The 57,671-nt window shown below is 67.7% G+C and carries 48 protein-coding genes, 1 tRNA gene and 1 pseudogene (1 of these 50 running past the window's edge); 19 read left to right on the top strand and 31 right to left on the bottom strand.

Translation table 11 applies throughout. The features are described from left to right. Positions 1-55 precede the first annotated feature (55 nt). On the top strand, positions 56-1,723 hold the full coding sequence (locus AC3WRN_RS05320; protein WP_492622189.1) for an amidohydrolase: 1,668 nt from the start codon (positions 56-58) through the stop codon (positions 1,721-1,723). A gap of 58 nt (positions 1,724-1,781) precedes the next feature. On the opposite strand, the gene AC3WRN_RS05315 is transcribed toward AC3WRN_RS05320, so the two are convergent. Beyond that, entirely contained in the window at positions 1,782-2,063 is a 282-nt protein-coding gene (locus tag AC3WRN_RS05315; RefSeq protein WP_492622188.1) for an SDR family oxidoreductase, read from the bottom strand. Positions 2,064-2,252: 189 nt separating this feature from the next. On the opposite strand from AC3WRN_RS05315, the gene AC3WRN_RS05310 reads away from it, so the two are divergent. Genes AC3WRN_RS05310 through AC3WRN_RS05290 form a run of 5 tightly spaced genes read left to right on the top strand, consistent with a single transcriptional unit; the run spans position 2,253 to position 5,541 of the window. After that, entirely contained in the window at positions 2,253-2,594 is a 342-nt protein-coding gene (locus AC3WRN_RS05310; RefSeq protein WP_492622187.1) for a hypothetical protein, read from the top strand. A gap of 3 nt (positions 2,595-2,597) precedes the next feature. Then, positions 2,598-2,987, top strand: coding sequence for a GntR family transcriptional regulator (locus AC3WRN_RS05305; protein ID WP_068091675.1), 390 nt, complete (start codon positions 2,598-2,600; stop codon positions 2,985-2,987). Continuing rightward, entirely contained in the window at positions 2,984-3,841 is an 858-nt protein-coding gene (locus AC3WRN_RS05300) for an ABC transporter ATP-binding protein (protein WP_492622186.1), read from the top strand. The genes AC3WRN_RS05305 and AC3WRN_RS05300 overlap by 4 nt, the downstream gene beginning before the upstream one ends. Continuing rightward, entirely contained in the window at positions 3,838-4,803 is a 966-nt protein-coding gene (locus AC3WRN_RS05295) for a hypothetical protein (protein ID WP_492622185.1), read from the top strand. The genes AC3WRN_RS05300 and AC3WRN_RS05295 overlap by 4 nt, the downstream gene beginning before the upstream one ends. 33 nt (positions 4,804-4,836) lie before the next feature. Further along, positions 4,837-5,541, top strand: a complete 705-nt coding sequence (locus AC3WRN_RS05290) for a YggN family protein (protein WP_068091684.1) — start codon at positions 4,837-4,839, stop codon at positions 5,539-5,541. A gap of 119 nt (positions 5,542-5,660) precedes the next feature. Here AC3WRN_RS05290 and AC3WRN_RS05285 read toward each other — a convergent pair whose 3' ends face one another. After that, positions 5,661-7,040, bottom strand: coding sequence for a class II fumarate hydratase (locus tag AC3WRN_RS05285; RefSeq protein ID WP_492622184.1), 1,380 nt, complete (start codon positions 7,038-7,040; stop codon positions 5,661-5,663). Between the two features lie 236 nt (positions 7,041-7,276). Between AC3WRN_RS05285 and purB the strand changes: the two genes are divergently transcribed. Beyond that, the gene (purB, locus tag AC3WRN_RS05280; protein ID WP_492622183.1) at positions 7,277-8,644 is read left to right on the top strand and encodes an adenylosuccinate lyase; all 1,368 of its coding nucleotides are present in this window, start codon (positions 7,277-7,279) and stop codon (positions 8,642-8,644) included. Positions 8,645-8,864: 220 nt separating this feature from the next. Here the strand turns inward: purB and gstA are convergent, their stop codons facing one another. Further along, positions 8,865-9,485, bottom strand: a complete 621-nt coding sequence (gstA, locus tag AC3WRN_RS05275) for a glutathione transferase GstA (RefSeq protein ID WP_492622182.1) — start codon at positions 9,483-9,485, stop codon at positions 8,865-8,867. Positions 9,486-9,670: 185 nt separating this feature from the next. Here gstA and AC3WRN_RS05270 point away from each other — a divergent pair, with 185 nt between their 5' ends. Continuing rightward, positions 9,671-10,096: a winged helix-turn-helix transcriptional regulator gene (locus tag AC3WRN_RS05270; protein WP_492622181.1), complete on the top strand. Its 426-nt coding sequence runs from the start codon at positions 9,671-9,673 to the stop codon at positions 10,094-10,096. A 6-nt stretch (positions 10,097-10,102) separates the two neighbouring features. Here the strand turns inward: AC3WRN_RS05270 and cysK are convergent, their stop codons facing one another. Together cysK and cysG are read right to left on the bottom strand one after the other, a co-directional pair. Continuing rightward, entirely contained in the window at positions 10,103-11,041 is a 939-nt protein-coding gene (gene cysK / locus AC3WRN_RS05265) for a cysteine synthase A (RefSeq protein ID WP_492622180.1), read from the bottom strand. Positions 11,042-11,110: 69 nt separating this feature from the next. Continuing rightward, positions 11,111-12,580: a siroheme synthase CysG gene (gene cysG / locus AC3WRN_RS05260; RefSeq protein ID WP_492622179.1), complete on the bottom strand. Its 1,470-nt coding sequence runs from the start codon at positions 12,578-12,580 to the stop codon at positions 11,111-11,113. A 321-nt stretch (positions 12,581-12,901) separates the two neighbouring features. Here cysG and AC3WRN_RS05255 point away from each other — a divergent pair, with 321 nt between their 5' ends. Beyond that, positions 12,902-13,897, top strand: coding sequence for a LysR substrate-binding domain-containing protein (locus AC3WRN_RS05255; protein WP_492622267.1), 996 nt, complete (start codon positions 12,902-12,904; stop codon positions 13,895-13,897). Positions 13,898-13,956: 59 nt separating this feature from the next. Here AC3WRN_RS05255 and AC3WRN_RS05250 read toward each other — a convergent pair whose 3' ends face one another. The 3 genes and pseudogenes from AC3WRN_RS05250 to AC3WRN_RS05240 all read right to left on the bottom strand — a co-directional run bounded on the left by AC3WRN_RS05250 (position 13,957) and on the right by AC3WRN_RS05240 (position 18,252). Next, positions 13,957-14,679 (bottom strand): phosphoadenylyl-sulfate reductase, encoded by a 723-nt coding sequence (locus tag AC3WRN_RS05250; protein WP_492622178.1) that lies wholly within the window; start codon positions 14,677-14,679, stop codon positions 13,957-13,959. Further along, positions 14,676-16,376, bottom strand: a pseudogene (gene cysI / locus AC3WRN_RS05245) (assimilatory sulfite reductase (NADPH) hemoprotein subunit); the annotation flags it as partial. The gene AC3WRN_RS05250 and the pseudogene cysI, both read right to left, overlap by 4 nt. Before the next feature lie 76 nt (positions 16,377-16,452). Further along, positions 16,453-18,252, bottom strand: a complete 1,800-nt coding sequence (locus AC3WRN_RS05240; protein WP_492622177.1) for an assimilatory sulfite reductase (NADPH) flavoprotein subunit — start codon at positions 18,250-18,252, stop codon at positions 16,453-16,455. Positions 18,253-18,419: 167 nt separating this feature from the next. On the opposite strand from AC3WRN_RS05240, the gene AC3WRN_RS05235 reads away from it, so the two are divergent. From AC3WRN_RS05235 to pilH, 9 genes are all read left to right on the top strand, one after another. Then, positions 18,420-19,172, top strand: a complete 753-nt coding sequence (locus AC3WRN_RS05235) for a sulfite exporter TauE/SafE family protein (RefSeq protein ID WP_068090998.1) — start codon at positions 18,420-18,422, stop codon at positions 19,170-19,172. A 34-nt stretch (positions 19,173-19,206) separates the two neighbouring features. Continuing rightward, the gene (locus AC3WRN_RS05230; protein ID WP_068091000.1) at positions 19,207-20,400 is read left to right on the top strand and encodes a cupin domain-containing protein; all 1,194 of its coding nucleotides are present in this window, start codon (positions 19,207-19,209) and stop codon (positions 20,398-20,400) included. Continuing rightward, positions 20,397-21,347: a GNAT family N-acetyltransferase gene (locus AC3WRN_RS05225; RefSeq protein ID WP_492622176.1), complete on the top strand. Its 951-nt coding sequence runs from the start codon at positions 20,397-20,399 to the stop codon at positions 21,345-21,347. The genes AC3WRN_RS05230 and AC3WRN_RS05225 overlap by 4 nt, the downstream gene beginning before the upstream one ends. Positions 21,348-21,638: 291 nt before the next feature. Continuing rightward, positions 21,639-24,479, top strand: coding sequence for a 2-oxoglutarate dehydrogenase E1 component (locus AC3WRN_RS05220; RefSeq protein ID WP_492622175.1), 2,841 nt, complete (start codon positions 21,639-21,641; stop codon positions 24,477-24,479). An 80-nt stretch (positions 24,480-24,559) separates the two neighbouring features. After that, positions 24,560-25,771 (top strand): 2-oxoglutarate dehydrogenase complex dihydrolipoyllysine-residue succinyltransferase, encoded by a 1,212-nt coding sequence (gene odhB, locus AC3WRN_RS05215; protein ID WP_492622174.1) that lies wholly within the window; start codon positions 24,560-24,562, stop codon positions 25,769-25,771. Between the two features lie 163 nt (positions 25,772-25,934). Further along, positions 25,935-27,359, top strand: coding sequence for a dihydrolipoyl dehydrogenase (gene lpdA, locus AC3WRN_RS05210; RefSeq protein WP_492622173.1), 1,425 nt, complete (start codon positions 25,935-25,937; stop codon positions 27,357-27,359). 162 nt (positions 27,360-27,521) lie between these two features. Continuing rightward, the gene (locus AC3WRN_RS05205) at positions 27,522-28,118 is read left to right on the top strand and encodes an LOG family protein (protein WP_492622172.1); all 597 of its coding nucleotides are present in this window, start codon (positions 27,522-27,524) and stop codon (positions 28,116-28,118) included. A gap of 22 nt (positions 28,119-28,140) precedes the next feature. Next, positions 28,141-29,139, top strand: a complete 999-nt coding sequence (locus AC3WRN_RS05200; protein ID WP_068091011.1) for a YhdH/YhfP family quinone oxidoreductase — start codon at positions 28,141-28,143, stop codon at positions 29,137-29,139. Positions 29,140-29,208: 69 nt separating this feature from the next. Next, positions 29,209-29,574, top strand: coding sequence for a twitching motility response regulator PilH (pilH, locus tag AC3WRN_RS05195; RefSeq protein WP_008435575.1), 366 nt, complete (start codon positions 29,209-29,211; stop codon positions 29,572-29,574). A gap of 69 nt (positions 29,575-29,643) precedes the next feature. On the opposite strand, the gene AC3WRN_RS05190 is transcribed toward pilH, so the two are convergent. Then, complete coding sequence (locus AC3WRN_RS05190) at positions 29,644-30,537, bottom strand: DnaJ C-terminal domain-containing protein (protein WP_492622171.1); 894 nt, start codon at positions 30,535-30,537, stop codon at positions 29,644-29,646. A 95-nt stretch (positions 30,538-30,632) separates the two neighbouring features. Further along, a complete protein-coding gene (locus tag AC3WRN_RS05185) occupies positions 30,633-31,091 on the bottom strand; it encodes an Hsp20/alpha crystallin family protein (protein WP_492622170.1) in 459 nt (152 codons plus the stop codon). A 143-nt stretch (positions 31,092-31,234) separates the two neighbouring features. On the opposite strand from AC3WRN_RS05185, the gene AC3WRN_RS05180 reads away from it, so the two are divergent. Further along, positions 31,235-31,717: a peroxiredoxin gene (locus AC3WRN_RS05180; RefSeq protein WP_492622169.1), complete on the top strand. Its 483-nt coding sequence runs from the start codon at positions 31,235-31,237 to the stop codon at positions 31,715-31,717. 47 nt (positions 31,718-31,764) lie between these two features. Here AC3WRN_RS05180 and gyrA read toward each other — a convergent pair whose 3' ends face one another. The 21 genes from gyrA to nuoG all read right to left on the bottom strand — a co-directional run. Continuing rightward, complete coding sequence (gene gyrA / locus AC3WRN_RS05175; protein ID WP_492622168.1) at positions 31,765-34,368, bottom strand: DNA gyrase subunit A; 2,604 nt, start codon at positions 34,366-34,368, stop codon at positions 31,765-31,767. Between the two features lie 138 nt (positions 34,369-34,506). Beyond that, positions 34,507-34,920 (bottom strand): GtrA family protein, encoded by a 414-nt coding sequence (locus AC3WRN_RS05170; protein ID WP_492622167.1) that lies wholly within the window; start codon positions 34,918-34,920, stop codon positions 34,507-34,509. Next, complete coding sequence (gene mtnA, locus AC3WRN_RS05165) at positions 34,917-35,933, bottom strand: S-methyl-5-thioribose-1-phosphate isomerase (protein WP_492622166.1); 1,017 nt, start codon at positions 35,931-35,933, stop codon at positions 34,917-34,919. The genes AC3WRN_RS05170 and mtnA overlap by 4 nt, the downstream gene beginning before the upstream one ends. A gap of 52 nt (positions 35,934-35,985) precedes the next feature. Then, the gene (locus tag AC3WRN_RS05160) at positions 35,986-37,053 is read right to left on the bottom strand and encodes a class III poly(R)-hydroxyalkanoic acid synthase subunit PhaC (protein ID WP_068091024.1); all 1,068 of its coding nucleotides are present in this window, start codon (positions 37,051-37,053) and stop codon (positions 35,986-35,988) included. Between the two features lie 11 nt (positions 37,054-37,064). Then, positions 37,065-38,057, bottom strand: coding sequence for a poly(R)-hydroxyalkanoic acid synthase subunit PhaE (locus tag AC3WRN_RS05155; RefSeq protein WP_492622165.1), 993 nt, complete (start codon positions 38,055-38,057; stop codon positions 37,065-37,067). A gap of 123 nt (positions 38,058-38,180) precedes the next feature. After that, positions 38,181-40,286, bottom strand: a complete 2,106-nt coding sequence (gene pnp / locus AC3WRN_RS05150; RefSeq protein WP_068091028.1) for a polyribonucleotide nucleotidyltransferase — start codon at positions 40,284-40,286, stop codon at positions 38,181-38,183. Positions 40,287-40,428: 142 nt separating this feature from the next. Continuing rightward, on the bottom strand, positions 40,429-40,698 hold the full coding sequence (gene rpsO / locus AC3WRN_RS05145) for a 30S ribosomal protein S15 (protein ID WP_007513234.1): 270 nt from the start codon (positions 40,696-40,698) through the stop codon (positions 40,429-40,431). Positions 40,699-40,864: 166 nt separating this feature from the next. Beyond that, positions 40,865-41,791, bottom strand: a complete 927-nt coding sequence (truB, locus tag AC3WRN_RS05140) for a tRNA pseudouridine(55) synthase TruB (RefSeq protein ID WP_492622164.1) — start codon at positions 41,789-41,791, stop codon at positions 40,865-40,867. 28 nt (positions 41,792-41,819) lie between these two features. Beyond that, the gene (gene rbfA, locus AC3WRN_RS05135; protein WP_492622163.1) at positions 41,820-42,203 is read right to left on the bottom strand and encodes a 30S ribosome-binding factor RbfA; all 384 of its coding nucleotides are present in this window, start codon (positions 42,201-42,203) and stop codon (positions 41,820-41,822) included. A gap of 94 nt (positions 42,204-42,297) precedes the next feature. Next, positions 42,298-45,114, bottom strand: a complete 2,817-nt coding sequence (gene infB / locus AC3WRN_RS05130; RefSeq protein ID WP_492622162.1) for a translation initiation factor IF-2 — start codon at positions 45,112-45,114, stop codon at positions 42,298-42,300. A gap of 130 nt (positions 45,115-45,244) precedes the next feature. Then, on the bottom strand, positions 45,245-46,750 hold the full coding sequence (gene nusA, locus AC3WRN_RS05125; RefSeq protein ID WP_492622161.1) for a transcription termination factor NusA: 1,506 nt from the start codon (positions 46,748-46,750) through the stop codon (positions 45,245-45,247). Positions 46,751-46,923: 173 nt separating this feature from the next. Continuing rightward, the gene (gene rimP, locus AC3WRN_RS05120; protein ID WP_492622160.1) at positions 46,924-47,466 is read right to left on the bottom strand and encodes a ribosome maturation factor RimP; all 543 of its coding nucleotides are present in this window, start codon (positions 47,464-47,466) and stop codon (positions 46,924-46,926) included. Positions 47,467-47,663: 197 nt separating this feature from the next. After that, positions 47,664-47,740 (bottom strand) — tRNA-Met (locus AC3WRN_RS05115). Between the two features lie 84 nt (positions 47,741-47,824). Beyond that, the gene (gene nuoN / locus AC3WRN_RS05110) at positions 47,825-49,279 is read right to left on the bottom strand and encodes an NADH-quinone oxidoreductase subunit NuoN (RefSeq protein ID WP_492622159.1); all 1,455 of its coding nucleotides are present in this window, start codon (positions 49,277-49,279) and stop codon (positions 47,825-47,827) included. A 12-nt stretch (positions 49,280-49,291) separates the two neighbouring features. Then, a complete protein-coding gene (locus AC3WRN_RS05105; RefSeq protein ID WP_492622158.1) occupies positions 49,292-50,800 on the bottom strand; it encodes an NADH-quinone oxidoreductase subunit M in 1,509 nt (502 codons plus the stop codon). 14 nt (positions 50,801-50,814) lie between these two features. Continuing rightward, positions 50,815-52,860, bottom strand: a complete 2,046-nt coding sequence (gene nuoL, locus AC3WRN_RS05100) for an NADH-quinone oxidoreductase subunit L (RefSeq protein WP_492622157.1) — start codon at positions 52,858-52,860, stop codon at positions 50,815-50,817. Positions 52,861-52,864: 4 nt separating this feature from the next. Further along, positions 52,865-53,170, bottom strand: coding sequence for an NADH-quinone oxidoreductase subunit NuoK (gene nuoK / locus AC3WRN_RS05095; protein ID WP_068091045.1), 306 nt, complete (start codon positions 53,168-53,170; stop codon positions 52,865-52,867). Next, positions 53,167-53,814 carry an NADH-quinone oxidoreductase subunit J gene (locus AC3WRN_RS05090; RefSeq protein ID WP_492622156.1) on the bottom strand — a complete coding sequence of 216 codons (648 nt, stop codon included), beginning with the start codon at positions 53,812-53,814 and terminating at the stop codon, positions 53,167-53,169. Before AC3WRN_RS05090 ends, nuoK begins: the two co-directional genes overlap by 4 nt. 8 nt (positions 53,815-53,822) lie before the next feature. After that, complete coding sequence (nuoI, locus tag AC3WRN_RS05085; protein WP_068091050.1) at positions 53,823-54,314, bottom strand: NADH-quinone oxidoreductase subunit NuoI; 492 nt, start codon at positions 54,312-54,314, stop codon at positions 53,823-53,825. Positions 54,315-54,317: 3 nt separating this feature from the next. Then, a complete protein-coding gene (gene nuoH / locus AC3WRN_RS05080; RefSeq protein ID WP_492622155.1) occupies positions 54,318-55,346 on the bottom strand; it encodes an NADH-quinone oxidoreductase subunit NuoH in 1,029 nt (342 codons plus the stop codon). Positions 55,347-55,351: 5 nt separating this feature from the next. Next, positions 55,352-57,671 carry the 3' portion of an NADH-quinone oxidoreductase subunit NuoG gene (gene nuoG, locus AC3WRN_RS05075; protein WP_492622154.1) on the bottom strand. 23 nt of this gene lie beyond the right edge of the window, so only the last 2,320 of its 2,343 coding nucleotides appear in the window; the start codon falls outside the window, past its right edge; it ends in the stop codon at positions 55,352-55,354.

The raw sequence follows: 57,671 nt of genomic DNA, 5'->3' as shown, positions 1-57,671 counted from the left end.
AAAAACCGCGCGCCTGCCGACACACTGCGGGTTCACCCGCTACCGGAACCCGCGCATGAAACGCTCGCTACGCCTGTCCATGCTCGTCCTGCTGGCCCTGGCGCCCACCGTGCAGGCCGCCGACCTGCTGGTCGACAACGTCAACGGCTACACGCTGGACAGCCACGGCGAGCTGCAGCACTTCCAGGCGCTGCTGGTCGACCAGGGCAAGGTCGTCGCCACCGGCGGCAGCGCCGAACTGGCGGCACGCGCGGGCGACGCCAGGGTAGTCGACGGTCATGGCCACACCCTGCTGCCCGGCCTGATCGACGCCCACGGCCACGTGCTGGAACTGGGCTACGCGCGCAACAGCGTCGACCTCACCGGCACGAAATCGCTGGCCGAGGCGCTGGCCAAGGTGAAGGCATATGCCGCGGCGCACCCCGACGCAAAGTGGATCCTCGGCGGCGGCTGGAACCAGGAAATCTGGAAGCTCGGCCGCTTTCCCACCGCGAAGGAACTGGACAGCGTGGTGCCCGACCGACCGGTCTGGCTGAGCCGCGTCGACGGCCACGCCGCCTGGGCGAACACCGCGGCGATCCGGCTGGCCGGCGTGAGCAAGGCCAGCAAGGATCCCGGCGGCGGCCGCATCGAGCGCGACGCCGACGGCCATCCGGCCGGCGTCTTCGTCGACGGCGCCACCGAGCTGGTCGGCCGCAAGGTGCCCGCGCCGACCATGCCGGAAAAGGCCGCCGCGCTGGACACCGCGCTGGCCGAGATGGCCAGTGTCGGCCTCACCGGCGTCGGCGACGCGGGCATCGATGCGGACAACTACAGGCTCTATCGGCAGTACGCCGACGCGCGCAAGCTCACCGCGCGCATCTACGCGATGATCCATGACACCGGCGAAGCGTTCGACACGATCAGCAAGGAGGGCCCGCTGATCGGCTACGGCAACGGCTTCCTCACCGTGCGCGCGGTGAAGCTGTTCGCCGACGGCGCGCTGGGCAGCCGCGGCGCGGCGATGCTGCAGCCCTACGCCGACGACCCGCACAACCGCGGCCTGCTGTTCATGCCGCCCGCGACGATGACCGCGAAGATCGACAAGGCGTTCGGCAAGGGCTACCAGGTAGCCATCCACGCCATCGGCGACCGCGCCAACCGCGAAGTGCTGGACAGCTTCGCCGCCGCGTACAAGTCGCATCCCGACGCCATGGCGCTGCGCAACCGGGTCGAGCATGCACAGATCGTGTCGCTGCAGGACATCCCCCGCTTCGTGCCGCTCAAACTGATCGCCTCGATGCAGCCGACCCACGCCACCTCCGACATGAACATGGCGGAGGACCGCATCGGCCACGAGCGGATCAAGGGCGCCTACGCCTGGCAGCGCTTCCTCAAGCAGGGCACGGTCGTCGCCGGCGGCTCGGATTTCCCGGTGGAATCGCCAAACCCGTTCTACGGCCTGTACTCGGCGGTCACCCGCGAGGATCACGCTGGCCAGCCGCCCGGCGGCTGGTATCCCGACCAGGACATGACGCTGACCCAGGCGCTGCGCGCCTTCACCCTCGACGCGGCGTACGCCGAGCATGCGGAAAAGACCCTGGGCACGCTGGAGCCGGGCAAGTGGGCCGACTTCATCCTGGTCGACCACGACATCTTCAAGGATCCGGCGAGCAAGATCTGGAACACGAAGGTGCTGCAGACCTGGGTCGGCGGCAAGCAGGTCTACGCCGCACACGACTGACCGGGCGCCCCGCTTGCGCAAAGGCCGGCCGCATGGCCGGCCCTTGCCGTCTTGATGGTCAGATCGTGGACGTCCTGCCGCCATCCGTCGGGATGATCGCGCCCGTGACGTAGCTGGCCCGCGCCGAAGCCAGGAACACCGCGACATCGGCGATCTGCTCGGGCTCGGCCATGCGCCCCAGCGGAATGCCGGCGAGTTGTCGGGCCAGCACTTCCTCGCGCGGCTGGCCGCTGGCGCGCACGGCGGCATCCAGGCCCTCGTCGACCCGGCCGGTGCGGGTGATGCCGGCGCATTGGACCAGGTTGGCGGAAAGCCGCTGGGTGACGGCTGTCAGCGGCAATGGCTGAGGAATGCTCCTGTGCGGCCGCCGCCGCAAGCCGCAGCATGCCATCAGCGCCGCCGGGGCTCCCGCCCGGCCCTATAGGCCATCAGTCATGTTGCGTAATCGCATCGCGCCTATTGACAGCTCAAAATCTAGTGTTATAGTTCACTACAACACCACTCAACGAGGTCACTAAGGAGGCCCGTCATGAAAGCGCAGAACCTGATCGCCAGCGTCGCCGCCGTCCTGTTCACCTTCGCCAGCCTGAGCGCCGTCAACTACAACGTCGAGCGCCAGCCCGCCCCGGCCGCCAAGGCCAGTGCCATCCCCGTCATCAACCTGGCGCCGGTCCAGGTCCGCCCCAGTGCCGCCGAGATGCGCTCGGCCGCCCTGCTGAGCGAGATCGGGGTAGCCGGAATCGCCGCCACCCCGGCCATGCGCCGCCTGGAAGATCCCGGCAATACCGAGCAGTTCAGCCTGCTCGGGTCGCAGCTGGTCATGCCCTACTATGCGTTTGGCAACAAGTTCGGCCGCATCGCCAAGGAATAAAACATGAGCATGACCTGGAACGACAGCGTCCCGATCTACCGCCAGCTGCAGCAACGCGTGGTGGCGATGATCCTGGACGGCGCCTTGAACGAGGGCGACCCGCTGCCGTCGGTACGCCAGGTGGCCGCGGACTTTCAGATCAACCCGCTGACCGTGTCGAAGGCGTACCAGGAACTGGTCGACGAACAACTGGTTGAAAAAAGGAGGGGTCTGGGCATGTTCGTCATCGAAGGCGCACGCGAGGCGCTGCTGAAATCGGAACGCGAGCGGTTCCTGCGCGAGGAGTGGCCCGCGCTGTACGCCCGGCTGCAGAGGCTGGGGCTGGATCTGAATACGCTGCTGCGCGAAGCCCACGCCGGCAAGGATCAGGCCGACAAGGAGGAGAAATCATGAGCGCGGTGATCACGGCCAGCGGCCTGAGCAAGCGGTACAAGTCGGCGCTGGCGCTGGACAACGTCAGCTTCCAGGTCGAGCCCGGCCGCATCGTCGGCCTGATCGGCCCCAACGGTGCCGGCAAGACCACCGCGCTGAAGGCGATCCTGGGCCTCACCGACTTCAGCGGCGAGCTGAACGTGCTGGGCTTCGACCCGCGCAAGCAGCGCGACAAGCTGATGGGCGAGGTCTGCTTCATCGCCGACGTGGCCGTGCTGCCGCGCTGGATCAAGGTGCGCCAGGCGGTGGACTTCGTCGCCAACGTGCACCCGCGCTTCGACCGCGCCAAGTGCGAGGCCTTCCTGGCGCGCACCAAGCTGCAGCCCGACCAGCGCGTGCGGCAGATGTCCAAGGGCATGATCGTGCAGCTGCACCTGGCACTGGTGATGGCCATCGACGCCAGGCTGCTGATCCTGGACGAGCCCACCCTGGGCCTGGACATCCTCTACCGCAAGCAGTTCTACCAGAACCTGCTGGAAGACTACTTCGACGAGAACAAGACGATCATCGTCACCACGCACCAGGTGGAGGAAGTCGAGCACATCCTCACCGACCTGATGTTCATCCGCGACGGCAGGATCGTGCTGGATGCCGACATGGACGCGGTCGGCGACCGCTTCATCGAGGTGATGGTGGGCGCCGACAGGGCCGAGGCGGCCCGTGCGCTGAAGCCGCTGGACGAGCGGCAGGTGTTCGGCAAGAGCATTTTTCTGTTTGACGGCGCGAACCGCGCGACGCTGGAGCAGCTGGGCGAAACCCGCCGGCCCTCCGTCAGCGACCTGTTTGTCGCCACCATGAAGGGAACCTACGCATGAAAACCTTCTATTGGCTCCTGAAACGCGAGTTGTGGGAACACCGGGGCGGCTTCTTCTGGGCGCCGGTCATCACCGGCGGCGTGTTCCTGCTGCTGAACCTGATGGGCATCATCACCGGCGAGGTGATGGGCAGGAGGCGCGGCTTCAACTTCGCCTTCGGCGGCGCCGACAACAACATGCGCCTGCTCAACAGGGCGCTCGACAAGAATTCCATGGACAACGTGGGCGCAGGCCTGGACATGGCGATGTATTCGCCGACGCTGATCATCGGCGTGGTGCTGGGCTTCGTGGTGTTCTTCTACTGCCTCGGCGCGCTTTACGACGATCGCCGCGACCGCAGCCTGCTGTTCTGGAAATCGCTGCCGATCACCGATACCGCCACCGTGCTGTCCAAGGTGGTCACCGCCACGGTGGTCGCGCCGCTGATCGCCGTGGCCGTAGGCATGCTGACCGGCATCGTGATGCTGCTGATGTTCGCGATCACGCTGTCCTTCCATGGCGTCGGCGTATGGCACTTGCTGCTGCTGTCGCATCCGCTGCAGGTCATAGCCAACCTGGTCGGCTCGATCCCGCTGTACCTGTTGTGGACATTGCCGACCGTGGGCTGGCTGATGCTGTGCTCGGCCTGGGCCCGCAGCAAGCCGTTCCTGTGGGCGGTGGTGTTGCCGGTGGCGCTGGGCATCGTGATCGGCTGGTTCAACCTGCTGGGCACGATCGACCTGCAGAACAGCTGGTACTGGCGCAACGTGGTGGTCCGCGCCCTGTTCAGCGTGTTCCCCGGCGGCTGGCTCAGCGAGGTTCCGCGTGTCGGCGGCAACAACCCAGCCGAAGTGCTGTCCACGCTGAGCGTCACCCACACCTACGTCGCCCTGGCGTCGCCGAACGTCTGGATCGGTGTCGCCGCCGCTGCCGCCATGCTCGCCGGCGCCATCTGGTTCCGCCGCTGGCGCGACGACAGCTGACTTCCGCTCGAATTCGGGGAAAGGAGAACACCTATGAAGTCCATCACGTTCAGCGCGCTCGCCTTGGTCCTGCTGCTGCCGCTGGCCGCCTGCAGCCAATCCGGGCCGGACACCACCCAGTCGGGCGCCGCCGGCGACATGGCGCAAGCCGCGAAGGAAGTCCGCGAACAGACCTCCTCCTCGGCGATCGCCGCGGAGGTCCGCAAGAGCATCGAGCAGTCCAAGAAGGAACTGGTCACCCAGGACATCGGCCTGGGCAATATCCACGTCGGCAACGGACCACACCCGCATGACGGCTCCCTCCCCAAGGCAGTGATCACCCCGCAAGGCACGCTGGTGATCGCCGGCAAGCCGGTCGAGGCCACGCCGGAGCAGCACGCCATGCTGGTGGATTACCGCCAGCAGATCATCGGCATCGCCGAGGCCGGCATGGACATCGGCGCCAGCGGCGCGGACCTCGGCGTCACCGCGGCGAAGCAGGCGATCTGGGGCGCGTTCACCGGCAAGAGCGACAAGGAGATCGAGGCCAGCATCAAGCCGCAGACCGACCAGATCCAGGCCGCCGCCATGCAACTGTGCAAGCGGCTGCCCGACATACTGGCCTCGCAGCAAAAGCTCGCCGACGCCATGCCCGCGTTCAAACCCTATGCCACGATGCAGCAGAAGGACGTCGACGATTGCGGCAAGGACATGAAGGACAAGGACGGCAAGAAAGGCTTCGCCGTGTTCTCCGATTGATCCCATGCAGGAGCCCGCTCGCGGGCGGTGCATTTGCTCTGATGGTTGGCTGGGTAGGGAGATTCAGAACACGAGCATCGCCCGCGAGCTGGCTCCTACAACAACAAGAAGTTGCAGGGTCAGCCGTGGATACCGCCCTTGGTCAGCGCCATCGGGTCGAGCAGCTTCTTCAGCTCGTCCCTCGACAGCCCGGTGGTTTCCAGCGCCACGTCCATGATCGGCCGGTGCTGCTTGTACGCCAGCTTGGCGGTGGCCGCGCCCTTCTCGTAGCCGATCACCGGGTTCAGCGCGGTAACCAGGATCGGGTTCATCGCCAGCGCCTGGTTCACCCGCGCCTTGTTGACCTTGAAGCCGGCGATGGACTTGTCGGCCAGCAGCACGCTGACGTTGGCCAGGATGCCGATCGACTGCAGCAGGTTGTGCGCGATCAGCGGCAGCATCACGTTGAGCTGGAAGTTGCCGGACTGGCCGGCGATGGTGATCGAGGCGTCGTTGCCGATCACCTGTGCGGCGACCATCGCGGTGGCCTCGGGAATCACCGGGTTGACCTTGCCCGGCATGATCGACGAGCCCGGCTGCAGCGCCGGCAGCTCGATCTCGCCCAGGCCGGCCAAGGGGCCCGAGTTCATCCAGCGCAGGTCGTTGGCGATCTTCATCAGCGCCACCGCCAGCGTCTTCAGCGCGCCGGACAGCTCCACCGCGGCGTCCTGCGCGGCCATGCCCTCGAAATAGTTCTGCGCCGATTCGAACCTCACCCCGGTCAGCTTCTTCAACTGCGTCGCCATCGCCGGGCCGAATTTCGGATCGGCGTTGATCCCGGTGCCCACCGCAGTGCCGCCCTGCGGCAACCGGCGCATCCGCTTCAGCGCATCCTCAATCCGCTCGATGGCAGAGGCCACTTGCGCCGACCAGCCGGACAACTCCTGCCCGAAGGTGATCGGCATCGCGTCCATCAGGTGGGTGCGCCCGGTCTTCGGCGTGCTGCGCAGTTCGCGCGCGCGCTTGTCGATGGTTTTCTTCAGGTGCTTCAGCGCCGGCAGCAGTTGTTCGCTGGCGGTGAGCGTGGCGCTGACGTGGATCGCGGTGGGGATCACGTCGTTCGAGCTTTGCCCGTAGTTGACGTGGTCATTCGGGTGCACCTTGGCGCCGCCCTGCACCGCCAGGTGCGCGATCACCTCGTTCGCATTCATATTGGTGCTGGTGCCCGAGCCGGTCTGGAAGATGTCGATCGGGAACTGCGCGTCGTACTGGCCGCCCGCCACCGCCAGCGCCGCCTTGCGGATCGCCGCGGCCTGGTTCTTCTTCAGGTGGCCCATCGCCAGGTTGACCTCGGCCGCGGCCGCCTTGATCAACCCCAGCGCGCGGATGAACGGGCGCGGCAGGTGCAGGCCGGAGATCGGGAAGTTGTCGATCGCGCGCTGGGTCTGCGCGCCGTACAGCGCGTCGGCGGGGACTTTCAACTCGCCCATGCTGTCGTGTTCGATGCGGAAGCTGCTCATGGGGAAAATCCTTCGGGGGGAAAGAGCGTTGGATGATTAAAGCAGCGCCACGCTATTTTGAGCCGTTCGGGCTGAGCGTAGCGCCAAAGGCGCGAAGTCGAAGCCTCTCCCGATACCCCTTCGACTTCGCCGCTGCGCGGCTACGCTCAGGGTGAACGGGGAAAAACACTATAAGCCGCCAAGCAGAGACGCGCTGTCAATGTAAAATGGCCGTTTCACCCCGCCGGAATGCCCCGATGTCCTCTCACGCCCTGACCGCCCTGTCACCACTGGACGGCCGCTATGCCGGCAAGGTCGAAGCGCTGCGCCCGATCTTCAGCGAGTTCGGCCTGATGCACCGCCGCGTGCAGGTGGAAATCGAATGGCTGCTGGCGCTGGCCGCCGATCCGAAGATCGCCGAGCTTCCCGCGTTCAACGCGGGCCAGATCGACACGCTGAAAGCCATCGCGAACAACTTCAGCGTGGCCGATGGCGCACGGATCAAGGCAATCGAGGCAACCACGAACCACGACGTGAAGGCAGTCGAATACTTCATCAAGGAACGCATCGGCACCGATGCTGGCCTGGCGCAGGCCAAGGAGTTCGTGCACTTCGCCTGCACCAGCGAGGACATCAACAACCTGTCCTACGCACTGATGCTGCGCGACGCGCGCAGCCAGGTGCTGCTGCCGCAGCTGGACGCGGTGATCGCCAAACTGCGCGACATAGCCCACGCTAACGCCGCGCTGCCGCTGCTGTCGCGCACCCACGGCCAGACCGCCTCGCCCAGCACGCTGGGCAAGGAAATCGCCAACGTGGTGGCGCGCCTGGAACGCCAGCGCCGGCAACTCGCCGCCGTGGAAATCTCCGGCAAGATCAACGGCGCGGTGGGCAACTACAACGCCCACGCCATCACCTATCCGGAAGTCGACTGGCGCACGTTCTCGCAGCGCTTCGTGGAAAGCCTCGGCCTCGACTTCAACGCCTACACCACCCAGATCGAGCCGCACGACAACGTGGCCGAATACTGCGACGCCGTGCGCCGCGCCAACATCATCCTGATCGACCTGGCCCGCGACATCTGGGGCTACATCTCGCTGGGCTACTTCAAGCAGACCCTGAAGGCCGGCGAAGTGGGCTCCTCGACCATGCCGCACAAGGTCAACCCGATCGACTTCGAAAACGCCGAAGGCAACTTCGGCCTCGCCAACGCCCTGCTCGGCCACTTCGCGGAAAAGCTGCCGATCAGCCGCTGGCAGCGCGACCTCACCGACTCCACCGTGCTGCGCGCGCTCGGCACCGCCTTCGGCCACAGCCTGGTCGCGCTGGAATCGCTGAAGAAAGGCCTGGGCAAACTCAACGTCAACGCCGACCGCATCGCCGCCGACCTCGACGCCAGCTGGGAAGTGCTGGCCGAAGCCGTGCAGACCGTAATGCGCCGCTACGGCCTGCCCGAACCGTACGAACAGCTCAAGGCGCTGACTCGCGGGCATGGCATCACGCGTGAATCCATGCGCGAGTTCATCGGCAAGCTGGAGCTGCCCGCCGAGGCGAAGCAGCGCCTGCTGGCGCTGACGCCGGGCGGTTACACCGGTCTCGCCGAAGGGCTGGCGCGGGATATCTGACGCGCATCCTCCCACCCTCAAGTTTTACCGGCGCCATGCCTGCGCAAGCGGGCATCGCGTCGTCGTCGCGGCATTGCGGTATTGCTCCTCCCCCTGCTTGCAGGGGGAGGTTGAGAGGGGGTTCTCCGGGATTGCCAAGAATCAAAAGCACCCCACCCCAACCCTCCCCTGCACGCAGGGGAGGGGGACTCTCGTTCCAGGCCGCGCGGCCCGCTGCGTATCAGGCGAGGGCCTTCTTCACCAGCCCTTCCGCCTCCATCGCCGCTTGCACGGCAGGACGTGCGGCCACGCGCTTCTGGAACGCCAGCAGCGCCGGGAAGCCCGACAGATCCAGCTCCACGGGCTTCGCCCAATTGGTGACGGTGAACAGGTACGCGTCGGCGGCGGTGAAATGGTCGCCCAGCAGGTACGACTGCTTCGCCAGCACGTCCTCGATGAACTGGTACCGGCGCTTGAGGTATGCCTTGCGCTCGGCGCGGGTGGCCTCGGGCGTGTCCGGCTTGAACAGCGGGCTGTAGCTCTTGTGGATCTCGGAGTTGATGTAGCCCAGCATCTCCTGCAGGCGGTAGCGCGCCAGCGTGCCGTTGGCCGGCGCCAGGCCGCTCTCGGGCTTGAGGTCGGCCAGGTACTGCACGATCGCCGGGCCTTCGGTCAGCAGTTCGTCGTTGTCCAGCACCAGCGCCGGCACGTAGCCCTTCGGGTTGACCTGCCAGAAATCCGCGCCGCCCTCGGTGCGCTTGGCCTTGCCGTCGACCTTTTCCAGCGGCAGCGCGATGCCGGCTTCCAGCGCCACGATGTGCGGCGACAACGAGCAGGCGCCCGGCGAGTAATAAAGCTTCATGTATTTTCTCCGTGTTGGGGGCGTGGGGAAGAACCACCGCTGCGGCCGCGCGAGGCGGCTGCCTGCACGCGACACAGCGATGGCGGCATGCTAGCCATCATGGTTACCCATGGATACCACCTAACCATCGGTTAGCGGGAAAATGTAGTATCCCTCCGGTTACCGCACTCTCCGATGGAATCCCGATGGGCCTGCCCGTACGCAAGAGCAAGGTCACCGCACCGCCGGCCTGCCCGCTCACCGAGAGCCTGGCGCTGCTGCGCGGCGCGTGGGCGCCGAACGTGGTGTGGTACCTGAGCGCCGAACCGCGCCGCTTCGGCGAACTGCGCCACGACATCCCGCGCATCTCCGCGCGCGTGCTGAGCGCGCGGCTGCGCGAGCTGGAATCGCGCGGGCTGGTGACGCGGTGCGTGCTCGACACCTCGCCGCCGTCGGCCGAGTACGCGCTCACGCCGCTCGGCCGCGAGCTGCTGCCGGCGATCCGGGCGCTGGCCAGCGTGGGCCAGAAACTGATCGCGGAATGGGAAGCGGGAGCGTCGAAACGCGCACCCGCCGCCGCACGCGGAACGGTTCCGGCCGGCCGCCGGCAAGCTCGGGCGACCGGCCCATGACCGCGCTCAGACTTCGTCCGAACCCTCGTTGACCCCCTCGAACAGGAACGTCGACAGATAGCGCTCGCCGGTATCCGGCAGCATCGCCAGCAGCACCGAGCCTTCGGGTGCCTCCGCGGCGACGTGCAGCGCCGCGGCCAGCGTGGCGCCGGAGGAAATGCCGGTGAAGATGCCTTCCTGCTGCGCCAGCACGCGCGAGGTATCGCGGGCCAGCACGTCGTCGACCGGCACGATGCGGTCGACCACCTTGGGGTTCAGCACGGCTGGCACGAAGTCCGGCGTCCAGCCCTGGATCTTGTGCGGCTGCCATTCCTTGCCGGAGAGCAGCGCCGCGCCGGTCGGCTCGCTGGCGATGATCTTCACTTCCGGCCGCGCCACTTTCAGCACTTCGCCCACGCCGGTGAGCGTGCCGCCGGTGCCCCAGCCGGTGACGAAGTAGTCCAGCCGGCGGCCGGCGAAGTCGCGCAGGATCTCCGGCGCGGTGGTCTGCCGGTGATAGGCCGGGTTGGCTGGGTTCTCGAACTGGTTGGTGAAGAACCAGCCGTGTTTTTGCGCCAGCTCCACCGCCTTCGCCACCATGCCGGTGCCGCGCGCGGCGCCTGGCGTGAGCACCACCCTGCCGCCGTAGGCGCGGATCAGCTTGCGCCGCTCGAGCGAGAACGTGTCCGACATCACCGCCACGAACGGGTAGCCGCGCGCCGCGCAGATCGCCGCCAACGCCACGCCGGTGTTGCCCGAGGTGGCCTCGATCACGGTCTGGCCGGGTTTCAGAACGCCACGCTGTTCGGCGTCGAGGATGATCGCCAGGGCGAGCCGGTCCTTCACCGAGCCGGCGGGGTTGAACGCCTCCACCTTCACGTACAACTCGACGTGCTTCGGGGCGAGGCGATGGAGCCGGATGATCGGGGTGTTGCCGATGGTGTCGAGGATGCTGTCGTGGATCACGGGAAGGCTCCGGCTGGCAGGGTGAAAAAGCGGTCGCGAAAGCATGCTCGCGCCCAGGTGAAACTACTGTCAGGCGCGGTGCACCGCCGCCAGCACGTCGGTGGCGACCGGGGCGGCCGCGCGCGCGGGGCAGATGTCCCGTACCGCGGCACCCAGCGGCGGCGCCCCGAACCAGGCCAGCGAAGTGGCCAGCGACGCCACTTCGCCCAGGATCAGCAAGGCTGGCGAACGCACCCCGTGAACCACGGCCCGTTCGGCCAGGTTGGCCAGGGTGCCGGTGACCACCCGTTGCTCCGGGCGCGAACCGTTCTCGACCAGGGCGAACGGCGTCGACGGGGCGCGGCCATGCCCGATCAGCCGGGCCTGCAGCTCGCCCAGCCCGGCCACGCCCATGTAGACGGCCAGGGTCTGCCGCTCCTGCGCCAACGCGGCCCAGTCCAGGCTGTCGTGCGAGGATTGGCAGTGCGCGGTGACGAAACGCACCGACTGCGCGTGGTCGCGATGGGTCAGCGGAACGCCTGCATGGGCCGCGCAAGCCACCGCCGCGGTGATGCCGGGCACCACTTCATACGGAATGTCGTGCGCGCGCAGGAACTCCAGTTCCTCGCCGCCGCGGCCGAACACGAACGGGTCGCCGCCCTTCAGCCGCACCACCCGCTTCCCGGCCCGCGCATGCCGCAGCAGCAGCGCGTGGATGCCGTCCTGGGTGGTGTGGTGGTGGCCGGCCTGCTTGCCGACCTCGATCCGCTCGGCGTCGCGCCGGGCCAGTTCCAGCACCTCGGGGCTGACCAGCCGGTCATGCAGGATCACGTCCGCCTCGTTCAGCGCACGCAGCGCGCGCAGGGTCAGCAGGCCCGGATCGCCGGGGCCGGCGCCGACCAGCACCACCGAGCCCGCCCGCGCGGGCGACGGCGCCGCCAGCGCCTGTTCGGCCGCCCGCCACGCCTCGTCCGGCCGGCCCTGGCGCAGCAGCGCGGCGACCGGGCCGGCGAACAGTGCCTCGTAGAAGCCGCGCCGCGCCGCCGGCTGCGGATGGCGCAGGCGGATGCGCCGGCGCAGGCGCGCCGCCAGCGTGGCCAGCGCGCCCAGCGAATGGTCGAGCAGGGTTTCCAGCCGTTCGCGCAGCAGCCGTGCCAGCATCGGCGCCTCGCCGCCGCTGGAGATCGCGATGGTCAGCGGCGCGCGGTCCACCACCGCCGGCACGTGGAAGCTCGACAGCGCCGCATCGTCGACCACGTTGACGAAGATCCGCCGCAATTCGGCGAAGGTGGCGATCAGCCGGTTCAGTTCGGCGTCGGAGGTGGCGGCTACCACCAGCCAGACCCGTTCCAGCCAGGCCTCGCGGAACGCATCGGGACGGTGGGCGATGCGCCCCGCCGCCGCCCAGCGCTGCAGTTGCGGCGTGAGCGTGGGCGCGTTCACCGTGACCTGCGCCTGCGCGCCGAGCAGGGCCGCCACCTTGCGCTCGGCTACCGTGCCGCCGCCCACCACCAGCACGGCACGGCGGGACAGGTCGGCGAACAGGGGATAGAGCTTCATTCGGGTGGAACCGCGTTGCGCAAGGGAGGGCGAAGCCACGCTACGCAGCCGTCACCGCCCCGGCAAATGATTTGCGCTTCCGCCGATATGCCGCCGCGTTATGACGCATGCCGGACCACGCCGCACTTGACCATTTATAAAAATAGACGTATAGACGTCCAATCATGATTTCCCTTTCCAACCAGCACGAACCCGCCCGCAACCCCTGGCCGACCGCCTGTGCCCAGGCTCCACGCACGATGCTGGCTCGCGCCATGCGATGTATCCGTGTTCCGTCCGCGCCCCGATCCCACGATCCCGACCGCCCACGAGACCATCGCCATGACGCTGACCCAATTACGCTACCTCGTTGCCATCGCCGACTCCGGCCTCAACATCACGCTGGCCGCCGAGCGCGTCCACGCCACCCAACCCGGCCTGAGCAAGCGACTCAAGCAGCTTGAGGACGAGCTGGGCTTCCAGCTGTTCGTGCGCAAGGGCAAGAGCCTGGACGCGGTGACCCATGCCGGCCGCCACGTGCTCGAACGCGCCCGCACCATCCTCGCCGAGGTGGCCAACATCCGCTCGATCGCCGCCAACCTGCGCAACGAGGCGCACGGTGAGCTGCGCATCGCCACCACCCACACCCAGGCCCGCTTCGCCCTGCCCACCGCGATCGGCGCGCTGAGCCAGAGCTATCCGCAGGTCAGCGTGCACCTGCAGCCGGGCCGCGACAGCGAAGTACTGGCCCAGCTGGAGGCCGGCCGCGTCGACCTGGCGGTGATCAGCACGGCCGGCGCGCCGCCGGCCACGGGCATCGCGCTGCCGGCCTACCGCTGGCACCGGGTGATCGTGACGCCGCATGGGCATCCGCTGGGCGCACGCGGGCAGCCGCCCACGCTCGACGAGCTGGCCGCCCTGCCGCTGGTCAGCTACGACTCCTCGCTGAAGGCCGACTCGTCGCTGCGGCGCGCGTTCGAGGCCGTCGACCTGCGCCCGCAGATCGCGATGACCGCCGGCGACGCCGACCTGATCAAGACCTACGTGCGCACCGGCCTGGGCGTCGGCGTGCTGGCCGAGATGGCGATGCTGGAAAGCGATACCGACCTGCACGCGCTGCCGGCCGACCATCTGTTCCCCCAGTGCACGACCTGGATCGTGCTGCGCCGCGAGAGCGTGCTGCGCGAATACGTGCTGGAGTTCATCTCGCAATTCGCGCCGCACCTGGACCGCCGCGACGTGGTGCGTGCGCTCGCCGCCGATACCGTGCCGGCCGAGTGGTCGGCGGTGCCGCACTGGCGCGAGCGTTCGCCCGCGGCGCTGCCCGATGCGGCCTGAAGCCTGATCGGCATCCCGCCGCGCCGGATGGGGATGCCGGCGGGTTCGGGGCGGCGAGCCTACGCGAGGCTGTGCAGTCCGCATTCGCGCTTGAGCCCGAAGAAACGGGTGTCCTCGACGTCCATGCCCGGCTCCCAGCGATGGCTGGTGTGGCTGTCGCCGATCGAGACGTAGCCCTGCTGCCACAGCGGGTGGTAGGGCAGGCCGTGGCGCGCGAGGTACTGGCCGATGTCGCGATCGCTCCAGTCGGCCAGCGGGTGGAATTTCCAGCGGCCGTTGCGGATCCCGGCGAACTCGATCGCCGCCCGGCTCCTCGATTGCCCGCGGCGCAGGCCGGCGAACCAACCCACCGCGTGCAGGTCGGCCAGCGCGCGCTGCATCGGCTCGACCTTGCGCAACCGGTTGTAGCGGTCGAGCCCGGCCACGCCCTGCTCCCACAGCCGCCCGTGGCGCGCCTCCATCCAGGCGGGGCTGAGCGGCGAGCTGTATACCTTGAGGTTCAGCCCAAGCCGCCCGGTCAACTCGTCGACGAAGCGATACGTCTCGGGAAACAGGTAGCCGGTGTCGATCAGCACCACCGGCAGCTGCGGCCGCTGCCGCGTCACCAGGTGCAGCGAGACCGCCGACTGCGCGCCGAAGCTGGACGACAGCACGTGCTCGCCGGCGACGTTTTCCAGCGCCCACGCCACCCGGCGTTCGGCATCGAGCCGGGACAGCACGGCGTTCAATTCGGCCAGCGCCCGCGGCTCGTGCGGCGCCTGCTCGAGCAGCGCCGCGCTCACGCGACCAGCTCCGCCGGAATGCGCCGCGACGGCAGCGGCGCGAGGATGCCGGCGCGCAGCAGGAAATCGCCGAAGCCCTCGCCGTCCGTGCGCTCGGCGGCGTAGCGCGCGAACAGCGGATCGAGTGCGGCGAGGATCGCCGCCTCGTCCACGTTCTCGCGGTAGACCTGGTTCAGCCGCTGGCCGCTGAAGTCGGCGCCCAGGCGCAGGTCGTAGCGCCCCGGCCCGCGCCCGACCAGGGCGATCTCGCCGAGGTACGGCCGCGAGCAGCCGTTCGGGCAGCCGGACAGGCGCAGCAGGATCGGCGCGTCGGCGAGGCCGTGATGGTCGAGCCGCGCCTCCAGTTTCGGCAGCAGCGCCGGCAGGTAGCGTTCGCTCTCGGCCATCGCCAAGCCGCAGGTGGGCAGTGCCACGCAGGCGATCGCGTGGCGGCGGATCGCGCTCTGCCGGCGGTAGCCGTCCAGGCCGTGCTCGCGCACGATCGCGTCGATGCGCTCGCGCTCGCCCGCCGCGACGTTGGCCACGATCACGTTCTGGTTGCAGGTCAGGCGGAAGTCGCCGGCATGCGCCTTCGCCAGCTCGCGCAGGCCGGTGAGCCAGCGCCGTTCGCCGGTGTCGGCGAGCCGGCCGGATTCGATATGCAGGGTAAGATGCCAGCGGCCGTCGCCGCCCTCGACCCAGCCGTAGCGGTCACCGTTGTGTTCGAAGCGGTACGCGCGCGGCGCGGCAAGCGCGTACCCAAGGCGCGATTCCAGTTCGGCCTTGAACGCGTCCAGGCCGTGCCGGTCGAGCGTGTACTTCAGCCGCGCGTGCTTGCGTTCGGCGCGGTCGCCCCAGTCGCGCTGCACGCCGATCGCCGCCTCGGCCACGCCGAACAATTGTTCAGGCGTGACGAAGCCGATCACGCTGGCCAGCCGCGGATAGGTGGTGGCGTCGCCATGGGTCGCGCCCATGCCGCCGCCGACGGCGATGTTGAAGCCGCGCAGCACGCCCTGCTCGGCGATCGCGATCAGGCCCAGGTCCTGGGCGAACACGTCGACGTCGTTGAGCGGCGGGATCGCCAGGCCGATCTTGAACTTGCGCGGCAGGTAGGTGGCGCCGTACAGCGGCTCATGCTCTTCCACGGGGCGAGCGCCGCCATGCAGCTTCTCGCCGTCCAGCCAGATCTCGTGATAGGCGTGCGTCTTCGGCGCCAGTTCGGCGGAGAGCCGCGTCGCCCAGGCATACGCCTCGGCGTGCGCGGCCGATTCCACCGGATTCGCCGTGCTGACCACGTTGCGCACCACGTCGCCGCAGGCGGCGATGGTGGTGGCCAGCGCCTCGTGGATCGCCGCGATGGTCGGCTTCAGCCGACGCTTGATGATGCCGTGCCACTGGAAGGTCTGCCGCGTGGTGATGCGCAGCGTGCCGTTGGCATGCTCGCGGGCGATGCGGTCGAACACCAGCCACTGCGCCGGCGTCACCACGCCGCCAGGCAGGCGCGCGCGCAGCATGAACGAGTACGCCGGCTCCAGCTTCTGCCGGCGGCGCTCCTCGCGCAGGTCGCGGTCGTCCTGCTGGTAGCTGCCGTGGAACTTCAGCAGCTTGGTGTCGTCGTCGCCGATCGCGCCGGTGACCGGGTCGGCCAGGCCCTCGGCGATGGTGCCGCGCAGATGGCGGCTGGCCGCCTTGATATGTTCGAGCTGAGAGGTCATGGGGTGCTTTTCTGAAGAGTGCGGCCATGGATGGCCGCTTCTTGACTCTCGCGTTCACGGATGAGCGCAGAAATAAATCTCAGTACACGTCACGGGCGTAGCGGCCCTGTTGCAGGAGATCGCCGAGCCAGGCCTGCGCCTCCTCGGCGGAACGGTGGCCGTGGGCGGCGATCACGTCGACCAGCGCGGCATGCACGTCGCGGGCCATGTGCGTGGAGTCGCCGCAGACGTAGACATGCGCGCCGCCCTGCAGCCACGCGTACAGCTCGGCGCCACGCTCGCGCAAGCGCTGCTGGACGTAGGTTTTTTGCTCGGAGTCGCGGGAAAACGCCAGGTCGAGCCGGTGCAGCGAACCGTCCTGCAGCGCCTGCTGCCACTCCACCTGGTAGAGGAAGTCGCTGGCGAAGTGGCGGTTGCCGAAGAACAGCCAGTTGCGGCCCGCGGCGCCGCTTTCGCGCCGCTCCTGCACGAACGCGCGGAACGGCGCCACGCCGGTGCCGGGGCCGATCATGATGATGTCGCGCGAGCCGTCGGCCGGCAGGCGGAAACGCTCGTTCGGCTCGATGAACACCGGCAGCCTGCCGTCCTCGGCGGCCGCGGCGAGGAACGAGGAGGCCGCGCCCCAGTGCGTGCTGCCGTGCGCCTCGTAATCGACCACGGCCAGGGTCAGGTGCACCTCCTCGCCCACCGCCTTCGCACTGGAGGCGATCGAATACAGCCGCGGCGCCAGCGGCCGCAGCGCGGACAGCAGCGCCTCGGGCTGCCAGGCGGCCGGGTAGCGGCGCAGCAAGTCGATCGGCTGGTCGCCGGCGAGCACCGCGGCCAGCTGCGCCGACCGCTCCGGCTGCAGCAGCCCGGCCAGTTCGTCGTGGCCGCCGGCGGTCGCCAGCGCGGCGATGAAGCCACGATGGAGCCGGGTGATCTCGCGCTCGCCCTCCAGCCATTGCCGCAACGGCAACGCGCGGCCCTGATGGCTCACCTCGACCGCGCCATCGAGCTGCAGCACCTCCAGCCACTGTGCCACCAGCGCGGGCGGATTGCGCGGCCACACGCCCAGCGCGTCGCCGGGCTGGTAGCGCAGGCCGGAGCCTTCCAGCGACAGCTCGACATGCCGCACGTCGCGCGCACTGTCGCGCGCCACGATGCGCTGGTTGGCCAGCACCGCGGCCTGGAACGGCTGCTCGCGCGACCAAGCGCTGCGGCTGGGCACGACGTGCAGCGGGGTCGCCCGCACCGGTGCGCCGGCCTGCCGCAGCCGCTCCCGCGCCTGTTCCAGCGCCTGCTCCACCCACGGCCCGGCCACCGCCTCGAGTTCCACGTCCGCCTCGCCGAAGGCGGCGATGCGGCTGCCGCCCAGCTCGGCCAGCCGCGCGTCGAGCTGGCGCCCGATCGTGCAGAACTGCGGGTAGCTCGAATCGCCCAACCCCAGCACGGCGAACTGCAGCGCCGGCAGCTTCGGGGCGCGCTTGCCGCTGATGAACTCGAACAGGCCGCGCGCGTCGTCCGGCGGTTCGCCGTCGCCCTGGGTGCTGATCACCACGAGCAGGTGGCGTTCCTGCGCCAGCTCGCGCTGCGGGTAGGCATCGGCACGCAACAGCCGCACCGGCAGGCCGGCCGCCTCGCCCCGGCTGGCCAGCTGCTCGGCGATGCGCTTCGCGTTGCCGGTCTGGCTGCCGTAGACGATGCTCAGCCGCTCGGCGGTCCGCCCGGCGACCGCGACGGGGATGTCCTGCGGCGCCTGCGCCGCCTGCGCCGCGCTCCACGCGGCGATCCAGTACAGCTGGGCCGCCGTCAGGCTCTCCAGCTCGCGGATCAGCCTGGTCAGCTTTTCCGCATCCAGGCTCGGCGCTGGAAGGTTCGGCACGGCGACGGTATTCACGATGACTCCATTTGGACGTCCAAACTCTCGATGTGAAAAATATTTTCCGGACGCCCTTCTTGGAAAGGATGTGTCGGCATGTGCATATGCCGAGAGCTTATTTCCGCGCCATGAGGCCGCTTCCGATACTTGCTACACTTTTGCATCGCGCACGGATGTCTCCTGCCATGCCCCCGCTTTCCGAATTCCTCACCTTCGCTGCCGTGGGCGCGTTCGCCCAACTGGTCGACGGCGCGCTGGGCATGGCTTACGGCGTCGTCTCCGCGGCGATGCTGCTTGGGCTGGGGTTGCCGCCGGCCGTGGCCAGCGCCAGCGTGCACTACGCCGAGACCTTCACCTGCGGCGCCTCCGGCCTCAGCCATCTGGCGGCCGGCAACGTGCGGCGGCGGCTGTTCTGGACGCTGGCCATCCCCGGCGTGATCGGCGCCGTGATCGGTGTCTACGTGGTCACCCATGTCCCGGCAAGCTGGATGCGGCTGCTGCTCACCCCCTACATGCTTGGCATGGGCGTGTTCCTGCTGCGGCGGGCGACCCGGGGCGACCGCAGCCATGACGACGTGGTGCCGCGCGCGGCCCGCCCGCTGGGGCTGGTGGCCGGTTTCGCCGATGCCGTGGCCGGCGGCGGCTGGAGCGCCCTGACCGTGACCACCCTGGTCGCCCGCGGCGCCACGCCGCGCACGGTGATCGGCACCGTGCACCTGGCCAAGTGCGTGGTCAGCGCCGCCGCCAGCGTCAGCTTCCTGCTGCACGTCGGCGCCACCAACGGCGTGGCCGTGCTCGGCCTGATCGTCGGGGGCGTGACCGCCGCGCCGCTGGGCGCCCTGCTCGTCCGGCACATGCCGGCACGGGCCGCAACGTTGCTGGCCGCCACCGCGGTGCTGGTGCTGGGGCTCAACACCGTGGTGAAGGCGCTGCACTGACATCGCCCCTGCCGGTCGCCGCTACAATGCGCGCATGACCAAGCCAGCCCCCTTTCCGATCGAAGTCCGCGGCTCCGCGAAACAGCCCCTGGGCATGCCGCCCGCGCGTTTCCTGCGCGATTACTGGCAGAAGCGGCCGCTGCTGGTCCGCAACGCCTTCCCGGATTTCCAGCCGCCGCTGCAGCCGGACGACCTGGCCGGCCTGGCCTGCGAGCCGGCCGCGCTGGCGCGGCTGATCGTGCACGACGAGAAGCGCGACCGCTGGCAGGTCAAATCGGGCCCGCTCGACGAGGCCGACTTCGCCGGTACCCCCGACAGTCATTGGACCCTGCTGGTGCAGGATGTCGACAAGTGGGACGCGGACGTGGCCGGCCTGCTGCAACATTTCCGCTTCCTGCCGAGCTGGCGCGTGGACGACGTGATGGTCTCCTACGCCGAGCCGGGCGGCGGCGTCGGCGCCCACGTCGACCAGTACGACGTGTTCCTGCTGCAGGGCCTGGGCCAGCGCCACTGGGCGATCAGCGACGACCCGCTGGCGCCGAAGGCGTTCCGTCCCGACGTGGAGCTTAAGCAGCTGGTGCATTTCGAGCCGACCCACGAATGGCTGCTGGAGCCGGGCGACATGCTGTACCTGCCGCCGGGCGTGCCGCACGACGGCGTCGCCTTCGGCGGCCCCTGCATGACGTTCTCGGTGGGCATGCGCGCGCCCTCCCAGGCCGAGCTGACCGGCGACCTGGCCGACTACATCGCCGAGCGCCTGCCGGAGGAATTGCGCTATGCCGATCCGGACCTCAGGCCGGCCACCGCCACCGGCGAGATCGACCGCGCCGCGATCGAGCGGCTGAAGGACGCGCTGCCGTTTGCCGCCGCCCTGCGCGAGGAGCTGCTGCGCGACTGGTTCGGCCGCTTCATCACCCGCTACCGCAGCGCGCAGGCGCCGGCGGCACCGGACAGGCCGCTGACCGACGCCGCGCTGGCGAAGCAGCTCGATGCCGGCGCGCAGTTGCTGCGCCACCCGTGGTCGCGGTTCGCCTGGAGCCGCGGCAAGTCCGGCTGCACGCTGTATGCCAACGGGCAGGCATACCCGGCCACGCCGGCGCTGGCGCAGCAGCTGTGCGAGCAGCGCGCGCCCACCGTCGCGCGCAGGCTCGATGCCACCGAGCGCGCCCTGCTGCTGGCCCTGGTCAACGACGGCCACCTGCTGCCGCGCAAACCCCGCCGCCGATGAAACTGCAGGACTTCCACGTCGAGCCCGCCGACTGGTCGCGCACCGACCAGCGCAGCGCCCTGCTCGATCTGCGCGAGGTCGTGTTCATCCGGGAACAGGGGGTGCCCGAGCAGCGCGAGCGCGACGGACTGGATGCGGACTGCTGGCACGTGCTGGCGCGCGACGAGGCCGGCCAGCCGATCGGCTGCGGCCGGCTCACGCCGCAGCACAAGATCGGCCGCATGGCGGTGCTGCCGGCGTGGCGCGGTCGCGGCGTCGGCATGGCGCTGCTGCGCGAACTGGTCGCCCGCGCCCGCGCGCTGGGCTGGCCGCAGGTGGCGCTGGATGCCCAGGTCGGCGCGATCGGCTTCTACGAACGCCAGGGTTTCACCGCATTCGGCGACGAGTTCGAGGACGCCGGCCGGCCGCACCGGGCCATGCGTCTCGAACTGCCCGCGGCTGCCGGCCTGCGGGAGCCGCCGCGCGACGGCATCGCCCTGCCCACCGGCAGCCGCAGCGAGATCGCCGCCGCGCGCCTGCTGCTGCTCGGCGACGCCCGCCACCGGCTCTCCATCCGCCTGCCGCTGCTGGAGAGCGACTGCTACGCCAGCACGGAGGAACTGGCCGAGTTGCGGCGCATCGCGACCTCCGGCCGCGCCGCGCAGATCCGCATCCTGCTGCACGACGCGGCCGCGGCCCAGCGCGACGACCACCGCCTGATCGCGCTGGCGCAGCGCCTGTCCAGTGCGATCCAGATCCGCACGCCGGTGGAGGAGGCCGATCTGGCCTATGCCTCGGCCTGTCTGCTCAACGACACCGGCGGCTATCTGTTCCTGCCCGAGGCGGACCGCGTGCAAGGCCGCGCCTCCCGCCTCGACCGTCCGGCCCAGGTGCCGCTGCAGCAGCATTTCGATGAGGTCTGGGAGCGCTCCGAGCGCGCCAGTGTGCTGCAATCGGTGGATCTCTGAGCCGGCTGGACCGCCGCCCCTTTCCCCCGGGCGACGCCGACCCGCGTGGCAAACCCGCATGAAACCGCAACCTGCGGCGAAACGTGCCTTAGACCATCGTCGAAATGCCCGCCAACAGCCCGTTCCGGGCGGCCCGCGGGTTGCCGCGTCGCAGCAGCCAAAGGCTATAATCGTCGGGATTCTCCCCAGTCATCCGTACGAGCGGTCTGCCGGGCTTGAAAACCGGACGGAAACCGCGACTTCAAAGGTCACACGGATGGCTGCAAGCATCCCTTCCCTGCCGGTGGTGACGTGACTACAAACCTGATCCGCGAGTTCTTCGAATCCTCCCAACTCGCTGGCGGCAACGCCGATTACGTCGAATCTCTGTATGACGCCTGGCTGGCCGACGCCTCGTCGGTACCGGCCGAATGGGCCAGCTACTTTGCCTCCTTCAAGGGCCGCGAATCGGGGGATGTCTCCCACGCCGCGGCCATCGCGCGCATCGAAGCCGCGCAGAAGCAGCGCCACAACGGCGTCGCCGCCGCGCCGGTGAGCGACGAGCACGCGCGCAAGCAGGCCGGCGTGCTGCGCCTGCTCACCGCCTACCGCTCGCGCGGCCACCTCGCCGCCAACCTCGACCCGCTCGGCCTGACCGAGAAGATGCCCGCGCCGGACCTCGGCCTCGCCTTCCATGGCCTCTCCGACGCCGACCTCGATACCGAATTCGACACCGGCAACTACGCCGGCGGCGGCCAGCGCCTGAAACTGCGCGAGCTGCTGGGCCGCCTGCAGAAGACCTACGCCAGCACGATCGGCGCCGAGTTCATGCACATCAGCAACCACGAGCAGCGCAACTGGATCTACAGCCGGCTCGAGCAGGCCACCGGCCGGAGCGGCCTGGACAAGGCCGGCAAGCAGCGCGTGCTGGACGGCCTCACCGCCGCCGAGGGCCTGGAGCGCTACCTCCACACGAAATATGTGGGCCAGAAGCGCTTCTCGCTGGAAGGCGGCGACAGCCTGATCCCGATGCTCGACGACGTGGTGCGCGCCGCCGGCGACAACGGCATCAAGGAGCTGGTGATCGGCATGGCCCACCGCGGCCGCCTCAACGTGCTGGTCAACATCCTGGGCAAGCCGCCGAAGACCCTGTTCGACGAGTTCGAGGGCAGATTCGATCACCCCGACGATCCGGCCCACTCCGGCGACGTGAAGTACCACATGGGCTTTTCCGCCGACGTCAAGACGCCCAAGGGCGGCGTGCACGTGGCGCTGGCGTTCAACCCCTCGCACCTGGAGATCGTCAACCCGGTGGTGACCGGCTCGGTGCACGCGCGCCAGACCCGCCGCCGCGACACCGCGCACACGCAGTCGATGGCCGTGCTGATCCACGGCGACGCCGCGCTGGCCGGCCAGGGCGTGAACATGGAACTGTTCAACATGTCGCAGGCGCGCGGCTTCAGGATCGGCGGCAGCCTGCACGTCGTCATCAACAACCAGGTCGGCTTCACCACCTCCAATCCGCAGGACGCCCGTTCCACCATGTACTGCACCGACCTGGCCAAGATGGTCAACGCGCCGGTGCTGCACGTGAACGGCGACGACCCGGAGGCGGTGATCCTGGTGACCCGGCTTGCCTACGAGTTCCGCAAGACGTTCCGCAAGGACGTGGTGATCGACCTGGTCTGCTACCGCCGCCACGGCCATAACGAGGCCGACGAGCCGGCCGCCACGCAGCCGGTGATGTACCAGATCATCCGCAAGCGCCCGACCGCGCGCGACCTGTACCAGCAGCAGCTGGTGAAGGAAGGCGTGCTGGCCGAGGGCGAGGCCGCGAAGCAGTTCGACGCCTACCGCCAGCGGCTGGAAGCGGGCGCGCCGATGACCGAGCTGGATCCGGCGCCGGTGCGCGACGGCCACGTCGACTGGGCCCGCTTCCTCGGCGGCAAGCTGTCGATGCCGACCGACACCACGGTGCCGAAGCAGAAGCTGCTGGAGCTGGCCGGCAAGATCCTCGCCCTGCCCGCCGGCCTCACCCTGCAGGCCCGCGTGGCGAAGATCTACGAAGACCGCCGCAAGATGGCTGCGGGCGAGCTGCCGGCCGACTGGGGCTTTGCCGAGAACCTCGCCTACGCCACCCTCGTCGACGGCGGCTACGACATGCGCCTGGTCGGCCAGGATTCCGGCCGCGGCACGTTCTTCCACCGCCATGCGGTGCTGCACGACCAGAAGGACGGCCACACTTGGATGCCGCTGGCCAGCGTGCGCGCCGGCGCCGACGTCGAGGTGATCGACTCGCTGCTCAGCGAAGAGGCGGTGATGGCGTTCGAGTACGGCCATTCCACCACCGACCCCGACACGCTCAACATCTGGGAGGCCCAGTTCGGCGACTTCGCCAACGGCGCGCAGGTGGTGATCGACCAGTTCATCAGCTCCGGCGAGGCGAAGTGGAACCGCCTGTGCGGTCTGGTGCTGCTGCTGCCGCACGGCTACGAAGGCCAGGGCCCGGAGCACTCCTCCGCCCGCCTCGAGCGCTTCCTGCAGCTGTGCGCGATGGACAACATGCAGGTCTGCGTGCCGACCACGCCGGCGCAGGATTTCCACATGATCCGCCGGCAGATGCTGCGCCCGGTGCGCAAGCCGCTGATCGTGATGACGCCGAAGTCGCTGCTGCGCCACAAGCTGGCGGTGTCCACGCTGGACGAGCTGGCCGACGGCAGCTTCCAGCTGGTGATCGGCGAGCATCGCGAGCTGGCCGCCAAGAAGGTCAAGCGCGTGGTGCTGTGCTCCGGCAAGGTCTACTACGACCTGCTGGAGGAAGCCGAGAAGCGCGGACTGGCCGACGTGGCGATCGTGCGCGTCGAGCAGCTGTACCCGTTCCCGCGCGCCGAGGTCGGCGCCGAGCTGGACAAGTACCCTTCCGCCAAGGAAGTGATCTGGTGCCAGGAAGAGCCGATGAACCAGGGCGCCTGGTTCCAGATCCGCCACCACCTGCAGGCCTGCATCGGAGCCAAGCACAGCCTCTCCTACGCGGGGCGCGCGCGCTCGCCGGCGCCGGCCGCCGGCCACCACAACACCCATGTCGCCGAACAGGCGGCACTCGTCGAACAGGCGCTGGTCGCCCCGGTCGGCACCGACCACTCCGCGGAGTAAGCTCCTTCGAATAGTGCGGCCACGGATGGCCGCTTTTTGATCTTCGCACTCACGGATGAGTGCCCACCTAAGGGCCCGTTATGTCCATCGAACTCAAAGTCCCCGTCCTGCCTGAGTCCGTCTCCGATGCCACCATCGCCACCTGGCACAAGAAGGCCGGCGACGCGGTGAAGCGCGACGAGAACCTGGTCGACCTCGAAACCGACAAGGTGGTGCTTGAGGTGCCCTCGCCGGTCGACGGCGTGCTGAAGGAAATCAGGCACCAGGTCGGCGACACGGTGAACAGCGAGCAGGTGATCGCGATCATCGAGGCCGGTGCCGTGGCCACCGCCCCGGCCCCCGCGGCGGCGGCACCCGCGCCTGCGCCCGTTGCTGCGGCTCCCGCGCCGGCCGCGCCGAAGGCCGCCGCCAAGGGCACCGAGGATCTTTCCCCGGCCGGCCTGCGCGTGGCCACCGAAGAGAAGATCGACCCGTCCAAGGTCGCCGGCACCGGCCGCGACGGCCGCGTGACCAAGGAAGACCTGGTCAACTACGGCAAGGGCGGCAGCGCCCCGGCCGCCGCCGTACCCGCCGCGAAGCCGACCCCGGGCGCGCGTCCGGAAGAGCGCGTGCCGATGACCCGCATGCGCGCGCGCATCGCCGAGCGCCTGATGCAGTCGAAGAACTCGATCGCCATGCTCACCTCGTTCAACGAGGTGAACCTCGCCGAAGTGGTGAAGATGCGCAAGGCGCTGGGCGACGCGTTCCAAAAGGAACACGGCATCAAGCTCGGCTTCATGAGCTTCTTCGTCAAGGCCGCCGCCGAGGCACTGAAGCGCTATCCGTTCGTCAACGCGTCGGTCGACGGCAACGACGTGGTCTACCACGGCTACCAGGACATCTCGATCGCTGTGTCCACCGACAAGGGCCTGGTCACGCCGGTGCTGCGCGACGTGCAGGACATGAGCTTCGCCGACGTCGAGCAGGGCATCGCCGACTACGCCGCCAAGGCGCGCGCGAACAAGCTGTCGCTGGACGACCTGCAGGGCGGCACGTTCACCATCACCAACGGCGGCACCTTCGGCTCGCTGCTCTCCACCCCGATCGTCAACCCGCCGCAGAGCGCGATCCTCGGCATGCACACGATCAAGGAGCGCCCCATCGTCGAGAACGGCCAGATCATCGCCGCGCCGATGATGTACATCGCGCTCAGCTACGACCACCGCATCATCGACGGCAAGGACGCGGTGCTGTTCCTGGTCGACATCAAGAACCAGTTGGAGAACCCGCAGCGCATGTTGCTCGGCCTCTAATCGCCGTCCTGCCTTGATCGCCTCGGCGATCAAGGCAGATCGGCAACGAGGCTCTCTGTCTGAATTTTGTGGATGCATCGTTTTCAAGTGTTGCGTTTTCAGTCTTGATGCCCACCTCCGCTACATCCGCGAGTGAACTGACTCGCCGAAAAGGAAGATTTTCATGAGCGACAAATTCGACGTCATCGTCATCGGCGCCGGCCCGGCCGGCTATGTGGCCGCGATCCGCGCCGCGCAGCTGGGCCTGAAGACGGCCTGCGTCGACGCGTTCGCCGGCAAAGACGGCAAGCAGGCACTCGGCGGCACCTGCCTCAACGTGGGCTGCATCCCGTCCAAGGCGCTGCTCGATTCCTCGCGCCAGTTCCACAACCTCACGCACAACTTCGGTGTGCACGGCATCACCGCCGACAACGCGAAGATCGACGTGCCCACCTTCGTCGGCCGCAAGGACAAGATCGTCAAGCAGTTCACCGGCGGCGTGGCGCAGCTGTTCAAGGCGAACAAGATCACGCCGTACTTCGGTACCGGCAAGCTGCTCAAGGGCAACAACGTCGAGATCACTGGTGCCGATGGCGCCAAGCAGACGATCAGTGCGACCAACGTCATCCTCGCTTCCGGCTCGGTGCCGATCGAGCTGCCGTTCGCGAAATTCGACGGCAAGGCGATCGTCGACAACGCCGGCGCGCTGGACTTCACCGAAGTGCCGAAGCGCCTGGGCGTGATCGGTGCGGGCGTGATCGGCCTGGAACTGGGCAGCGTGTGGAAGCGCCTGGGTGCCGAAGTCACCATCATCGAGGCGCTGCCGGAGTTCCTCTCGGTGGCCGATGCCGACGTGGCCAAGATCGCTGCCAAGGAATTTGCCAAGCAGGGCCTGACCATCAAGCTCAACGCCAAGCTCAACAAGGCCGAGGTGAAGAAGGATGGCGTGCACCTCACCTATACCGACAAGGATGGCGAGCAGCAGCTCGTCGTCGACAAGCTGCTGGTGGCCGTGGGCCGCCGTGCCTACACCGCCGGCCTGCTGGCCGACGACACCGGCGTGAAGCTGGACGAGCGCGGCCGCATCGTGGTCGACGAGCACAACCACACCGGCGTCGACGGCGTGTGGGCGATCGGCGACGCGGTGCGCGGCCCGATGCTGGCGCACAAGGGCTCCGAGGAAGGCGTGGCGGTGGCCGAGTGGATCGCCGGCAAGGCCGGCCACGTCAACCTCGACACCGTGCCGTGGGTGATCTACACCGAGCCGGAAATCGCCTGGGCCGGCAAGACCGAGAAGGAACTGAAGGACGCCGGCATCCCGTACAAGGTCGGCACTTTTCCGTTCGCCGCCATCGGCCGCGCCGTCGCGATGAACGAGGCCGTAGGCCAGGTGAAGATGCTCGCCCACGCCGAAACCGACCGCATCCTCGGCGTGCACATGGTCGGCCCGGGCGTCTCCGAGCTGATCGCCGAGTGCGTGGTGGCGATGGAGTTCAAGGGCTCGTCCGAGGACCTGGCGCGCATCGTCCATGCCCACCCGACCCTGTCCGAGGCCGTGCACGAGGCCGCGTTGTCGGTCGACAAGCGCGCCATCCACAAGGGCAATTGATCGCCGGGGGCACCACACCAACACGGCCCGCTCGTGGCGACATGGGCGGGCCGTTTCGTCTGCTGTAGGAGCCCGCTTGCGGGCGATGCTTCTGCTCTGATCCCAACCAAGAGCATCGCCCGCAAGCGGGCTCCTACGAAAACGCGTTTCAACGGAATCCGCATGCCCCAACCCACCGCCATCTGCGTCTACTGCGGCTCCAGCAGCGGCCGGCATCCCGAGTACGCCGAACAGGCGCGCGCCTTCGGCACGGAAATGGCCCGGCGCGGCATCGCGCTGGTCTATGGCGGCGGCAAGGTCGGCCTGATGGGCGTGGTGGCCGATGCGGTGCTCGCCGGTGGCGGCAGGGTGATCGGCGTGATTCCGCGCCAGCTGGTGGAACTCGAGGTGGCGCATCCGGGCCTGAGCGAGCTGGTGGTGGTCGAGACCATGCACCAGCGCAAGACGCGCATGTACGAACTGTCCGATGCCTTCGTCGCCCTGCCCGGCGGCTTCGGCACGATGGACGAGATGTTCGAGATGCTGACCTGGGCCCAGCTCGGCCTGCACCGCTACCCCTGCGCCTTCCTCGACGTGCGCGGCTACTACCGCGACCTGCGCACGATGATGGAGCACATGGTCGACGAGCGCTTCGTGCGCCCCGAGCAGCGCGACAGCATCTGGTTCGGCGGCGAGATAGCCACCCTGTTCGACTGGATGCAGACCTACCAGGGCAGCTACATCCCCAAGTGGATCGACACCAGCAGCGTCAGCGCCTGAACGGCTGCCGAGGGACATCGAGATGACCAGCTTCCGCGCGTTCCGCATCCACAACGACGACGCCGGCTACCGCGCCGGCATCGAGGCCATGGGCACCGACGCGCTCTCGCCCGGCGAAGTGCTGGTCAAGGTGGCGTACTCCTCGGTCAACTACAAGGATGCGCTGGCCGGCACCGGCAAGGGCCGGATCCTGCGCAATTACCCGCTGAACGGCGGCATCGACGCTGCCGGCCACGTGGTCGCCTCGACCGATCCCGCCTTCAGGGAAGGCGACGCGGTGCTGTGCACCGGCAGCGGCCTGTCCGAGACGCGCGACGGCGGCTACGGCGAATACGCGCGCCTCGACGCACGCTGGACGATCCCGCTGCCGGCCGGCCTGGACCTGCGCGAAAGCATGATCATCGGCACCGCCGGCTTCACCGCGGCACTGGCGCTGCTGCGCATGCAGGACAACCGGCAGACGCCCGCGCTGGGCCCGGTCGCGGTAACCGGCGCCAGCGGCGGCGTCGGCATGCTGGCAATCGACATCTTCAGCCGCGCCGGCTACGAGGTACATGCGATCAGCGGCAAGGCCGACCACTTCGATTTCCTGCGCGGCCTCGGCGCCAGCGAGTGCGTCGACCGCCACCAGCTCGCCTTCAGCGGCAAGCCGATGGACTCCGCCCGCTTCGGCGGCGCGCTGGACAACGTCGGCGGCAGCATGCTCGGCGGCCTGCTGCCGCTGGTCAGCCCGTACGGCAACGTGGCGATCTGCGGCAACGCCGGCGGCGTCGCCTTCGACAGCACGGTGATGCCGTTCATCATCCGCGGCGTGAGCCTGCTCGGCATCGCCTCGGCCGGCACCGCGCGCGATCTCCGCGACAGGGTCTGGCGGCAGCTCGCCGGCGACTGGAAGCCGCGGCACCTCGACCGTATCGCCGCCCGTGAAACCGGCCTCGACGAATTGCCCGGCGTGTTTGCGCGTATGCTCGCCGGTGATTCCTTCGGCCGCACCGTGGTGCGCATCGGCAACACGGTTTGACGAAACCGTGCTTGGAAGTACCATCGCCACGGCTTAGAATTATCGAAACTCGCAGGGGATTATCACCTTATGGCACGCATCCTGATCGTCGACGACTCCCCGTCGCAACTGCTTGGCATCAAGCGGATCGTCGAAAAACTCGGGCATGAGACCCTTTCCGCCGAGGACGGTGCCGCCGGCGTGGAAGTGGCCAAGGCGGAGAAGCCCGACCTGATCCTGATGGACGTGGTGATGCCCAACCTCAACGGTTTCCAGGCCACCCGCACGATCAGCAAGAATGCCGAGACCGCGCATATCCCGATCATCCTGGTGACCACCAAGGATCAGGAAACCGACCGGGTCTGGGGCATGCGCCAGGGCGCCAAGGCCTACGTGACCAAGCCGATCAAGGAAGAGGAACTGCTCAAGGCGCTGCAGGAATTCCTGCCCGGCTGATCCCCGCCGCACCGGCTTCTGCGAAAACGGCGCCCACGGGCGCCGTTTTCATTCGTGCGATCCGCCGGCTCAATGGCGCGGATCGAAACCCTTGAACGCCTCATGCAGCGCCTCGTAGGTGGCGCGCTGCTTGTCGCTGTCGGCCGGTGGCGTGCGAATCGACAGCTCCACCAGCTGGTCGCCCGGATGCGCGCCCGGCATGCCGCGCCCCTTCAGGCGCAGCTTGCGGCCCGATTGCGAGCCCGCCGGGATGCGCAGGTCGACCGTGCCGGCCAGGGTCGGCACCGGCACGGTAGCGCCCAGCGCCGCTTCCCACGGGGCGATCGGCAACACGTGCACCACGTTGTGGCCGTCCAGACGGAAACGCGCATCGTCACGGATGCCCACCTCCAGCAGCAGGTCGCCGTTCGGTCCGCCGGCGGCGCCGCTGCGACCCTGGCCGGACAGGCGGATCACCTGTCCCGGCTGGATCCCGGCGGGAATCTTCACCTCCAGCACGCGCTCGCCACCGGCCGGATCCTGCATCGCCAGCCGCGTGCGGCCGCCGTCGAACGCGGTCTGCAGGTCGATCTGCACCGAAGCCTGCACATCCTGGCCGCGTCGCGGCCGCGGCTGGCCGCGGTGGCCGCCGCCGGCGCGGCCGAACAGGCTCTCGAAGAAATCGCTGAAGTCGCCGTCGTCACCGCCGCCGAAACCCTGCTGGCCCTGCCAGCCGGGCGGCGGCCGGAACTGCTCGCCCTGCCGGTAGCCGCCGGCGCGCAGCTGGTCGTAGGAACGCCGCTTCTCCGCATCCCTGAGCACTTCGTTGGCCTCGTTGACCGCCTTGAATTTCTCCTCGGCACCGGCCTCCTTGTTCTTGTCGGGGTGGTACTTGCGCGCCAGCTTGCGATACGCCGCCTTGATCTCGGCCTCGCTCGCATCGGGCTTCACACCCAAAATCTCGTAATAGTCTTTGAATTCCACGCACCACTCCCGCCGATTCGATCCCTTCCACACGCGACGACCTGCCGCGGATCATTGTCCGCGGCAGGTCGCCTCCGCAATACTCGCGGGGTGTCTCAGCTGCCGGTATTGATGGTGATGCGGCGCGGCGTGGTCTCCGCCTTCTTTGGAATGACGATCTCCAGCACGCCATCCTTGCCATGCGCGGTGACGCCGTCGGCATCGGCACTGTCGGGCAGCGCAAAGCGGCGGTAGAACAGGCCGTGCGAACGCTCCAGCCGGGTGAACTTGCCGTTCTGCTCGCGGTTCTCCACGGTGCGTTCGCCCTTGATGGTAAGGATGCCCTTCTCCATGCTCACCTCGATCTCCTCCGGATCCACGCCCGGAATGTCGGCGTAGATCACGAAGCGCTTGTCCTCTTCCTTGATGTCCACCCGCGGCGCCCACTGGCTGGTCACCACGTTGGACTGGTCCGCCTCGGCCGGGTTGCCGAGCAGGCGGTCGAAAGCCTCGCGGATGTCGCCGATATTGGCCATGTTGGCCGGGCTCCACGGAAAATTGCGACTCAGATTCATGCTCGTATCTCCTCGTCGATAGGGATTTTGCGGCTCGACGCCGCCTGTCCAGGAAGTGGGTTTTCATGGCTCCCGATTCAAGGCGACAAGCCTCATCCCGTGGCGCTAGCATGGCGGGGCCGCCAACGGAGGAAACTATCGCCATGACCATCCAGATCGGCCAGTCGCTGCCGGATGTCGAGCTGTCGGCGGTCGGCGAGGAGATCCGCCCCTGCCGCACCGGCGAACTGTTTGCCGCAAACCGCGTGGTGCTGTTCGCCGTCCCCGGCGCCTTCACGCCGACCTGTTCCAGCCGGCATCTCCCCGGCTACGCGCAACGCTACGCCGACTTCCACGAAGCCGGGGTGAAGGTGATGTGCCTGGCGGTCAACGATGCCTACGTGATGCAGGCCTGGGCCCGCGCCCAGCAGGTTCCTCCAGGCCTGCTGATGCTGGCCGACGGCAACGCCAGCTTCACCCGCGCGCTGGGCCTGGAACTGGACGGCACCGCCTTCGGCATGGGCCTGCGCGCGCGGCGTTTTGCGCTGTACGCGGAAGACGGCGTGGTGCGCCTGCTGCAGGTCGAGGCGCCCGGCGAACTGCGGGTCTCCAGCGCCGAGGCGATGCTGGCGGCGATCGGCCGCTAAAGGAAAAACCCCGGCATGACCGGGGTTTTTCTCAGCTTGCCGCGGGCCTACTCGCCGGCCTGTGCCGGGGAGCCGCCGTCATCGGCCGGTCCCGGCATATCGGCGGATTCGGCCTCCTCGCCGTTGTCCTCGTCCGCTTCCAGCCGTACCACGCTGACCAGGGTCTCGTCGGCGGGCAGGCGGATCAGGGTGACGCCCTGGGTGTTGCGGCCGAGCTGCGAGACTTCCGCCACGCGGGTACGCACCAGGGTGCCCTGGTTGGAGATCAGCATCAGCTCGTGCGCCTCGGTGACCTGCACCGCGGCCACCAGTGCGCCATTGCGCTCGGAGCACTGGATGCCGATCACGCCCTGGGTGCCGCGGCCCTTCTTCGGGAACTCGTCGAGCTGGGTACGCTTGCCGTAGCCGCGTTCGGTGGCGGTGAGGATGTCACCTTCGGCAGCCACGATCAGCGAAACGACCTGCGCGCCTTCGGCCAGCCGCATGCCGCGCACGCCGGTGGCGGTGCGGCCCATCGAGCGCACGGTGTCCTCGTCGAAGCGGTTGACCTTGCCGTTGGAAGCGAACAGCAGGATGTCGCTGTTGCCGTCGGTGAGTTCCACGTTGACCAGCGCGTCGCCCTCGTCGAGCTTGATCGCCTGCTTGCCCTTCTGCAGCTGGTAGGCGAACTCGGTGAGCGGGGTCTTCTTGACCGTGCCGTGCTTCGTCGCGAAGAACACGTAGCGGTCGTCGGTGTATTCGCGCACCGGCAGCACCGCCTGCACCTTCTCGCCGGCGGCCAGCGGCAGCAGGTTGATGATCGGCTTGCCGCGCGCGCCGGGGCCGGCGTCCGGCATCTGGTAGACCTTGAGCCAGTAGACGCGGCCGGTGCTGGTGAAGGTGAGCAGGGTGTCGTGCGTGTTGACCACCCACAGCTGCTCGACGAAATCCTCGTCCTTCAGCGCCGACGCCGAACGACCCTTGCCGCCACGCTTCTGCGCACGGTACGTGCTGGCCGGCTGGCGCTTGACGTAGCCGGTATGCGACAACGTGACCACGACGTCTTCCGGCGCGATCAGGTCGAGGACATTGAGGTCCTCCTGCGAATGCTGGATCTCGGTGCGGCGGGCGTCGCCGAACTCGGCCTTGATCACCTCCAGTTCCTCGCGGATCACCTCGAGCAGGCGGTTCGGGTTTTCCAGGATCTCGATCAGGCCGCGGATGGTTTCCAGGATCTGCCGGTACTCGTCGGAAAGCTTCTCCTGCTCCAGCCCGGTCAGGCGGTGCAGGCGCATCGCCAGGATTTCCTGCGCCTGCACGTCGGACAACTGGTAGCCGTCGGCCTTGAGGCCGTCGCGCGGGTCCATGTCCTCCGGGCGCGAGGCACCGGCGCCGGCAGCGGAGAGCAGCGCGCCGACCATGCCCGGCTGCCACTTGCGCGCCAGCATGCGCTCGCGCGCCTCGGCCGGCGAGGCCGAGGTCTTGATCAGCTCGATCATCTCGTCGATGTTGGCCAGCGCGACGGTCAGGCCTTCGAGGATATGCGCGCGGGCTCGCGCCTTGCGCAGTTCGAAGATGGTGCGGCGGGTGACCACCTCGCGCCGATGGCGGATGAACGCCTCAAGGATGTCCTTCAGGTTCAGCAGCTTCGGCTGGCCATCCAACAGCGCCACCATGTTGATGCCGAACGTCACCTGCAGTTGGGTCTGCTGGAACAGGTTGTTCAGCACCACGTCGCCCATCGCGTCCTTGCGGATCTCGATGACGACGCGCATGCCGTCCTTGTCGGACTCGTCGCGCAGCTCGCTGATGCCCTCGAGCTTCTTTTCCTTGACCAGCTCGGCGATCTTCTCGATCAGCCGCGCCTTGTTCACCTGGTACGGCAGCTCGTGGACGATGATCGTCTCGCGGCCGTTCGGCTCGGTCTCGATCTCCGCCTTGGCGCGTACCAAGATGCGGCCGCGGCCGGTGCGGTACGCCTCGACGATGCCGGAGGAGCCGTTGATGATGCCCCAGGTCGGAAAATCCGGCCCCGGGATGTAGTGCATCAGGTCGTCGATCGAGAGCGAAGGCTCGTCGATCAGCGCGATGGCCGCCGCGATCACCTCGTTGAGGTTGTGCGGCGGGATGTTGGTGGCCATGCCCACCGCGATGCCGGCCGAGCCGTTCACCAGCAGGTTCGGCACGCGGGTGGGCAGCACCAGCGGCTCCTGCTCGCTCTCGTCGTAGTTCGGGCCGAAGTCGACGGTTTCCTTGTCGATGTCGGCCAGCAGCTCGTGGGTGAGCCGCGACATGCGCACCTCGGTGTATCGCATCGCGGCGGCGCTGTCGCCGTCGACCGAACCGAAGTTGCCCTGGCCGTCGACCATCAGGTAACGCAGCGAGAACGGCTGCGCCATGCGCACGATGGCGTCATACACCGACTGGTCACCGTGCGGATGGTATTTACCGATCACGTCACCGACCACGCGGGCCGACTTCTTGTACGGCTTGTTCCATACGTTGCCGAGTTCGTTCATCGCGAACAGCACGCGGCGATGCACGGGTTTCAGACCGTCACGGACATCCGGGAGGGCGCGGCCCACGATCACGCTCATGGCGTAATCGAGGTAGCTCTGGCGCATCTCGTCTTCGATGTTGACGCGAATCACTTCTTTGGCGAGTTCTGCCATGAATCGGCTTCCCTGATAACGAAAAAAGGACGCTGGCACCGCGCCTCAAGCGCATGCGCAAGCGACCCGAAATCAACCTGTGGAGTATAGCACGAACGACGTCAAAACGGCAGTATTTAGTCAATATAAATCAATGACTTAAGATAACGTCCTGGTGGACTTGAAAAGCATCCCGCGTGCTGTCGAAAAATTGATCAGTGCGGCCACGGCGGAACCGGCCGCGGCGGCCGGTGCCGGCCAGCGCTGCAGCAGCGGGAAGCCCGCCAGCAGCAGGGCGTAAACCCCGTAATTGACCACCGCGCCAAGGCTCATCAGCCCCAGCCAGTGCAGCCATTCGGCATGTGCCGCGCGCTCACTGCTGCGTGCGGCAAAGGTGTAGCGGCGGTTCCACCACCAGGTGACCGTTGCTGCGACCAGGAACGACAGCACGCGGGCAAGATAGGGATTCCAGCACGCCCAGCCGACCAGTGCCTGCACGATCCCGGCGTCGACCAGCAACCCCAGCACGCCGCCGACGGCGAACAGCGCGACCTCGCGCGAGAGTTTCATCATCCGAACATGGCCTGCATCGCCAGGCTGTTCGGCCGCTCGATCACGCCGCGCTCGGTCACGATGGCGTCGATCAGCTCCGCCGGCGTCACGTCGAACACCGGGTTCCAGGCCTGCGCGCCCTCGACCACGACGCGGCGGCCGGCGGCGTTGAGCAACTCGGCGGGGTCGCGCAGCTCGATCTCGATTTCCTCGCCGCTGCCGGTGGCCATGTCGACGGTGGAGGATGGCGCCACCACCATGAATTTCACGCCGTGGTACTTCGCCGCGATCGCCAGCTGGTAGGTGCCGATCTTGTTCGCGGTATCGCCGTTCGCGGCGATCCGGTCGGCGCCCACGATCACCCACTGCACCGCGCCGGATTTCATCAGGTGCGCGGCGGCGGAATCGGCGATCAGCCGGGCCGGGATACCGTCGCGCACCAGCTCCCACATGGTCAGCCGCGCGCCTTGCTGCCACGGCCGGGTTTCGCCGGCGTAGACCCGCGCGATCCGCACCGCCGCCACGCCGGCGCGGATCACGCCCAGCGCGGTGCCATAGCCGGCGGTGGCCAGCGAGCCGGTATTGCAATGGGTCAACACGCCCGAACCGGATGAAATCAGGCCGGCGCCCAGCTCGCCCATCCGCCGGTTCGCCGCCAGGTCCTCGTCCTGGATCGCCTGCGCCTCGCGCAGCAGCGCGCCGGCATCGGCACCGGCCGCGATGCGCCGCTTCATCCGGTCCAGCGCCCACATCAGGTTCACCGCGGTGGGACGCGCGGCGCGCAACGTGGCCAGTACCGGCTCCAGCGGCACGCCCTGCTGCGCCGCCATCGCCACGCCCCACGCGGCGGCAATGCCGATCGCCGGGGCGCCGCGCACCGCCAGGTCGCGGATCGCCTGGGTGACCTGCGCCGCGTCACGGCAGTCGATCCAGCGTTCCTCGCCGGGCAGCAGGCGCTGGTCGAGCAGGCGCAGGTGATCGCCCTGCCACTGCACGGCGCGGATGGAATCGTGGGTGTCGGTGGATGCGGTCATCCGTCCATTATCGCCTGCCGCGTGCGTATTTCACACGGCAGGCGAGGACGGTTCAGTCGCGCTGGCGCAGCCACTGGTGGATCGCCGGCGGCACCTCGCGCTGTGCGCGGCCCGACACGTAGATGCCGATGTGGCCGCCCTTGAACGCCAGCTGGGTGTAGTCGGTGCTGCCGACGTGCTTGCCCAGCGCGCGCGACGCGTCCGGCGGCACCAGGTGATCCTGCTCGGCGAAAATGTTCAGCACCGGCTGGGTGATCATGCCCAGATCAACCGTCTGGCCGCCGATCTCCAGCGTGCCCTTGACCAGCTTGTTGCCCTGGTAGAAATCCTTGATGAACTGGCGGAACGCTTCGCCGGCCTGGTCCGGCGAGTCGAAGATCCAGCGTTCCATGCGCAGGAAGTTCTCCAGTTCGACCGGGTTGTCGAGGATGTCGACCAGGCCGATGTACTTCTGCTGGTTCAGCCGCAGCGGCTTGAGCGTGAGGTAGACGTAGTTCATCAGCCCGGCCGGGATGTTGCCCATGGCGTCGACGAACAGGTCCACGTCCATGTTGCGGCACCAGCTCGACAGCATGTTGTCCGGCGTGTGGAAATCCACCGGGGTGACCATGGTGACCAGGTTCTTCACCTTGCCCGGGTGCAGCGCGGTGTAGCACAGCGAGAACGCGCCGCCCTGGCAGATGCCGAGCAGGTTGATCGCCTCCAGCCCGTGGCGCTCGCGCACCGCATCCACGCAGCGGTCGAGGTAGCCGTTGAGGTAGTCGTCCAGTGTCAGCCAGCGATCGGCGCCGTCGGGATAGCCCCAATCGATCAGGTAGACGTCCTCGCCTTGCGCCAGCAGGTTGCGCACCATCGAGCGGTCGGCCTGCAGGTCGGTCATCCACACCGTGTTGACCAGCGCGTAGACGATCAGCAGCGGAGTCTTCGCGGTCGCCCTGCCGTGGCCGGTGAAGTGCCATACCTTCAGCTTGTCCTCGCTGTAGACCAGCTCGCGCGGGGTGTTCGCGTACTCGGGCTCGCGCATGTCGCGCAAGTGGCCCATGCCGGCGGCGAGCTTGCGCTGGAACGTGGCGATGTCGGCCAGCATCCTGGCCGGGTCGATGCGCAATGGCGTTTGCATCGCGGGTCTCCTTACTGGCGCTGGCGCTGGTGCTGGCGCTGGCGCGGGCTGTGGCCGGACGCAGCGGCCGGCTTGCGCGCCGCTTTGGCCGGCGCCTTCTTCGCCGCCACCGCGGGCCTGGCCGGCGCGGCCTTGCTCACTGCGGGTACCGCTGCCCGATTCTCGGCGAGCTGGCGCTTCAGCGCCGCCAGCTCGCGGCGCATGGCCTGCAATCGTTCGCCGAGGCTGGACACTTCGCTGCGCGTCGGCACGCCGAGCTGCTGGCAGAGCTGCTCGGTCTGCTGTTGCTGCAGTTTGCGCACGTGCATCTGCGCATTGACCATCTCGCCGTAGACCTCGCGGAACTCGTCGGACAGCGCGATCTCGGCATAGGCTTCTTCCGAAGCGTCCACCCAGAGGTCGTACAGCCCCTTCAGCGAATCGATCTGGCGGCCCGGCTCGGCATGCCGGGCCAGCTTGTCCTGCAGGCGTTGCATGCCTTGCGTGTTGGCGCGCTGGATCAGTTCCTGGTACCGGGCAGAAGCCTGCATCGCTTCCCGCAACGCCGTGGTCAGGGCCTGCTGCTGCATCTGCTGCTCGCGGTTCAGGCCGAACGCCGGGATCGGCCCATGCGCGCCCGGCAGGTCGCCGAAGCCGCCGGGCCGGGCCGCCTGCAGCCAGGACTGCCACTGCCGCGCGAAGCCTTCCGCGCCGGCGCTGTCGATGCCGCCGAACGCCTGCGCGAACGGCTGGCTGGCACCGCCGAACATCTGCTGCAGCTGCTGGCGCCAGTCGCTGCCCGGCTGCGCGGCGGTGCCGCCGGCAGCGGCCGCCTGCATCCAGTCGAAGTATCCCTTCAGGCCGGCCAGCGTGCGCTCCAGCATGTCGTTGCCGGCAACCGGTGCCGGCGGCGGGGCGAACGGATTCGCCGCGGGCTGCGGCTGGAACTGGCGCGCCCAGGCATCCCACGACTGCTGCGCCAGCGCCTGGTAGTCCCTGATGAAATCATTGGCCGGGTCGGTCATCGGTGCATCCTCGCGCAAGGTTCCACGGCATCCTAGCAAAAGCCCGTTGCACAAAATCATCGGCGCCAAAACGCACGAGGCCCGGCATGGGCCGGGCCTCGTGGAATCGCCTTGTCCGGAAACTCAGACGCCGGCGCGCTCTTCTTCGGTCACCGCCTTCATCGACAGGCGGATGCGGCCCTGCTTGTCCACTTCGAGCACCTTGACCTTGACGATGTCGCCTTCCTTCAGCTTGTCGGAGACCTTCTCCACGCGCTCGTCGGAAATCTGCGACACGTGCACCAGACCGTCCTTGCCCGGCATGATCGTGACGAACGCGCCGAAATCCATCAGCTTGGCGACCTTGCCTTCGTAGATGCGGCCCGGCTCGACGTCGGAAACGATCTGCTCGATGCGCTTGCGCGCCGCTTCGCCCGCCTCGCGGTTGACCGAGCCGACGATGATGGTGCCGTCGTCGCTGATGTCGATCGTGGTGCCGGTCTCCTCGGTGATCGAGCGGATGGTGGCGCCGCCCTTGCCGATCACTTCGCGGATCTTGTCCGGATGGATCTTGATGGTGATCAGGCGCGGGGCGTACTCGCTCATTTCCGCACGGGCGGTGCTGATCGCCTTGTTCATCTCGCCGAGGATGTGCAGGCGGCCGCGCTTGGCCTGGGCCAGCGCCACCTTCATGATCTCCTCGGTGATGCCGTCGATCTTGATGTCCATCTGCAGCGCGGAGATGCCTTCGGCACTGCCGGCCACCTTGAAATCCATGTCGCCGAGGTGGTCCTCGTCGCCCAGGATGTCGGACAGCACGACGAAGTCCTCGCCTTCCTTGACCAGGCCCATCGCAATGCCGGCCACCGGTGCCTTCAGCGGCACGCCGGCATCCATCATCGCCAGCGAGGAGCCGCACACCGAGGCCATCGACGAGGAGCCGTTGGACTCGGTGATCTCCGAGACCACGCGCAGCACGTACGGGAACTCCTCGATTGTCGGCTTGACCGCCTGCACGCCACGCTTGGCGAGGCGGCCATGGCCGATCTCGCGGCGCTTCGGCGCACCGAAGCGGCCGGCCTCGCCCACCGAGAACGGCGGGAAGTTGTAGTGGAACAGGAACGGATCCTTCGACTCGCCGACGGGCGCGTCGATGATCTGCGCGTCGCGCGTGGTGCCCAGGGTGACGACGACCAGCGCCTGCGTCTCGCCGCGGGTGAACAGCGCCGAGCCGTGGGTGCGCGGCAGCACGCCGACGCGGGCGGTGATCGCACGCACGTCATCCAGCTGGCGGCCGTCGATGCGCACCTTGGTCTTCAGCACGCTGTCGCGCAGGGTGTGGTATTCGAGCTCGCCGAATTCCTTGGCCAGCTCGCCGGACGACCAGGCATTCGCTTCGGCCTGCGCCTTCAGCGACTCCAGCACGTCAGCCTTGATCGCGGCGATCGCGTCGCGGCGCTGCAGCTTGTCGCGCACCTGGAACGCTTCGGCCAGCTTGTTGCCGACGGCGCCCTTGAGCGCGGCGACCAGCGACTCGTTGCGGGCCGGCGCCTGCCAGTCCAGCGACGGGCGGCTGGCCTCGGTGGCCAGCTCGGCGATCGCGCGGATCGCGGCCTGCATCTGCCGGTGGCCGAACATCACCGCGCCGAGCATCACGTCCTCGGACAGCAGATGGGCTTCGGATTCCACCATCAGCACGGCGCCGGCGGTGCCTGCGACGACCAGGTCCAGCTGGGAGGTCTTCAGCTCGGTGGCCGACGGATTCAACAGGTACTGGCCGTTCGCGTAGCCGACACGGGCAGCGCCGATCGGGCCCTTGAAGGGGATCCCGGCCAGGCTCAGCGCGGCGGAGGCACCGAGCAGCGCGGGGATGTCGCCGTCGATCTCCGGGTCGAGCGAAACGACCTGGGCGATCACCTGCACTTCGTTCTTGAAATCGTCGGGGAACAGCGGGCGCACCGGGCGGTCGATCAGGCGCGAGGTCAGCGTCTCCTTCTCGGTCGGGCGGCCTTCGCGCTTGAAGAAGCCGCCGGGAATGCGGCCGGCGGAGTAGAACTTCTCCACGTAGTCGACGGTAAGCGGGAAGAAATCCTGGCCTTCCTTCTGCTTGGCGGCGGCCACGGCGGTGACCAGCACCACCGTACCTCCCATGCTGACCATCACCGCACCAGACGCCTGGCGGGCAATTTCGCCCGTCTCCAGTGTGACTTGGTGGTTACCGTACTGGAATGACTTGGTTACTTTTGCCACGTTGATTTCCTGCCTTTTTGAAGAGTGCGGCCATGGATGGCCGCCTCTTGATCTTCGCGTTCAATGACGAACGCAATGGCTGAATTAGTGCGGCCACGGGTGGCCGCTCCTTGATTCTCGCGTTCGTGGACGAACGCAGGAATCACCGACGCAGGCCGAGGCGTTCGATCAGGGTCTGATAGCGCGCAAGATCGCGATCCTTCAGATAGCTGAGCAGGCGCTTGCGCTGGTTGACCAGCTTCAGCAGGCCACGGCGGGAGTGATGGTCCTGCTTGTGTTCCTTGAAGTGGCCGGTGAGATGGTCGATGCGGGCGGACAGCAGCGCCACCTGGACTTCGGTCGAACCGGTGTCGTTCGGCACGCGGCCGAAATCAGCAATGATCTTGCCGGTCTGTTCTGCGGTAAGGGACATGGATATGCGTTTCCTTGGAAGGCGATGCGAAGCTTGCGCTTGCGTCCTCGCGAGGACGCAAGCGCAAGCTTCGCCTAGTTGAATGAAAGCGTTGAAATAACTTGTCTATTCTACTGATGGGAGCGGTGTTACAACAAGTGCGGCGCGGGCAAACCTTGCGAATTCGTCAATCCGGCGGAAGGTTGAAGCCGCGCAGGATGCGGGCACGCCCCTCGGTGTCGGGTTCCAACAGCGCCAGCAACGCGCCATCGCTGGCGTACGCCACGCAGCGCCCGGCTTCCGGCAGGCCCGGCAGGGCAATCTGCTGGCCGCGCGAGATCGCCATGCTCTGCGTCTCATCGAGCCGCAATACCGGCAAATCGGACAGGCCGGCCGAGACCGGCAGCAGCCATGCCAGCAAGGCCTCGTCGCCCTGCTCCGCCGCCTGCTCCAGCTGCGCCAGGGTCACCATCCGCGGCTCGCGGAACGGTTCGACCCAGATCCGGCGCAGCGCGGTCAGGTGGGCGCCGCAGCCCAGATCCTCGCCCAGGTCCACCGCCAGCGAACGGACGTAGGTGCCCGAACCGCACTCCACCAGCAGCTGCAGCGTGTCATCGGTGCGCGCCAGCAACTCCAGCCGGTACACATCCACTTCACGCGGCGCCACCTCGACGGTTTCGCCGCGCCGCGCCTTGGCATACAGCCGTTCGCCGCCCCGCTTCAGCGCGGAATACATCGGCGGCACCTGCAGGATGCGGCCGCGCAATCTGGCCAGCGCCGCCTCGATCGCGGCAGCATCGAGCGGCGGCAGCGGGCGTTGCTGAACGAACTCGCCCTCGCTGTCGGCCGTATCCGTGGTGAGGCCGAGCCGGCACTCGGCCAGATAGGCCTTGCGTGCCCCCAGCAGGCTGCCGGCCAGCTTGGTCGCCTCGCCGAAGCACAGCGGCAGCAGACCAGTGGCCAGCGGATCGAGCGCGCCGGTATGGCCGCCCTTGGACGCGCGCAGCAGCCGGCGTACGGCCTGCAGCGCCTGGTTGGAGCTCAGGCCCAGCGGCTTGTCGAGCAGCACGATGCCGTGCAGATCACGGAACTGGATGCGCGGCGGACGGCTCATCGGCTCGGCGATGCCCAATGGCTGCGGTTCAACCCTGCTTGCCGCCGTCCGGCGACGCCAGGTCCCGCGCCTGCTGGCGCAGCAGCGACTCGATGCGCTCGCCCTTGTCGACCGAATCGTCGTACTTGAATTTCAGCTCCGGCACCCGCCGCATGCGCATGCCGCTGTGCGCCAGCGCGTGGCGGATCTCGTGGCTCATCTCGTTGAGCGCCTTCACCGCCGGCAACCCCTGCTCGGGAAGCATGGTGGTCACCCACACCGTGGCCCAGTCCAGGTCACGGGTGATTTCCACGTCGCACACGCTGGTCGACGGCAAGCCGTGGTCGCGCACGGCCGCATGCACCAGCAAGCCCAGCTCGCGGCGCAGTTCGGCACCAATGCGGTCGGTACGTTTGAAATCGCGGGAGGGCATGAAAAAAACCTGAGTAGTGAGTGATGAGGAGTGAGAAACGAGAGAGCGCGTTTGCGCTTCTCTCGTTTCTCACTCCTGCCCACTCGTTTCTGCTTTAGAGCGTACGCGCCACTTCGGTGCGTTCGAAGCACTCGATCTGGTCGCCCGGCTTGACGTCGTTGTACTGCTTCACGGCAATGCCGCATTCCATGCCGGCGCGCACCTCGTCGACCAGGTCCTTGAAGCGGCGCAGCGATTCCAGCTCGCCCTCGAAGATCACCACGTGGTCGCGCAGCACGCGGATCGGCTTGCTGCGCTTGACCACGCCCTCGGTGACCATGCAGCCGGCCACGGCGCCGAACTTCGAGCTGCGGAAGACATCGCGCACCTCGGCGGTGCCGATGATGTCCTCGCGCACTTCCATGCCGAGCAGGCCGGTGGCCGCCTGGGTCACCTGATCGATCACGTCGTAGATGATCGAGAAGTAGCGCACGTCCAGGCCATTCGTCTCGATCACCTTGCGCGCCGAGGCGTCGGCACGCACGTTGAAGCCGATCACCAGCGCCTTCGAAGCAGCCGCCAAAGTGGCGTCGGACTCGGTGATGCCACCGACGCCGGAGGCCACCACGTTGACCCTGACCCGGTCGTTGCCGATCTGGGTCAGCGACTCGCGCAAAGCCTCGACCGAGCCCTGCACGTCGCCCTTGACCAGGATGTTGAGCGTCTGCTGCTCCACCCCCTGGCCCATCTTGGCGATGATGTCCTCGAGCCGGTTGCTCTTGCTGACCATCCGCGTCTCGCGCCGCTTGAGCTGGCGCTCCTCGGCGACCTCGCGGGCCAGCCGCTCGTCCTCGACAGCGACGAAATCGTCGCCGGTTTCCGGCACGCCGGACAGGCCGAGCACCTGCACCGGGATCGACGGGCCGGCTTCGGCCACCTGCTTGCCGGTTTCATCGATCAGCGCGCGCATGCGGCCGTATTCGACACCGCAGACCACGAAATCGCCCTTGCGCAGCGTGCCTTGCTGCACCAGTACCGTCGCGACGGGGCCGCGACCACGATCCAGGCTGGATTCGATCACCACGCCGGAAGCGCGGCCATCGGCCACGGCCTTCAGCTCCATCACTTCGGCCTGCACCGAGATCGCATCGAGCAGATCCTCGACACCCGCGCCGGTCTTGGCCGATACCGGTATGAACTGCACGTCGCCGCCCCAGTCTTCCGGCACGACTTCGTGCTGCACCAGGCCCTGCTTGACGTTGTCCGGGTTGGCGCCGTCCTTGTCCATCTTGTTGACCGCGACGATCAGCGGCACCTTGGCGGCGCGCGCATGCTTCACCGCTTCCACCGTCTGCGGCATCACGCCGTCGTCGGCGGCCACCACCAGCACCACGATGTCGGTCGACTGCGCGCCGCGGGCGCGCATCGAGGTGAATGCGGCATGGCCGGGGGTATCCAGGAACGTGATGACGCCCCTGGAAGTCTCCACGTGGTAGGCGCCGATGTGCTGGGTGATGCCGCCGGCTTCGCCGGAAGCAACCTTGGTGCGGCGGATGTAGTCGAGCAGCGAGGTCTTGCCGTGGTCGACGTGGCCCATGATCGTCACTACCGGCGGCCGCGTGACCTTTTCGCCCTCCAGTTCGATGTTCTGGGTATGCGCCGCCAGCGTCTCCTCGGCGTTGTTCTGGTTGTCGGCCACCGGCGTGTGGCCGAGTTCCTCGACCACCAGTACGGCAGTGTCGTGGTCGATGGTCTGGTTGATGGTCGCCATCACGCCCATCTTGAACAGCGCCTTGACCACCTCGGAGCCCTTGACCGCCATCTTCTGGGCCAGCTCGGCGACGATGTTGGTATCGCTCACGACCACCTCGCGCACCACCGGTGCGGTCGGCCGCGAGAAGCCGTGCGAGCCGGTCGGTGCGCTGCCGCCGCCACGCGGCGAAAGCTCGCGGCCGCCGCCGCGGGCCGCCTTGCCGCGCTTGCCGCTGGAAGAACGGCGGGCGCGGTCGGCCTCGCTGAGATGCATCTGGCCGCCGGCGAAACGCTTGCTGGCGCTCTCGCGCCCTTCCTTGTCCCCGGCAATGTCGTTGCGTTCGCGTGGATGCTTGGACTTGCCGCGACCGCCTTCGGCCGCGGCAGCCGCGGTCCCGTCGCCCGCGGCGGGACGCACGGCCGGAGCGGCCGCAGCGGCCGCAGCGGCTGGCGCCGCGACCGGCTTGACCAGCTTCTCGCGCTTGCGCGGTTCATGGATGCGCGGAAGGATCATGCCCAGCTCGCGCTGGTCGATCCGCTGGACCGATGCGTCCGCCTCGCCACCCGCGCTTGCCGGCGCCGCCTCGGCGGCCGGCGTCTCCACTGCCGCCGCGACGGGCTCGGTCGTATCCGGCTCGGCGATGCCGGCTGTCTCGACCTCGATCCGCGCCTTTTCCTCCTGCTGCCGCTCTTCGTCCAGGGCGCGCTGCTGCGCTTCGACCTGGCGGCGATGCTCGGCCTCGATCCGCTCGCGTTCTTCCTGCTCGCGCTGCTGCTGCGATTCCTGCAGTTTGCGCACGGCCTCCTCGCGCTCGGGCTCGACGCTGGCTTCCTCGGCGATCACGCTGCGCTTGACGTAGGTCCGCTTGGCGCGCACCTCGACGTTGACCGTCTTGGCTGCGCCGGTGGCGCCGCGGCCGCCCGGCGTGGCCACCTTCAATTCGCCGACCGTCCGCCGCTTGAGGGTGATCTGGCGCGGCGCGCTGTCCTCGACCTCCGCGGCGACTCCGCCCTTGCCGTGCGTGCGGCGCAGGAAGCCCAGCAGCTTCACCTTCTCGGTGCTGCTGATGACCTGCTCCTGGTCGGAGAATTTCATGCCCGCCTCGCCAAGCTGCGTCAGCAGCCTGTCGACCGGCATGCCCAGCACCTGGGCGAGTTGTTTGATCGTGACGTCCGACATCGTGTTCTTTGCTCCGCCGTTCCCGCGCTTATCATCTGTGCGGCACCATCTGCACCGCCACCCCCATCCGTGGTGAAAGGCCCCTCATGGCCTTTCTCGGCACGCCCGTCCGGGGCGCCGCCGCCTGCGGTTAGCCGCCCTTCTCCAGCCGCGCGATCATCGGCGCACGCGCGGCCATGATCAGCGCTGCGGCGCGTTCCTCGTCCATGCCCTCGATATCGATCATGTCGTCCACCGCCAGGTCGGCCAGGTCGTCGACCGTGGTCACCTCGCGCGCGGCCAGCGCGTAGGCCGTCGCCTCGTCCATCCCTTCCAGCGCAAGCAGCTCGTCGGAAGGCTGATGTTCGTCGACACCCTCCTCCACCGCCAGTGCCTCGGTCAGCAGCGCATCGCGGGCGCGGGCGCGCAGTTCCTCGACGATGTCCTCGTCGAAGCCCTCCACCGCCAGCAGTTCGGCGCTGGGCACGTAGGCGATTTCCTCGATGCTGGAAAAGCCTTCCTGCACGAGGATCACGGCAATTTCCTGGTCCACTTCGAGCTTCTCCATGAACAGCGCCTTCGCGGCCTCCTGTTCGGCCTCGCTCTTGGCGGTGACCTGGTCCTGGGTCATCACGTTGAGCTGCCAGCCGGTGAGCTTGCTGGCCAGGCGCACGTTCTGGCCGCCGCGGCCGATGGCCTGCGAGAGCTTGTCCTCGGCCACCGCGATGTCCATCGAGTGCTTTTCCTCGTCCATGATGATGGACTGCACCTCGGCCGGCGCCATCGCGTTGATGACGTACTGGGCCTGGTTCTCGTGCCACAGGATGATGTCCACGCGCTCGCCGTTGAGGTCGTTGGACACCGCCTGCACGCGTGAACCGCGCATGCCGATGCAGGCGCCGATCGGATCGGTGCGCGTGTCATGTGCCAGCACGGCGATCTTGGCGCGGTCGCCCGGGTCGCGCGCGCAGCCCTTGATCTCGACCAGGCCCTGGCCGACCTCGGGCACTTCCAGCTTGAACAGCTCGATCATGAACTCCGGCGCGGCGCGCGACACGAACAGCTGCGGGCCGCGGGCCTCGGAGCGCACCTCGTACAGGTAGCCGCGCACGCGATCGCCCACGCGCACCGACTCGCGCGGAATCGTCTTGTCGCGCGGGATGAACGCCTCGGCGTTGCCGCCCAGGTCGAGGTAGATGTTGCCGCGCTCCACACGCTTGACGATGCCGGTGACCAGCTCCCCTACGCGGTCGGCGAACGCGTCGACCACCTGCTGGCGCTCGGCCTCGCGCACGCGCTGCACGATCACCTGCTTGGCGGCCTGGGCGGCGATGCGGCCGAATTCGGCGTTCTCGACCTGCTGCTCGATGTACTCGCCCACCTCGGCATCGGCGCGCTCGTCCAGCGCGTCCATCAGGCGCAGCTGATACGACGGCGATTCCATCTCGCCGTCGTCGGCGATGACTTCCCAGCGGCGGAACGTCTCGTATTCGCCGGTATCATGATCGATCGACACGCGGATATCGGGCTCCTCGTCCGGATAGCGCTTCTTCGCGGCCGAGGCCAGCGCGGCCTCCATCGCTTCGAAAATCACTTCTTCCGGCACGCCCTTTTCATTGGCGACCGCGTCGACGACCAGCAAAAGTTCTTTGCTCATTGCAGCAGCTCCATAAACGCCCTGCGGCGTCCGATCGGTAACTTTTGCGTTCATCCCTGAACGCGAGGATCAAGAGGCGGCCCTCCTTGGCCGCACTGTTCAATTCGGTTTCTCTGCGTTCGTCCATGAGCGCGAAGATCAGTAAGCGACCTTCCATGGCCGCACCATTCAATTCAGCCAGCCCGCTTCTTGCCGGGCGCCTTGCCGCCGGGCTTGGGCTGCGGCGCATAACCGAGCGCCACCCAGTCCGGCACCACGCGCGCACTTTCCACCAGCGCGTGGTCGAATTCGAACGTCTTGCCCTCGGCTTCCAGCACGATGCGCCCGCCTTCCACCGAAACCAGCTTGCCACGCAGGCGACGACGACCTTCAAGCGGCGCCCTCAGCAGCACCTTCACTTCCTGCCCGCCGGCCCGCGCAAACTGCGCAGGGGTGAACAGCGGCCGATCCAGGCCCGGCGAGGAAACCTCCAGCACGTAATGGCCCGGAATCGGGTCTTCCACGTCGAGCAGGGCGGACAACTCGCGGCTGGCGGTCTCACAATCCTCGATACCGACCTCGCGGCGCTCGCCGTCGCCCGCTTCCTTGTCCAGCAAGTCCAGATAAACGCGCAGCGTACTCTGCCCGTGCGACGGGGTGAACTCCACGCCGAGGCATTCCAGGCCCAGATCGGCCAGGACCCCGCTGAAACGTTGCACCAGTGCCTGTGTATCCATAGGTAGCCTTCCCAGATCACCTGTGAGAATCGCAGAAACAAAAAATGGGCTCCAACGGCCCATTTCCCTATCTCGCCGATGTCCCACTCCATGCAGCTCTTTCCGGTGCGGGTGCTGCCCGAGGCGCCCCCGCACGACGCATCCCTGCGCCCAACAAAAAAGCCTCACGAGGAGGCTTTCTTGCATCAAGAAAGATCTGGTAGCGGGGGCAGGATTCGAACCTGCGACCTTCGGGTTATGAGCCCGACGAGCTGCCAGACTGCTCCACCCCGCATCAGAGTCCGAAGAGTTTACCGGGGTGGCCGGTTTCTTGCAAGCCTCGACGCAATCCTTCCTCGCCGGAGCCGGGGCCCCTGGCTCACAACCCGAACGCGCGTCGGCACCAGCCCAGCAGCGGTCCCCAGTACAAGCCCAGCACCAGCAGCGACAGCGCGTTCAGCGACAGCACCATGCGCAGCGGCTTGTCCGGCTGCACCCGCAACTCGCTGCCGGCGACCGGCTTGTCGAAGTACATCACCTTGACCACGTACAGGTAGTAGTACAGGCCGATGATGGCGAACACGATGCCGACGATGGCGAGCCACAGCATGTTCGCGTGGATCGCCGCCTCCAGCACCAGCACCTTGGCCCAGAAGCCGAACAGCGGCGGCACACCGGCCAGCGAGAACATCGCCAGCAGCATCAGGAATGCCATCCACGGCGACTTCTGGTTGAGCCCCTTCAGGTCGGCGATTTCCTCGCACTCGAAACCCGCGCGGGTCAGCGCCAGCATCACGCCGAACGCGGCCACGCCCATCAGCGCATAGCAGATCGCGTAGAACATCGCCGCGGCATAGCCCTCCGGACCGGCGGCGGAGAGGCCGAGCAGCAGGTAGCCCATGTGCGAGATGGTCGAGTACGCCAGCATGCGCTTGAGGTTGGTCTGCACGATCGCGACCAGGTTGCCGATCGCCAGCGAAACCACCGCCAGCACCGCCAGCATCAGCTGCCAATGCTGCGACAGGTCCCCCATGCCGGCGTCGAGCAGGCGATAGGCCATGCCGAACGCGGCGAGCTTGGAGCCCGAGGCGATGAAGGTGGTGACCGGCGTCGGTGCGCCCTGGTAGACGTCGGGGATCCACATGTGGAACGGCGCGGCGCCCAGCTTGAAGCCGACGCCCACGACCATGAAGACCAGGCCGAACAGCAACAGCGTCGGCGCCGTGGTGTAGCTCATCACGTTGTGCAGCTGTGCCAGGTCCAGGGTCGGCGTGCCGCCCATGCCGGAAGCGCCGTAGACCATCGACATGCCGTACAGCAGCATGCCCGAGGCCAGCGCGCCCAGCACGAAGTACTTGATCGCCGCCTCCGGCGGCAGCTTCGCGTCGCGGTTCAGCGCTACCAGCGCGTACGACGACAGCGACAGCAGCTCCAGCCCCAGATAGACGGTGACCAGGTTGCCGGCCGACACCAGCAGCATGATGCCGAGCACGGCGAAGATCATCAGCGTGTAGAACTCGCCGCTGACCAGCTTGCGGTCGATCAGGTACGGGCGCGCGTAGACGAACACCATCGCGGTGGTGCCCAGCGCGAACGCCTTGAGGATCTCGGCCACGTCGTCGCGCACGAACATGCCGCCGAACGCGGTCACCGCCTGCGGCGGCTGGCCGGCGATCACCAGGTAGATCGCCACCAGCAGCACGGCGATCGAGATCCAGTGCAGCCAGGGACGCTGCGCCGGCCTCATGAAGGCGTCAGCGAGCAACAGCACGCACGCGGCCCCTACCAAATAGAATTCCGGCAGCAGGATCAGGATGTCATTCAAGGTTGGCATGTCGGGTCCCGATCAAATCTTGTGAATAGCCAGCTGCTGCACCAGCTGCGACACCGAGCTGTCCATCAGGTGGACCAGCGGCTGCGGCCAGACGCCCAGCGCCAGCACGGCGGCGGCGAAGGCGGCCAGCACGAACGTCTCGCGCCCGTTGATCTCCTTCATCTCCGCCACGTGCGGATTGGTGATCGCGCCCCACAGCACGCGCTTGACCAGCCACAGCGTGTAGCCCGCACCGATGATCAGGGTGAACGCAGCGAACAGCGCGACCCATGGATTGGCGGTGAAGCTGGCCAGGATCACCATGAACTCGCCCACGAAACCGCTGGTGCCCGGCAGGCCGCAGTTGGCCATCGCGAACAGCACGTAGAAGAAGCCGAACCACGGCATCGCGTTGATCACGCCGCCGTAGTCCTTGATCAGGCGCGTGTGCATGCGGTCGTACATCACGCCGATGCAGGTGAACATCGCGCCGGAGACGAAACCGTGCGAGATCATCTGCACCATCGCACCCTGCATGCCGAGCATCGCCGTGTCGGTCCTGCCCTGCTCGCGCACCAGCATGAACGCGATGAAGATGCCCAGCGTGACGAAGCCCATGTGCGCCACGGACGAGTACGCCACCAGCTTCTTCATGTCCTCCTGCACCAGCGCGACGTAACCGATGTAGACGATCGCGATCAGGCTGAGCACGATGACCAGCCAAGCGAAATGCGCACCGGCATCGGGCACGATCGGCAGGATGAAGCGCAGCATGCCGTAGGTACCGACCTTCAGCATCACCGCCGCCAGCACCACCGAACCGCCGGTCGGCGCCTCGACGTGGGCGTCCGGCAACCAGGTGTGCACCGGCACCATCGGCACCTTGATCGCGAACGCGATCAGGAACGCGAAGAAGATCCAGGCCTGTTCCTTGAACGTCAGCGGCAGCGCCGCCAGCGTGGCCAGGTCGAACGTATGCGCCTTCTGGTACAGGTACAGCAGCGCGATCAGCATGAAGACCGAGCCGAAGAACGTGTAGATGAAGAACTTCAGCGTCGCGTACACGCGGCGCGGGCCGCCCCAGATGCCGATCAGGATGAACATCGGGATCAGGATCGCCTCGAACAGCGCGTAGAACAGCAGCGCGTCGGTGGCGCAGAACACGCCGATCAGCAGGCCCTCGAGGACCAGCATCGCGGCCATGTACTGCTGCGGCTTGTCCTGGATGACCTCCCACGCGCCGGCGATCACCAGAACGCCGACGAAGGTGGTCATCACGATCAGCGCCACCGAGATGCCGTCGACCGCCAGGCCGTAATGGACGCCCCAGGAGGCGATCCACAGGTGGCTTTCGACCAGCTGCATCACGGCGCCGGCGGGGTTGTACTGCACCAGCAGGAACAGGCTGGCCACGAAGGTCAGCACCGCCACCAGCAGCGACAGCCAGCGGGCGAGATTGGGCCGGGCCGAACCGGCAAGCAGCACCGGGATGGCGCCGACGACGGGTAGCCAGATCAGCAGGCTGAGCAAGTGATTGAACATGGATCCCGTTTCCCTTAGTGCCCGGCCAGCCCGGACCCGACCAGCCAATATCCGCCAAGCAGCAGGATCAGGCCGAGAATCATCGCGAAGGCGTAGTGGTAGAGGTAGCCCGACTGCAGGCGGCGCATCGTGGCGGCGACGCGATGCACCAGGTTCACCGAGCCGTTGACCATCGCACCGTCGATCACCGCCGTCTCGCTGGCCTTCCAGAAGCCGCGACCCAGCAGCACGCCGCCACGGGCAAACAGCGCGAAGTACACGTCGTCGACCCAGTACTTGCGGTCGAGCACCGTCCACAGCGGCCGTAGCGCCGACTTGATCCGGTCCGCCAGCGCCGGGTTGAACAGGTAGATGTAGGTGGTGACCGCGAAGGCGACCAGCACCAGCAGGAACGGCAACTGGGTGAATCCATGCAGGGCCATCGCCGCCGCGCCATGGAACTCGTGGCCCAGCTCGGCCAGCACGTCGTTCGCCTCGTCCACACGGATCGCGCCGCGGAACCAGTTGCCGAACAGCGTGGGGCCGACCGTGAAGAATCCGACCAGCAGCGACGGGATCGCCAGCAGCACCAGCGGCAGCGTCACCACCCACGGCGATTCCTTCGGCGCATGCGCCAGCACGCCCGGCTCGTGATGGCCATGGTCGTCATGGCCGTCGTGATGGCCGTGGCCATGCGGCTCGACCACCTTGAAGCGCTCCTTGCCGTGGAACGTGAGGTACATCTGGCGGAACGTGTACAGGCCCGTCACCAGCGCGCCGGCCATCACGCAGAAATAGGCATAGTGCGCGCCCCAGCGATGCGACAGGCCGACCGCCTCGATGATCGCGTCCTTCGAGTAGAAGCCCGAGGTGAACGGCACCGCCACCAGCGCCAGCGAACCGACCCACATGGTGATCCAGGTGACCGGCATGTACTTGCGCAGGCCGCCCATGTAGCGCATGTCCTGCTCGTGGTGCATCGCGATGATCACCGAGCCGGCGCCGAGGAACAGCAGCGCCTTGAAGAACGCATGGGTCATCAGGTGGAACACCGCGCCCGAGTACATCGACACGCCCAGCGCCACCGTCATGTAGCCCAGCTGCGACAGCGTGGAGTACGCGATCACCCGCTTGATGTCGTTCTGCACGATGCCGATCAGCCCGGTGAACAGCGCGGTGGTGGCGCCGATCACCAGCACGAAGCTCAGCGCGGTGGACGACATCTCGAACAGCGGCGACATGCGCGCCACCATGAAGATCCCGGCGGTCACCATCGTCGCCGCATGGATCAGCGCGGAGATCGGGGTCGGGCCTTCCATCGAGTCGGGCAGCCACACGTGCAGCGGCACCTGCGCCGACTTGCCCATCGCGCCGACGAACAGGCAGATGCAGATCACCGTGGCCGCGTCCCACTGCGTGTTCGCGGTGATCTGCAGGGTCTTGCCGGCCAGGCCGGTGGCCGCGGCGAACGCGGTGGCGTAGTCCAGCGTGCCGAGGAAATACAGCACCGCCGCGATGCCGAGCAGGAAGCCGAAGTCGCCCACGCGGTTGACCAGGAACGCCTTCAGGTTCGCGAAGATCGCGGTCGGCCGCTTGTACCAGAAGCCGATCAGCAGGTACGACACCAGGCCCACCGCTTCCCAGCCGAAGAACAGCTGCATGAAGTTGTTGCTCATGACCAGCATGAACATCGAGAAGGTGAACAGCGAGATGTAGCTGAAGAAGCGCGTGTAGCCGTCGTCGTCGGCCATGTAGCCGATGGTGTAGACGTGCACCAGCAGCGACACGAAGCTCACCACCACCAGCATCAGCGCGGTCAGGCGGTCGACCATGAAGCCGACGCTGGCGTTGAACGGGCCGATCTGGAACCAGGTGTAGATGTTCTGGTTGTACTCGGCCGCCCCGCCCATGGTGAGCTGGTACAGCACGTAGAACGACAGCGCGCACGATACAGCCACGCCGAGGATGGTGACGCCGTGCGAACCGGCGCGCCCCAGGAACCTGCCCAGGAAACCGGCCAGCACGCAGCCCACCAGCGGCGCCAGCGCGATCGTCAGCAGGATGGAGGTGGAAAGACCCATGTGTTCAGCCCTTCATGCTGTCGATGTCGGCGATGTTGATGGTGCTGCGCGTACGGAACAGCAGCACCAGGATCGCCAGGCCGATGGCGGCTTCCGCCGCCGCCACGGTGAGGATGAAGAACACGAACACCTGCCCCGCCACGTCGCCGAGGAAACGCGAGAACGCCACGAAGTTCATGTTCACGGCGAGCAGCATCAGCTCGATCGACATCAGCAGCACGATCACGTTCTTGCGATTGATGAACATGCCGGCGACGGCGATGCAGAACAGCACCGCGCCGAGCACGATGTAGTGCGCGAGCGAGATCATGGCTGCGGCTCCTGGGGGGCGGTCGGTTCGTCGGGGCGGACGGCGGCCATCTTCACGATGCGCACGCGGTCGCGCGGATTGACCTTGACCTGCTGGCTGGCCGATTCGTAGCGCGCGTCGCGGCGCTCGCGCAGGGTCAGCGCCACGGCCGCCACGATGCCCACGGTGAGGATCAGCGCGGCGATCTCGAACGGCAGCAGGAACTTCGTGTACAGCGCATGGCCCAGCCATTCGGTATTGTTGCTCATGCCCGCGGCCAGCGCGGGGTCGGCGCCCATGACCTTCGCCTGCATCGCGCGCACGCCGATCAGGCCGAGCATCTCCACCAGCATCACCGCCGCCACGATCAGGCCGACCGGCAGGAATTTCACGAAGCCCTCGCGCAGTTTCTCCTGATCGATGTCGAGCATCATCACCACGAACAGGAACAGCACCATCACCGCGCCCACGTAGACCACGATCAGCGCCAGCGCCAGGAACTCGGCCTCGAGCAGAAGCCACAGGCAGGCCGCACTGAAGAAGGTGAGCACCAGCGCCAGCACCGCGTGCACGCTGTTCTTCAGCGTGATCACCGACAATGCCGCGGCGACGGTGACGAAGCCGAAGGCGTAGAAACAGATGAGTTGCAACAGTTGGGGGTTCATCGTTGGCCTCAGCGGTACGCCGCATCCTGCGTGCGGTCGGCGGCAATCTGCTGTTCGAAGCGGTCGCCGATGGCAAGCAGCTGCTGCTTGTTCACCACGTTCTCGCCACGGTGTTCGAAGTGGTATTCGTGGATCGAGGTCTCGACGATCGAATCGACCGGGCAGCTCTCCTCGCAGAAGCCGCAGTAGATGCACTTGAACAGGTCGATCTCGTAGCGGGTGGTGCGGCGCTGGCCGTCGCTCTCGCGCGGCGCCGAGTCGATGGTGATCGCCAGCGCGGGGCACACCGCCTCGCACAGCTTGCAGGCGATGCAGCGTTCCTCGCCGTTCGCGTAGCGGCGCAGCGCATGCAGGCCGCGGAAGCGGTTCGACTTGGGGATGTGCTCCATCGGGTAGCGCATCGTGTACTTCGGCTTGAACAGGTAGCGCAGGGTCACGCCCATGCCCTGGAACAGCTCGACCAGCAGCAGGCTCTTGAAATAACCGGTAACGCGATTCATGGCTTATGCCCCCGTGCCGATGCTGACCAGGCCCCAGTACTTCAGGCAACCGGCCACGAAGACCCACGCGATGGCGATGGGAATGAACACCTTCCAGCCCAGCCGCATGATCTGGTCATAGCGATAGCGGGGGAAAGTGGCGCGGAACCACAGGAACATGAAGGAAAACAGGAACGCCTTGACCAGCAGCCAGGGGAAACCGCCGTGGCCGATGAAGCCCCACGAGGCCGGGAACGGCGACAGCCAGCCGCCCATGAACAGCACCGCGGCGAGGAAACTGAGCAGGATCATGTTGGCGTATTCGGCCAGGAAGAACAGCGCGAATGCCGAGCCGGAATATTCCACGTGGAAGCCGGCGACGATCTCCGACTCGCCCTCGGCCACGTCGAACGGCGCGCGGTTGGTCTCGGCCACGCCGGAGATGAAATACACCACGAACACCGGCAGCAGCGGCAGCCAGAACCAGTCGAGGATGCCCTTGCTGCCGGCCTGCGCGTTGACGATCGCGGTGAGGTTCAGCGAACCGGCCAGCACCAGCACGCAGACCAGGCACAGGCCCATCGCCAGTTCGTAGGAGATCACCTGCGCCGCCGAGCGCATCGCGCCGAGCAGTGCATAGCGCGAGTTGGACGCCCAGCCGGCGATGATGATGCCGTACACGCCCATCGAGGTCATCGCCAGCAGGTACAGCACGCCGGCGTTGGCGTTGGACAGCACCATCCTGCCGCTGAACGGCACCACCGCCCATGCCGCCAGTGCCGGCACCAGCGCGATCATCGGCGCCGTGTAGTACAGGAAGCGGTTGGCCTTGGTCGGCAGGATCACTTCCTTGATCAGCAGCTTCACCACGTCGGCGAAGGCCTGCAGCAGGCCGAACGGGCCGACCTTGTTCGGCCCCATGCGCACGTGCATCCAGCCGAGGACCTTGCGCTCCCAGTAGACGAACATCGCCACCGCGAGCACCAGTGGCAGCACGATGCATAGGATGTAGATGATCGGCCACACGATCTGGTTGATGAGTTGATCAGCCATGATGCTTATGCCTTGCCCAAGGTGATGGCCGCGCCGTAGGGCGGCAGCGTGACGGTGAGATCCTGGGCCGCCTCGATCCACGCCGTGCCGTCGGGCACGGCGGCATCGATCACCAGCGGCAGCAGCGCGTCGGCGGCGCGTACCTGGTCGCCGGCGGCGAGGCCGTGCCGGCCGGCTTCCGCCGCATTCAGGCGCACCGCGGGCGCACGGTTCAGCGGGTGCGCATTCAACGCCGTCGCGCGACGCAATACCGCATCGCTGCGGTAGATCGGCCAGGTGGCCAGGCGGGTCAGGCCATTGACGGCCGTGCGCACGGCCAGGCCGCTGCGCGGCATCGCCGCACGCTCGGCGATGCCGTCGCGCAGGCCGGCGAGATCGTCGAACTCGAAGCCGACCAGTTGCAGGGCGCCGCCCAGCGCACGCAACACCTTCCAGCCCGGCCGGGCCTGGCCCGGCGCCTTCGCGCCGGCGGCCACGCCCTGCGCCAGCCCATCGACGTTGACCAGGGTCGCGTCGATCTCCGGCAACAGCGCGATCGGCAGGATCACGTCGGCCACCTCGCGCAGCGCGGCACTGGCATAGGCGCTGAACGCCACCACCTGGTCCGCGCCATGCAGCGCCCGCAAGGCCGCGCCGCCATCGGCAAAGTCGTGCGGCGGCTCGACGCCGTACAGCAGGTAGCTCTTGCGCGGCTGCGCCAGCATCGCCTGCGCGTCCAGGCCGCCGTTGCCCGGCACCACGCCGAGCCGCGCCAGGCCGACGGCATTCGCGCCGACCGGCAGTTCGTCGTAGCCGGCGCCGGTGGCATCGGCGACGAAGCGCGCGACCGCCCGCAGCCACGAGGCCTGCGGATGGGTCACGGCGGCCTCGCCGAGGATCACCACCGCCTTGCCCTGCTCCGATGCAGCCTGTTTCAGCGCGGCGATCGCGTCGCTGTCGCCCTGGTCGTACTGCGCCGCGGCAACCGCCTCGGCCAGTGCCGCCGGCGCGGCCGCGCCGGCGGCCACGGCAGCCCTGGCCAGCGCCAGCAGCGCGTCGACCAGCGCCTGCGGCGCCACGACCGCCTCGCCGGCCAGCTTGTAGTTGAAATCGAAGTGCGCCGGATTGACCGCGTAGACCTTCGCGCCCTTCTTGGCCGCCTGATGCAGGCGATGGTTAAGCAGCGGCATTTCATGGCGCAGGTCGGAGCCGACCAGCAAGGCGGCCCGGACCTGCTCGACCTCCGTCACCGGCAGCGCGAACGGCTGCGCCACGGCGTTGTCGGCGAAGTCGAGCTGGCGCAGGCGGTGGTCGACGTGCGCGCTGCCCAAGCCGCGCGCCAGCCGCATCAGCAGGTCGCCCTCCTCGTTCGAGGTGGCCGGATGCAGCAGGATGCCCAGCTCGCTGCCCGGCACCTTCTTCAGCGCCTCGCCCGCGGCCTGCAGCGCGTCTTCCCAGGTGGTCGCCTGCCACTGGCCGTTGCGCTTCACTTCCGGCGCGCCGATGCGGTCGGCGGCGACCATGCCCTGGTGGCTGTAGCGGTCGCGGTCGGACAGCCAGCACTCGTTGACGGCCTCGTTGTCACGCGGCACCGTGCGCAGCACCTCGCCGCGGCGGGTGTGCAGCCACAGGTTGGAGCCCAGCGCGTCGTGATAGCCGATCGACGGCTTGGCGACCAGCTCCCACGCGCGCGCCTTGAACTGGAACGGCTTGTCGGTGAGCGCACCGACCGGGCAGACGTCGATGATGTTGCCTGAGAGCTCGCTCTCCACGTTCTTGCCGATATACGTGCCGATCACGTGGCGGTCGCCACGGTCCATGCTGCCGAACTCGTAGGTGCCGGCAATCTCGCTGATGAAACGGACGCAGCGCGTGCAATGGATGCAGCGCGTCATCTCGGTGGCGACCAGCGGGCCGATGTTCTCGTCGGCGACGGTGCGCTTGCGCTCGGTGAAGCGCGACACGCTGCGGCCGTAGCCCAGCGCCATGTCCTGCAGCTCGCACTCGCCACCCTGGTCGCAGATCGGGCAGTCCAGCGGGTGGTTGATGAGCAGGAATTCCATCACGTTGCGCTGCGCGTGCAGCGCCTTGTCCGAGCGGGTCAGCACCTTCATGCCTTCGGCCACCGGGGTGGCGCAGGCCGGCTGCGGCTTCGGCATCGGGCGACCGCCCATCTCCACCTCGACCAGGCACTGCCGGCAGCTCGCCGCGATCGGCAACTTGCGGTGATAGCAGAAGCGCGGAATCGGGATGCCGGCCCGATCGGTGGCCTCGATGATCATCGAGCCCTTGGGTACCTGGATCGGCTTGCCGTCGACCTCGATGTTGACGAGATTCGGCGCGGTG

It is taken from the genome of Rhodanobacter sp. FW101-FHT13A11 (assembly GCF_058790335.1).
This window is presented reverse-complemented; position numbering and strand designations above follow the sequence as displayed.

What these genes read in the sequence shown, in the direction of transcription:
- AC3WRN_RS05180 (WP_492622169.1), top strand. Translation starts at nt 31,235, where the DNA reads ATGACCATCCAGATCGGCCAGTCGCTGCCGGATGTCGAGCTGTCGGCG.
- AC3WRN_RS05185 (WP_492622170.1), bottom strand. Translation starts at nt 31,091, where the DNA reads ATGAATCTGAGTCGCAATTTTCCGTGGAGCCCGGCCAACATGGCCAAT.
- AC3WRN_RS05305 (WP_068091675.1), top strand. Translation starts at nt 2,598, where the DNA reads ATGAGCATGACCTGGAACGACAGCGTCCCGATCTACCGCCAGCTGCAG.
- mtnA (WP_492622166.1), bottom strand. Translation starts at nt 35,933, where the DNA reads ATGACCGCATCCACCGACACCCACGATTCCATCCGCGCCGTGCAGTGG.
- AC3WRN_RS05225 (WP_492622176.1), top strand. Translation starts at nt 20,397, where the DNA reads ATGAAACTGCAGGACTTCCACGTCGAGCCCGCCGACTGGTCGCGCACC.
- nusA (WP_492622161.1), bottom strand. Translation starts at nt 46,750, where the DNA reads ATGAGCAAAGAACTTTTGCTGGTCGTCGACGCGGTCGCCAATGAAAAG.
- rbfA (WP_492622163.1), bottom strand. Translation starts at nt 42,203, where the DNA reads ATGCCCTCCCGCGATTTCAAACGTACCGACCGCATTGGTGCCGAACTG.
- AC3WRN_RS05320 (WP_492622189.1), top strand. Translation starts at nt 56, where the DNA reads ATGAAACGCTCGCTACGCCTGTCCATGCTCGTCCTGCTGGCCCTGGCG.
- cysG (WP_492622179.1), bottom strand. Translation starts at nt 12,580, where the DNA reads ATGAAGCTCTATCCCCTGTTCGCCGACCTGTCCCGCCGTGCCGTGCTG.
- AC3WRN_RS05310 (WP_492622187.1), top strand. Translation starts at nt 2,253, where the DNA reads ATGAAAGCGCAGAACCTGATCGCCAGCGTCGCCGCCGTCCTGTTCACC.
- AC3WRN_RS05285 (WP_492622184.1), bottom strand. Translation starts at nt 7,040, where the DNA reads ATGAGCAGCTTCCGCATCGAACACGACAGCATGGGCGAGTTGAAAGTC.
- AC3WRN_RS05300 (WP_492622186.1), top strand. Translation starts at nt 2,984, where the DNA reads ATGAGCGCGGTGATCACGGCCAGCGGCCTGAGCAAGCGGTACAAGTCG.
- AC3WRN_RS05090 (WP_492622156.1), bottom strand. Translation starts at nt 53,814, where the DNA reads ATGAACCCCCAACTGTTGCAACTCATCTGTTTCTACGCCTTCGGCTTC.
- AC3WRN_RS05235 (WP_068090998.1), top strand. Translation starts at nt 18,420, where the DNA reads ATGCCCCCGCTTTCCGAATTCCTCACCTTCGCTGCCGTGGGCGCGTTC.
- AC3WRN_RS05170 (WP_492622167.1), bottom strand. Translation starts at nt 34,920, where the DNA reads ATGATGAAACTCTCGCGCGAGGTCGCGCTGTTCGCCGTCGGCGGCGTG.
- gstA (WP_492622182.1), bottom strand. Translation starts at nt 9,485, where the DNA reads ATGAAGCTTTATTACTCGCCGGGCGCCTGCTCGTTGTCGCCGCACATC.
- rimP (WP_492622160.1), bottom strand. Translation starts at nt 47,466, where the DNA reads ATGGATACACAGGCACTGGTGCAACGTTTCAGCGGGGTCCTGGCCGAT.
- AC3WRN_RS05230 (WP_068091000.1), top strand. Translation starts at nt 19,207, where the DNA reads ATGACCAAGCCAGCCCCCTTTCCGATCGAAGTCCGCGGCTCCGCGAAA.
- AC3WRN_RS05295 (WP_492622185.1), top strand. Translation starts at nt 3,838, where the DNA reads ATGAAAACCTTCTATTGGCTCCTGAAACGCGAGTTGTGGGAACACCGG.
- AC3WRN_RS05155 (WP_492622165.1), bottom strand. Translation starts at nt 38,057, where the DNA reads ATGACCGACCCGGCCAATGATTTCATCAGGGACTACCAGGCGCTGGCG.
- AC3WRN_RS05255 (WP_492622267.1), top strand. Translation starts at nt 12,902, where the DNA reads ATGACGCTGACCCAATTACGCTACCTCGTTGCCATCGCCGACTCCGGC.
- pilH (WP_008435575.1), top strand. Translation starts at nt 29,209, where the DNA reads ATGGCACGCATCCTGATCGTCGACGACTCCCCGTCGCAACTGCTTGGC.
- lpdA (WP_492622173.1), top strand. Translation starts at nt 25,935, where the DNA reads ATGAGCGACAAATTCGACGTCATCGTCATCGGCGCCGGCCCGGCCGGC.
- AC3WRN_RS05160 (WP_068091024.1), bottom strand. Translation starts at nt 37,053, where the DNA reads ATGCAAACGCCATTGCGCATCGACCCGGCCAGGATGCTGGCCGACATC.
- nuoH (WP_492622155.1), bottom strand. Translation starts at nt 55,346, where the DNA reads ATGGCTGATCAACTCATCAACCAGATCGTGTGGCCGATCATCTACATC.
- rpsO (WP_007513234.1), bottom strand. Translation starts at nt 40,698, where the DNA reads ATGTCCCTTACCGCAGAACAGACCGGCAAGATCATTGCTGATTTCGGC.
- AC3WRN_RS05205 (WP_492622172.1), top strand. Translation starts at nt 27,522, where the DNA reads ATGCCCCAACCCACCGCCATCTGCGTCTACTGCGGCTCCAGCAGCGGC.
- nuoN (WP_492622159.1), bottom strand. Translation starts at nt 49,279, where the DNA reads ATGCCAACCTTGAATGACATCCTGATCCTGCTGCCGGAATTCTATTTG.
- truB (WP_492622164.1), bottom strand. Translation starts at nt 41,791, where the DNA reads ATGAGCCGTCCGCCGCGCATCCAGTTCCGTGATCTGCACGGCATCGTG.
- nuoI (WP_068091050.1), bottom strand. Translation starts at nt 54,314, where the DNA reads ATGAATCGCGTTACCGGTTATTTCAAGAGCCTGCTGCTGGTCGAGCTG.
- nuoK (WP_068091045.1), bottom strand. Translation starts at nt 53,170, where the DNA reads ATGATCTCGCTCGCGCACTACATCGTGCTCGGCGCGGTGCTGTTCTGC.
- AC3WRN_RS05290 (WP_068091684.1), top strand. Translation starts at nt 4,837, where the DNA reads ATGAAGTCCATCACGTTCAGCGCGCTCGCCTTGGTCCTGCTGCTGCCG.
- nuoL (WP_492622157.1), bottom strand. Translation starts at nt 52,860, where the DNA reads ATGGGTCTTTCCACCTCCATCCTGCTGACGATCGCGCTGGCGCCGCTG.
- odhB (WP_492622174.1), top strand. Translation starts at nt 24,560, where the DNA reads ATGTCCATCGAACTCAAAGTCCCCGTCCTGCCTGAGTCCGTCTCCGAT.
- AC3WRN_RS05105 (WP_492622158.1), bottom strand. Translation starts at nt 50,800, where the DNA reads ATGTTCAATCACTTGCTCAGCCTGCTGATCTGGCTACCCGTCGTCGGC.
- purB (WP_492622183.1), top strand. Translation starts at nt 7,277, where the DNA reads ATGTCCTCTCACGCCCTGACCGCCCTGTCACCACTGGACGGCCGCTAT.
- AC3WRN_RS05270 (WP_492622181.1), top strand. Translation starts at nt 9,671, where the DNA reads ATGGGCCTGCCCGTACGCAAGAGCAAGGTCACCGCACCGCCGGCCTGC.
- infB (WP_492622162.1), bottom strand. Translation starts at nt 45,114, where the DNA reads ATGTCGGACGTCACGATCAAACAACTCGCCCAGGTGCTGGGCATGCCG.
- AC3WRN_RS05200 (WP_068091011.1), top strand. Translation starts at nt 28,141, where the DNA reads ATGACCAGCTTCCGCGCGTTCCGCATCCACAACGACGACGCCGGCTAC.
- gyrA (WP_492622168.1), bottom strand. Translation starts at nt 34,368, where the DNA reads ATGGCAGAACTCGCCAAAGAAGTGATTCGCGTCAACATCGAAGACGAG.